Below are 57671 nucleotides of genomic sequence, written 5' to 3'. Positions count from 1 at the left end.
GCTCACGGGATCATCCTCTCAACCGACTGCATGAACCCCCAACCATCCGTCACGGACGGAAATACGCGGACTGCTCAGGTGCGGGAGATCGCTGCTATGCCTCTGTCTGAGGGCGTTCTTCCGCACCTGAGCCACGAGGCCCGCTTCTCAGGGAATGATGAGTAGCTTGCCAGCGGCTCCGGTGGCGATGGCGCGGTGCGCGTCGGCGGCGCCTGCCAGATCGAAGCGCTCTCCGAGCTCGACGCTGAACGCGCCGGCCGCCAGCAGCGCCAGCGCCACGGGCAGCGCCTCGGCGCGCCAAGCGAGCTGCTGATCGGTGAGCGGTTCGGGGGAGCCGCCGCTGAAGGCCCGGATGCCGAGACCTGCCGCCTTCGCCCCGGAGACGATCGTCGCGATCCTGGAGGTGTCTGCGAGCAGCTCGAGCGACTGGGCCAAGGCCTCGTCTGAGCCGAAGCAGTCGAAGATCGCGGTGACCTCGCCGACGCCCCGCACGCGCTCGACGAGACCGTCGCCGTAGCGCACCGGAATCGCGCCGAGCGCGGCCACGCGGTCGGCGCGCCGCTCGCTGCAGGCGGCGATCACGCGCGCGCCCGAGGCGGCCGCGAACTGGATCGCCGCCTGACCCACAGCGCCGGAGCCGCCGTGGATGAGCAGGGTGTCGTCGCCGCGGACTCCGAGGGAGCGCACGCCCTGGTAGGCGGTGCCGGCTGGGATGCCCAGCGCGGCTCCCTGCGCTGCCGTGACGCCCGCCGGTCGGGCAGCGACCTTCTCGGCGGCGATGGCGATGTCCGTCGCATACGCGCCGGCCGCCCAGCCGAACGCGACGGGATCGCCGACGCGGAACCCGTCGACTCCGTCGCCGACGGAGGTGATGTGTCCTGCGCCGTCCGCGCCGACACCGCGCGGACCGTCGAACGGGCCGGAAGGGCGCACACCCGCGCGCAGCTTCGCGTCGATCGGGTTCACACCGGCCGCCGTCACCCTGATGGTGACCTCGCCCGGCCCAGCCACCGGATCTGGAACCTCGTTGACCACGAGAACTTCCGGACCGCCGAGCTGTGAGTACTGCACCGCCTGAGTCATGGCACCGAGCCTACCGACCGCCGGTGCGTGACGCAGTCGATCTGCCGATGTGCGGGACGTCGAGGTGCGGAGCACCGGGCGAGGTCACGGGGCGGCGGCATCGACTGCGTCGTGTCGGGGACGGCGGCAGGAACGGTACCGGCCCATCCGGAACGCCCGCGGAGGGGCGCCGGATGGGCCGGTGGGGACGGTCGCGGGATCAGAACCCGTCGATCGCGGCGTTCAGCGTCGCGGACGGGCGCATGACCGCAGCGGCCTTCGCATCATCCGGGCGGTAGTAGCCGCCGATATCGCTGGGCCGACCCTGCACCTCGAGCAGTTCGTCGACGATCGTCTGCTCGTTCGCGGCCAGGCTCTCGGCGAGCGGAGCGAACGCGGCGGCCAGCTCGGCATCGCCGGTCTGCTTCGCCAGCTCCTGCGCCCAGTAGAGCGCCAGGTAGAAGTGCGAGCCGCGGTTGTCGATCGTGCCGAGTCTGCGGCCGGGCGAGCGGTCGTTCTCGAGGAACGATGCGGTGGCGGCGTCGAGCGTGTCGGCGAGGATCTGCGCCTTGGCGTTGTCCGTCGACTGCGCGAGGTGCTCGAACGATGCCGCCAGCGCGAAGAACTCGCCGAGCGAGTCCCAGCGCAGGTAGCCCTGCTCGACCAGCTGCTGCACGTGCTTCGGCGCAGAGCCGCCTGCACCGGTCTCGAACAGGCCGCCGCCGGCCATCAGCGGCACGATCGACAGCATCTTCGCAGACGTGCCGACCTCGAGGATCGGGAACAGGTCGGTGTTGTAGTCGCGCAGCACGTTCCCGGTCACCGAGATGGTGTCGAGGCCCTGGCGGATGCGCTCCAGCGAGAACGTCGTCGCCTCGGCCGGGGCCATGATCCGGATGTCCAGGCCGTCGGTGTCGTGCTCGATCAGGTACTCGTTCACCTTCGCGATCAGGTTCGCGTCGTGGGCGCGGTTCTCATCGAGCCAGAACACGGCAGGGGTGTTCGACAAGCGCGCACGCGTGACGGCGAGCTTCACCCAGTCCCGGATCGGGGCGTCCTTCGTCTGGCAGGCGCGCCAGACATCACCGGCGGCGACCTCGTGGCTGATCACGACGTCGCCCGTCGCGGTCACGATGCGCACGGTTCCGGCTGAGGCGAGCTCGAACGTCTTGTCGTGCGAGCCGTACTCCTCGGCCTTCTGCGCCATCAGACCGACGTTCGGCACCGTTCCCATCGTGGTCGGGTCGAGCGCGCCGTTGGCCTTGCAGTCGTCGATCGCGGCCTGGTAGACGCCGGCGTAGGAGGAATCGGGGATGACGGCGAGGGTCTCCGCCTCGTTGCCGTCGGGTCCCCACATCTTGCCGCCGCCTCGGATCATCGCCGGCATCGAGGCGTCGATGATGACATCGCTCGGCACGTGCAGCCCTGTGATGCCCTTGTCGCTGTTGACCATCGCAAGCTCGGGGCCGTCCGACATCCGCGCCTCGAACGCGGCCCTGATCTCCGCGCCGCCCTGCACCCCCTCGAGCCCGGCGAAGATCGTGCCGAGTCCGTCACGGGCGCGCAGCCCGGCAGCGGCGAGTGCCTCGCCGTGCTCGGCGAACACGGGCGCGAAGTACGCCTCGACGACGTGACCGAACAGGATGGGGTCGCTGACCTTCATCATGGTGGCTTTCAGATGTGCAGAGAACAGCACACCGTCTGCCTTGGCCGCCTTGACCTGCTCGGCGAGGAATGCGTCGAGCGCGGCGACGTTCATGTACGTCGCGTCGATGACCTCACCGGCGAGCACCGGGAGCGTGTCCTTGAGCACCGTGACGGTGCCGTCCTCTGCGACATGCTCGATTCGGAGCGTGTCAGCGGCGGGGGAGACGTACGACTTCTCGTTCGAGAAGAAGTCGTCGCTGCCCATCGTCGCGACGCGAGTCCTGCTGTCTGCGCTCCACTCACCCATCCGGTGCGGGTGCGCCTTCGCGTACGACTTCACGGCGCCCGGTGCGCGGCGGTCGCTGTTGCCCTGGCGGAGCACGGGATTCACAGCCGATCCCTTGACGCGGTCGTAGCGTGCGGCGATGTCGCGCTCGTCTTCGGTCTGCGGGTCCTCCGGCAGGTCGGGCAGGTCGAACCCTGCGGCCTGCAGCTCGGCGATCGCGGCCTTCAGCTGCGGGGAGGACGCCGAGATGTTCGGCAGCTTGATGATGTTCGCCGCGGGATCGTTGGCGAGGTCGCCGAGCTCCGAGAGCGCGTCGCCGGTGCGCTGCTCCTCCGTGAGACGCTCGGGGAACTGCGCGATGATGCGGCCGGCGAGCGAGATGTCGCGGGTCTCGAACTCGACTCCGGCCTTCTTCGCGTACGCCTCGATGATCGGCAGCAGCGAGTAGGTCGCCAGCAGCGGCGCCTCGTCGGTGTGGGTGTAGATGATGGTGGACATACGCGTGGCGCTCCAGTGATCGGGGATATGCCGGGGGCGAGCCTCGAAGTGTGAGGTTCTCTCGACTTCAAGATACCTGAGCGTCGCGGGCGTTTTCCCTCGACGGGATGAACGACCGGATGCGCGGCTGTGCGCAGCCCATGGGTTCCGCTCCCGCAGCGGCTGTGCGGCTATGCGGCTGTGGAAGCCGTGCGGGTGCGGCGCGGGTGCGCGGCCGGTGCGAAGAAGACTGCGATCGCGACCAGACCCAACACGACGATGAGCGCTCGCCGGAGCCCGAACTCCTCGCCGATCAGCCCGAGCATCGGCGGGCCGACGAGGAAGGCCACGTACCCGATCGTCGCGGCGAACGCGACGCGGGCCGCCGTGTTCTCATCGCCGTCGCCCGCGGCGGAGAGTGCGACCGGGAACCCCAGCGAGGCTCCCAGGCCCCACAGCACAACCGCAGCGCCTGCGGCGAGCTGATGATCGACGAAGACGACGACGGTGATCCCCGTGGCACCGAGGATCGAACTCGCGGCGAGCACCGCGACGCGGCCGAATCGATCGACGAACCTGCCGCCGATGAACCTCCCGAGTGTCATCGACGCCGCGAAGACCGCGTACATCGCCGAGCCGAGCTCGGCGTCGAACCCGTGCCCGTCGACCATCACGAGCGGCAGCCAGTCGTTCGCCGTGCCTTCGGCCATGGCGAGGGCGAGGATGATGACGCCGATCAGAAGCAGGTTCCCGTCGCGCCAGACGGGGCGACGAGAGGGAGCGTGCTGCATCGCCTCGGCGGAGACCGCTCGACCGACGCCGTCGGGGATGAACCTGATCGACGCGGCGAGGGCGACCAGGACGACGACGGCGACGACACCGAGATGGACTGCGACGGGAAAATCGGTCGCCGTCAGCGTCATGCCGACGACGGCGCCCAGCACCGTGCCGAGGCTGAAGAAACCGTGCACGAGCGGTAGGAAAGCCCTGCCGAGCGACTTCTCGACCTCGGCGCCGTCGACGTTGAGCGCGATCTCACCGCCGCCCATCCCGAGCCCGAACAAGCCGAGGCCGATGCCGACGAGCGGTCCGTGGCCGAGCGCGGCGCCGATGCCGACGAGTGCGACTCCGGCGGCGACGCAGGCCGTACCGAGCGCGATGACGATGCGTGTTCCGAAGCGGGCGACGAGCGGTCCGGACGACAGGATGCCGATCATCGACCCGATCGACAGGCCGAACAGGATGAACCCCATCTGCGCGGTCGAGGCTTCGACCAGGTCGCGTACGTCTGGGGTGCGCGTGACCCACGACGAGATGCCCACGCCTGGAAGCGCGAACAGCACGAAGAGCGCATTGCGGCGGCGCAGCACGGCAGGGTTCAACAGGACTCCGATCGACAAGGGTGCGTACAATCGTACACACTTTGCGAATCCTCTGCGCACCTGCCATGGTGAACGAATGGCAGGCACTCGCAAGAGCGTTCCGAATGACCCTGACCGTCGCGAGAGGATTCTCGACGGAACCCTCGACGTGGTCGCCGACGTCGGCGTGCACGCGACGACGCACCGCCGTATCGCGGAGGCGGCAGGGGTGCCGTTGGGGTCGCTGACCTACCACTTCGACGGACTGCACGACATCCTGGCGAGCGCATTCGCGCGACTGTCGGAGACGATGTCCGTGACCTACGCCGACATCGTGGCGAGCGCTGCATCGCCGGCCGATGCTGAGGCTGCAGTCGTCGACCTCATCTGCGGTCCGGTCTACGCCGAGCCGCGCGAGATGGTGCTGATCTTCGAGATGTATGCGTATGCGAACCACAACCCGGCCGTGGCCGAGACCACGCGCAGATGGCTGCTGCGCAGTCGGGAGAGCCTGATGATGCACTTCCCCGAGCCGGTCGCGCGCGCCCTCGACGTGCTGATCGAGGGGTGGCCGATGCATCGCACCTTCGAACGGACGCCGCTCGATCGCGCGCTGGTCGCCCAGACCGTGCACGCACTCGTCGCGGGCGGCGGGGACGGCGCGCGGACTGAGGCAGTCCGCGCGCCGCGCCGATCCGCTTGAGTGCGGCCTTTCAGCTGCTCTTGCGCATGGCGCGCACTCCTACGAGCAGACCGACGGCGGCGAGAGCGAGCGCCGCAACGCAGCCCCACAGCACCGGAGCCGTGGCGATGTCGCCGGCGATCAGCGCGCGCTCCGCCTGGACGACCCAGTTCACCGGGTTGGCGACCGCGACTGCCTGCATCCACTTCGGTCCGTCATCGAGCGGCAGAAGCATGCCCGACAGGATCAGCAGCGGGAACAGCAGCGTCTGCTGCACGCCCCAGAACAGCCACTCGCGATCCTTCGTCTGCAGTGCGAGTGCGTACGACAGCGAGCCGAGACCGACGCCGAACACCGCCAGCAGAGCGAGGCCGATCACGAGCCCGAGCACGTCGATCGAAACGCCGAAGGGCAGCGCGATGACGATCACGACGAGCGCCTGCACCACGATGGGCGCGATCTCCTTGAGCGCGCGGCCGATGAGCAGCGACGAGCGCGCGAGTGGTGCGACCAGGGTGCGTTCATGCGAGCCGGTCATCATCTCGTACTGGAGATTCGATCCGGTTGCCCCTGTCCCGAAGAGCACGATCATCACGAGCACGCCCGGCACGAACCACACCAGGGTCTCTGCTGCCGGCTGCCCTGACTGCCCGATCAGGAGCGGCGCGAACAGACCCAGGAACACGAGCGGCTGCACCAGGCTGAAGATCAGTGAGAACGGGTCGCGCAGGACCGGCTTCAGCTCCCGGGTGAGAACGTTCCAGGTGTCACGCGCGAGATCGACACGCACGCTGGTATCGGCCTGCGCCGTCTGCGTCTGGGTGGTCATCGCTGCGTTCCTTCTGTGAGGGGCTCCTCGGTGGAAGCATCCTGTCGCTGGTGGTCTGTCGCTTCGTCTTCGCCTGCCTCGCGCAGGGTGCGGCCGGTAAGGGCGAGGAAGACGTCGTCGAGGGTGGGCGGAACTCCTGTCGCCCGCTCTGCCCGGATGCCTTCCGCGTCGAGCGCGCGCACGGCTCGGGGAAGCAGGGCGTCGCCGTGCGGTGCCGTCAGGGCGATGGTCGCCGTGGCTTCGCGCCGCACTTCGCGGCCGGACAGCTGCTGTATGACGGAGACGGCGGCCGAGGCATCCGCTTCGCTGCCGAACCCGAGGGTGATCAGGTCGCCGGTGAGGTCGGCCTTGAGCCGTGCGGCCGTGTCGTCGGCGATGACCCGCCCCTTGTCCATGACCATCACGCGTTCGGCGAAGCGGTCGGCCTCCTCGAGGTAGTGCGTTGTGACGAAGATCGTCGTGCCGTGCTGCGCGCGCAGGTCGAGGATGTGCTGCCAGAGATTCGCGCGGCTCTGCGGATCGAGACCCGTCGACGGTTCGTCGAGGAAGAGCAGCGGGGGCGAGTGCATGAGTCCGAGTGCGATGTCTAGGCGGCGCTTCTGGCCGCCTGAGAGCTGCTGCACCGACTGGTTCGCGAAGCTCGCGAGGCCGAGCGATTCGATGAGGTCGTCGGCGCGAGAGCGTGATGCCGGCTTGGACATGCCGTAGAACGCGCCCTGGCTGAGCAGCTCGTCGCGGGCGCGCTGCGCGAAGCTGCCGCTGGTGAGCTGCCCGACGTAGCCGATGCGTGCTCGGACGTCGGCGGGGCGCTGCCGTACGTCGAAGCCGACCACGCGGGCGGAGCCGGATGTCGGTGCCTCCAGGGTCGTGAGCATGCGCAGGCTGGTGGATTTTCCTGCCCCGTTGGGGCCGAGGAATGCGACGAGCTCGCCGCGGGCGACCTCGAAGGTGAGGTCGGTGACCGCCTCGACGGTCTTCTTCTTGACGGTGAAGTGCTTGGTGAGTTCGTGGGCTTCGATGATCGGTTCGTTCGCCATGACAACAACGCTAGAAGTCAATGCGGACAGATTCGGTCCTCAATGTCGGGCACCATGGCAGTATGGCCGACACCACGACGCGAGCACTTTCGCTTCTGAACCTGCTGCAGACTCACCGGCACTGGCCGGGTGCCGAACTGGCGCAGCGTCTGGGCGTGACCGAGCGCACGGTGAGACGCGATGTCGAGCGGTTGCGCGATCTCGGCTACCGCATCGAGTCCATGCCTGGCGCGGCAGGCGGCTACCGCCTCGAAGCAGGCAGCGCGGTGCCACCGCTTCTGCTCACAGACGAAGAGGCCGTCGCGATGGCGATCGGGCTGCGCGTCGCCGCGAACGGGCGGCTGGTGAGCGGCCCTGAGACGACCATCACGGCACTCGCGAAGCTCGAGCAGGTGCTGCCGGCTCCGCTGCGCCGGCGAGTGAATGCGCTGGCTGAAGCGGTGCAGCCCGCCGGCCTCCGCCCGGGTGCACCGGTGTCGGGTGCGGTGCTCGGCGAACTGGCGCTGGCATGCCGCGATCATGAGCGCGTGCGCTTCACCTATACGGCGGCCTCGGGAGCGGTCACGAGACGACGGGTGGAGCCGCACGCGCTTGCGCCGGCCGAACGGCACTGGTATCTGCTGTGCTGGGACGTCGACAAGGACGACTGGCGCACATTTCGCGTCGATCGGCTCACAGACGTCGAGCACACGCGCGTGCTGTTCTCACCGAGACCGCTGACACCCGAGGAGATCGACGAGTTCATCCTGGTGGCGCGATCGTGGGTGCGGCAGCCGGTCGAGGCGGAGGTCGTGATGGGGCTCCCGTTCGCGACGATGCGGGACTACTTCGGGCAGTGGGGGCAGAGTGCCGAGCCAGAGGGGGAGTCGCACACGCGGTGGCAGGTCGGCGGAGCCGATTTCCGCGAGACGATGTACGGCCTCTCCTGGATTCCCGAAGGCGTCGAGTACACCACCGATCTGCCGGAACCAGGGCGCGCGCAGCTGCGCGAGGTGCTCGCGCGGATGCTGCGCGCACTCGACGCGCCGCCCCCGCCGAGCCGCACCGATGGCCTGCGGTGAGCTCTGCGTGCGGCGCGTCAGCCCCGCAGCGCCTTCTGGATGCGCTGCACCGAGATCGTCTCGGATGTGCCCAGGCGCTGGGCGAACAGGCTCACGCGCAGCTCCTCGAGCATCCAGCGGGCCCTGACGACGCGCCCGGGCGATCCTGGTGCGAGCGGGATCTCGCCTCCGGCCTCGTCGTAGACCGCGCGGGCCTTCTCGTACTCCGTCATCCACTGCCTGTCGCGCCCCGGATGATCCGGGAGCGTCTCGAGGCGCACCAGGATGCCCTCGAGGTAGCGCGGGAGATGTCGCAGTCGGTCCAGTCCCGTGGAAAGCACGAAGCCCTTCGGCAGCAGGGCGTCGAGCTGGCCGCGTGCGTCGTTCAGCGCCCCGAGAAGCGCCATCGAGTTCGCCTTCTTCATCGCGCGCTCCGCATCGCGTGCGATGGCGAGGACGCGCGCGACCAGCGCCGTGGTCTCGATGACGCGGTCGACGGAACCTCGTGAGACATCGTCGCGCACCTCCTCGAACGCCGCGCGAGTGCGCACCTCGCCGTGCCGGTCGATCGCCTCGTCGGCCACGGCGGCGAGGCAGTCCTCGATCACGGCTTTCGGCGAAGGGTACGGCGACGCTGCCAGAACCAGCTTCTCGTTCTGCGTGAGGTGCTCCTGCACGTACGACACCGGCGAGGGCACGGTCAGCAGAATGAGCCGCCGCAGCCCCGCCCGCGTCAGCTGTGCCGCGCTCTCGGCCGTCGTCTCGACCCGCACGGCGACGGACTGCTTCTCGTCGACGAGAGCGGGGTAGCCGCGCACGATGCCGCCGGCGACCTTCTGATCGACCCGCTCCGGCAGGTCGCCGAACGTCCAATCGGTCAGTCCCTGCTTTTCGACGGCCTGAGCGCTTGCGGCCTGCGCCACGGCATCCGGGCCCTTGCCTCCCGTGCGATCGGCACGCGGGCCCCGTTCGATCTGGCGGACCACGGAATCGCGTGCCTTCGAGGCGAGCGTGCGCTGCAGTTCGTCGAGGTCACGACCCGAACCTGCTGTGCGGCCTCGGGCGTCGACGACGCGGAACGACATCTTCAGGTGCTCCGGCACCCGCTCCGTCTCGAACGCATCGGCGGCGACGGGCTGATTCGCCTGCTGCTGCACGAGCCGCGCCAGCGACTCGGCGAGCGACTGCGGGGGCAGGCCGTCGTGGTCCTCCGGGCCCGAACCGGCAAGCTCGGCGGAGAGCCGCTCCGCCCAGTCGGCGGCCGGCACGACGTGTCGCCGGATGGCTTTCGGCAGCGCCCTGAGCATGGCGGTGACGAGCTCGTCGCGCATGCCGGGAACCTGCCAGTCGAAGCCGGCGTCCTCGACCGAGGCGAGCAGCGCGAGCGGTATGACGGCGGTGACGCCGTCATCGGGCGCGCCGGGCTCGAAACGGTAGGCGAGCTGGAGCGTCTGATCGCCCTGGCGCCACGCCGTCGGGAAGTCGCGCGCATCGCTGGACGCCTCGTCGTCGAGCAGGTGCTCCTCGCGCATCGTGAGCAGGTCGGGCGTCGTCTTCAGCTCATCGCGCCACCAGGCCTCGAAGCTGCGCACGTCGAAGATCTCGGCGGGCACGCGCTGGTCGTAGAAGCCGTACACGGCCTCGTCGCCCGCGAGGATGTCACGGCGCCGTTCGCGCTCCTCGACCTTCTCCAGTCGCCGGCGCAGCTCGGTGTTCTGCCGCAGGAACTTCGTCACGGGTTTCGGCAGCAGCGTCGGATCCCACTCGCCCTCGACGAGCGCGTGCCGGATGAACAGCTCGCGCGAGGCCGCCCTGTCGACGCGCGCGAACCGGATGCGCCGACGCGGCACGATCTCGACGCCGTACAGCGTCACCTTCTCGAATGCGACGGCGGCGCCGGAATCCTTCGACCAGTGCGGCTCGGACACCTGTCGCTTGACGAGGTCGCCGGCGAGGTCCTCTGCCCATGCCGGGTCGATCCTGGCGACGGTGCGCGCGAACAGGCGCGAGGTCTCAACGAGCTCCGCCGCCATCACCGCCTTCGGCTTGGCCTTCTTCAGGCCGGACCCCGGGAAGATCTGGAACGACACATTGCGCGCGCCGCGGTAGGCGGCTCCGCGGCCTCGGTCTCCCTTGCGCGTCTCGCGTTCGTCGAGCACGCCGATCTGTGAGAGCAGGCCGGCCAGCAGCGCACGGTGGATCTCGTCGCCGCGCGGGTGCCCGCCCTCTGCGCTCCCCGACGCCGCTCGCTGCCCCGGTGATGAACTCCGGCGGCCGCGCTCGTCGTCGAGGTCGCGCGTGAGCGAGCGCAGCTGCCTGTGCACGTCGAACCACTCGCGCACGCGCACATAGTTGAGGAACTCGGCGCGCACGAGCCGCCGGAAGGCGCTCGAGCCCAGTTCGCGCTGCTTCTCGCGCAGGTGGTTCCAGAGATTGAGCAGCGTGAGGAAATCGCTCGTCGGATCGACGAACCGCGCGTGCGCCTGCTGGGCCTGCTCGCGCTGCTCCTCCGGGCGCTCGCGCACGTCCTGGATCGACAGGCCGGCCACGATGGCGAGCACATCGTCTGCGACGCCCGAGCGCGCAGCCTCCACGAGCATTCGGGCGAACCGCGGATCGATCGGCATCCGCGCGATGCGTCGGCCGGTCTTCGTCAGGCGGGGTCCGCCGCCGCGTCCCATCGACACGGCACCGAGCTCGACCAGCAGGTCGAACGCCGCCTTCACACCGCGCGAGTCCGGCGGAGTGAGGAACGGGAACTCGGCGATATCGCCGAACCCGAGCGACAGCATCTGCAGCACGACCGACGCGAGCGAGGTGCGCAGGATCTCCGGATCGGTGAACTCCGGTCGCTTGTCGAAATCGTCGTGAGCGTAGAGCCGGATGGCGATGCCGTCGCTGGTGCGGCCGGCACGGCCGGAGCGCTGCTGCGCCGAGGCCTGCGAGACCGGCTCGATCGGCAGGCGCTGCACCTTGGCGCGGTTCGAATAGCGCGAGATACGCGCCGTTCCCGCATCGACGACGTACTTGATGCCCGGCACCGTCAACGACGTCTCCGCGACGTTCGTGGCGAGCACGATGCGGCGCCTGACACCCGCGACGCGCGACTTCTCGAACACCCGATGCTGTTCCGCAGCGCTCAGCCTGCCGAACAGCGGCAGCACCTCGGTGGGTGCGGGGCCGGAGCGGAACGCTCCCTCCACCGCATCACGGGCATCGCGGATCTCCGCCTCGCCAGGCAGGAACACCAGCACGTCTCCCGGCGGCTCGCGGTCGAGCTCTCGCAGCGCCTCTACGATCGCCTGCACCTCGTCGTCGGCGTCGTAGTGCCGCTCGTCGACATCCGGAGCGTCGTCCGCCCGCCCGTCGTCGGCATCCGGGGCATCGTCCTTCCGTGCGAAGGGGCGGTACCGGATCTCGACGGGGTAGGTGCGACCGGAGACCTCGACGATGGGGGCGGGCTCGCCTGACGGGTCGGCGAAGTGCGCGGCGAACGACTCGGGATCGATTGTGGCCGAGGTGATGATCACCTTCAGATCCGGCCGTTCCGGCAGGATGCGCCTGAGATAGCCGAGCAGGAAGTCGACGTTGAGCGAGCGCTCGTGGGCCTCGTCGATGATGATCGTGTCGTAGCGGCTCAGCAGCCTGTCGCGGTGCACCTCGTTCAGCAGGATGCCGTCGGTCATCAGCGCGATCTGGGTCTCGGGGGAGACCTGATCGGTGAAGCGCACCTTGTACCCGACGAGGCCGCCGAGGGGCACCTGCATCTCCTCTGCGACGCGCTCCGCGATCGTGCGTGCGGCGAGGCGGCGCGGCTGCGTGTGCGCAATCGAGGTGCGGCCGAGCTCGAGGGCGATCTTCGGCAGCTGGGTGGTCTTTCCGCTGCCGGTGGCACCGGCGACGATGACGACCTGGTGGGAGCGGACGGCCTCGGCGATCTCGTCGCGCGCGGCGCTGACCGGCAGCTCCGGGGGATAGACGATGACGGGCGCGGCGGAGGACATAGCCCTCCAGTCTATTCCGGATGATCGACGCTCCCGCGGGGACACCGCGCCGTTCATGTTCCGGTCGAACCGCCGCTGGGGATCGTATGCCGCGATACCGGCGACAGCCGGGCGAAGCGGTCATAGGCTGGTGGCATGACTGTTCCCAGCGTGAAGCTCAATTCCGGCTACGACATCCCTCAGCTCGGCTTCGGTGTGTTCCTGGTGCCGGCCGATGAGGCGGAGAAGGCGGTCTCCGAGGCGCTCGAGGTCGGCTACCGCCACATCGACACCGCGGCGATCTACCGGAACGAGGAGGGCGTCGGCGCGGCGATCGCGTCCAGCGGTGTCCCGCGCGATGAGCTCTTCGTCACGACGAAGCTGTGGAATGACCAGCAGGCGGGGGAGAAGCCGCACGACGCCATCCGGTCGAGCCTCGACAAGCTCGGTCTCGACCACGTCGACCTGTACCTCACGCACTGGCCGACGCCGGAGCGCGACACCTACTCGAATGCGTGGCAGAAGCTGATCGAGATCCGCGACGCGGGGCTGACTCGCTCGATCGGCGTCTCCAACCACCTGCCGGAGCACCTCGACCGGCTCGTCGCAGATACCGGCGTCGTGCCAGCCGTCGACCAGATCGAGCTGCATCCAGCCCTTCAGCAGTCGAACGTGCTGGCGTGGGCCGAGAGCAACGGCATGAAGATCGAGTCGTGGGGCCCTCTCGGCCAGGGCAAGTACCCGCTGTTCGAGCACCCCGCGGTGACGGCGGCCGCCGAGGCGCACGGCGTCACCCCGGCGCAGGCTGTGCTGCGCTGGCACCTGCAGCGTGGTTTCATCGTGTTCCCGAAGTCGGTGCGCAAGGAGCGCATGGCGGAGAACTTCGACGTGTTCGGCTTCGAGCTGACGGCATCGGAGATCGAGCAGATCAACGCGATCGACCCCGGCGACGGCTCCGGCCGCGTCGGGTCGCATCCGCTCGAGTTCAACTGATCCTCTCGCCCCGAGGGCCGGTCATCCCGTTCAGGGGTGACCGGCCCTCGGCGCGTCTGCGAGCCGGATCATGCCGACGCGCTATGCGGCCAACGCTGCTCTGGCTGAATCCGCATCGGTGATGACGACGTGGCAGAGTCCGGAGCGGAGCGTCGCGAGCACGGCCTGAGTCTTGCTGGGGCCGCCGCCGACACCGACTGCGAGGGGCGTGCGTCGGATCTGGTCCGAGGTGATGCCGACCATGCGCCCTTCCGGCGCAGGGACCTCACGGCCGTCGGCATCTAGCAGAACTCCGCCGATCTCGCCGACGATGCCGCGGCCCATCAGCTCATCGAGCATGCCGAGCTGCTGCACGAGCTCGGCGAGCAGGGAGGATTCGGGCCAGCCGCCGATCGTCATCACGGCCTTCGTCAGGTGATCGAAGCGTCTGATCGTCTGTTGAACCGCGGGATGGCTCGTGATGGCCTGGGCAGGCACTTCAGAGATGATCGGCGCGTAGAGCGGGTAGGTGCCGCCGCCGGCGACCCTGCCCAGATTCGTCACCGATTCTGCACCGTCCTCCGTTCGCGCCGTCCCGACGCCCGTGAGCTGCACGACATCCAGATAGGGCATGCGGTTGACGAGTCGAGAAGCTGCGACGAGCGTGCGCCCGGGGGAGAGACCGAGCACATCGTCATCGACCGCGTTCTCTTCGAGGTAGCGCGCCGTGACGCGGGCGATGACGTTACGAGCCAGCGCCTCGTCCGGGCCCGGTGTGTGCACTGCGAACGCCGAACGGAGTCCGAAACGCTCCGCCAGGCGACCGGACAGTTCCACGTCCACCGGTGACTCGATGGTGGCTCTGACATCGATCAGCCCATCGGACCGTGCGCGCTTCACCATGCGCGAGACGGTGAAGCGCGATATCCCCAGCTCGTCGGCGAGATCGTTGATCGAGCGTCCGGCTCCGAGATTCTCCAGCGCGACGTACGCGTGGAGCACCTGCTGCTCAACGCCGAGTGATGTGCTCATATGTGCAGGTATAGCACACCTATGTGCGGTCGTGGTTCTGTTGTGGACGGCACTGAGATGCGCACCTTCCGAACCAGCGCACTCCTGCACGACCGTCCAAAGGAGGACAGCTCATGAAACGCCAGATACACAGCAGAGCACTTCGGCGCCTCATCGCCGTGACCGCAGGCGCAGGAGCAGTGGCGCTGCTCGCCGGTTGCGCAGGCGGCGGGTCACAGCAGGGACCGGAGACCGAACTCGACGGTTTCGACTGGAAGAACTTCGAGGGCACCGAACTCAACCTGCTGATGAGTGAGCATCCGTTCTCGAACGCCATCAAGGAGCGGATTCCGGAGTTCGAGGAGCTGACCGGAGTCGACGTCAATCTCGAGACGCTCACCGAAACCGACTACATGGTGAAGCTGCTCACGGAGCTGCAGTCCGGCGCGGGAAGCTACGACGCCTTCATGACCTCGCAGCCGATGAACTTCCAGTACGCGGCAGCCGGGTGGATCGAGGACCTGCAGCCGTGGGTCGAAGACGACACACGGACGGCGCCCGACTGGGACTTCGACGACTTCTACCCTGCGCTCATCGACTCGCTTCGGTGGGACAAGACGGAGTTCGGCGGTGCGGGCGAGGGGGAGCTGTGGGCCGTCCCGGTCAACGAGGAGGGCTACTCGCTGTTCTACCGCACCGACATCCTGGAGGAGTTCGGCATCGAGCCGCCCGAGACCATCGACGAGCTCATCTCGGCGGCGTCGGAACTCGATGGGGAAACGTTCGACGGCAAGGAGATCTCGGGTTTCGTCAGCAGAGGGGACAAGACGTATCCGACGCTGAATCCGTTCTCGACCTTCGTGCTCGGCCACGGTGTTCAGGACATCGTGGACGGCAAGGCGGGTGTGAACTCTCCGGAGGGCATCGCCGCCGCGGAGGACTGGGTCGAGCTCATGCAGTACGCCCCGGATGCCGCGAGCACCTACACGTGGTACGAGGCGCAGCAGGACTTCATCGCAGGAAACGCCGCGATTTACATCGATGCGGACCACATGGCTCCGGACTTCGAGAAGAGCGCGATCGGCGGCAAGGTCGGCTACGGGCTTCCTCCCGAAGGGCCGGCGGGACGCGGATCGAGCATGTGGGTCTGGTCGCTCGGCATGAACGCCGACTCGTCGAACAAGGATGCGGCATGGCAGTTCATTCAGTGGGCATCGTCGAAGGAGTCCCTCACGGAGGCGATCTCTGCGGGCAACATGAACCCGACGCGCGTCTCCGTCGGTCAGGGCGACGAGATGGCCGCGGCGACTGAGGAATGGGGGGACTACAACGCGATCTGGCAGGAGATCCTGTCGGATCACGCCGAGTGGGCGTACACGCCGTCCGCCGCCTGGCCCGAGGTCGGAGACATCTGGACGACGGAGCTGCAAGCCGCAGTGCTCGACCAGAAGACGGTCCAAGAAGCGATGGACGACGCTGCTGAACAGATCGACCAGCTGATCGAAGAATGAGCGAGTTCGGCGGCGGCCGCGCATGCGGACCGCCGCCGAACTCCCTCGAGAGGCACATCATGAAGCACAAGCCCTATCTTCCCTACCTGCTTGCTCTGCCAGGACTCGCGGTCCTCATCGCGATCCTCTACCCGTTCTTCACCGGCGTGTACTGGTCGTTCACGTCGTACCGCCTCACCAGGGGTGATCCGAAGCCCAACTGGGGCGAGAACTACGTCGACCTGTTCACCACCGGCGACGGGTGGCACGCGATCGCGATCACACTGACCTATGCCGTGACCGCCGTGGTCGTCGAGGTCGTGCTGGGCACGCTCATCGCACTTGCGCTCAACCACGGCCGCTACGGCAGCTACTTCCGCATTCTGATCGTGCTTCCGCTCCTGATGCCGCCGGTGATCGCGGCTCTGATGTGGAAGGTGATGCTGACAGAGAACGGCGTCACGAACTGGATGATCGAGGCGCTCGGCGGCACCAGGCTGCTCTGGTTCAACGGGCCGGACACCGCACTGCTCACCTGCATCCTGATCGATGTGTGGCTGTACACACCGTTCGTCGTACTGCTGATGCAGGCAGGGCTGAAGAGCGTGCCGACGGAGCTGCGCGAGGCGTCGGCGGTGGATGGCGCCAGCAACTTGCGGCACTTCTTCACGATCACGCTTCCGCTCACGATCCCGGTCCTGGTCGTCGTGATCGCGTTCCGCGGAATCGACTCGCTGAAGATGTTCGACGTCATCTACACCACCACCAAGGGCGGCCCGGTCGATGCGACGACGAACCTGCACGTGCTGGCGTACCTCGACGGCATCCGGAATCTGAACTTCGGAGCGGCGATGGCGGCGCTCGTCGTGCTCTGGATCATCTGCTACGTGCTCTCCTATGTCCTGCTGAAGGCTCGACGGAAGGAAATCTCCGCATGAGTACCGCTACCGACCGCACGATCACGATTCCCTTCCGCGGCCAGAGCTCGCGCAGGTCGCGCCGCGCGACGGGGCACACGCTCGTGATCATCGGGCTCAGCGTGTGGACGATCTTCACGCTCGCACCCATCGCCTGGATCCTGCTGATGTCGTTCAAGACGCCGGATCAGATCGTCTCGAACCCGCCATTGTTCTTCTTCGCCCCGACGCTGGAGAACTACATCGAGGTGTTCAGCGGACCCGAGTTCCTGACTCCGTTCGTGAACTCGCTGATCGTCACGGGCGGTGCGCTGCTCGTGACGCTCGTGATCGGGCTTCCCACCGCCTACGCGCTGGCGCGGTTCACGTTCAAGGGCAGAGAGAACATCGGCTTCGGCATCCTGTCGCTGCGCTTCGCGCCGGAGCTGCTCGTGATCCTGCCGCTGTATCTGATCTTCCAGCAGACGGGGCTGGCGAACAGCTACCTCGGCCTGATCCTGGCGTATCAGATCGTGACGCTGCCGATGCTGGTCTGGATGCTGCGATCGTTCATCGAAGACCTGCCAGGCGAACTCGAGGAGGCCGTCGCCGTGGACGGCGGTTCACGCTGGACGGCGTTCCGCCATGTGATGTTCCGTCTCATCGCGCCGGGCCTCGGCGCTAGTCTGATGCTGTCGTTCATCTGGGCGTGGAACAACTACACACTGCCCCTGGTGCTCTCCGGGCGGGAGACGCAGGTCATCACGACCGGGCTCCAGCAGTACGTCGGATATCAGGCGATCGAGTGGGGTCCCATGGCAGCCGCCACGATCATCTCGATCCTGCCTGGCGTGCTGTTCGCGATCTTCTCGCTTCGTTGGATCGTCGGCGGGCTGACCGCCGGCACTGTCAAGGGGTAGCCCGAGAGCGCCCGCAATCCGTTCGCATCAAAGAGAAAGAAGGACCCCATGACGAACGCCTACCCGAGCACCATGGCGGCCTCGGTGCTCACCGAGCCGCGCAAGGTCGAACTGCAGCGGGTGCCCGTGCCCGAACTCGGCCCGAACCAGGTGCTGGTCAAGGTCGAGGCCGTCGGCGTCTGCGGTTCGGACACTCACTTCTACGAGAGCGGCAACGTCGGCGACATCGTGGTGGACGGTCCGATCGTTCTCGGCCACGAATCGGCCGGCAGCATCGTCGCCGTGGGATCGGACGTCTCGCCCGACCGCGTCGGCGACCGCGTCTCGGTCGAGCCGCAGACCGTGTGCCGACGCTGCGAGTTCTGCAAGCAGGGCGAGTACCACCTCTGCCCCGACGTCAAGTTCTACGGCGCCTATCCGTGCGACGGATCGTTCGCCGACTACGAGATCATCGACGACGACTTCGCCCACACCATCCCCGACTCGATGACGTTCGAACAGGCGGCGATGGCCGAGCCCGTCTCTGTGGCCGTGCATGCCAACCGCAAGGGCCGCGTGACGGCCTCGTCTCGCGTGCTCATCACCGGCGCGGGACCGATCGGCGTGCTCAACGCGCAGGTGGCGCGCGCATTCGGCGCCACCGAGATCGTCATCAGCGACCCCGTCGAGAACCGCCGCCGCTTCGCTCTCGAGCACGGCGCAACCGAAGCCGTCGACCCGACCGAGGCCGACTTCACCCAGTGGGACAGGCACTTCGACGTGTACATCGATGCCTCGGGCAACGGACGCGCCATCACCCAGGCGCTGCCGACCATCCGGCCAGGCGGCATCGCCGTGCTCGTGGGCATGGGAGGCGACTTCCTGGAGCTGCCGATCGCGATGCTGCAGCACCGCGAGGTGATGGTGACGGGAACCTTCCGCTACGTGAACACGTGGCCGACGGCGATCGACCTGATCTCGTCCGGCACCGTCCAGGTCGATCCGCTGGTCACCGGCCGCTTCGGCCTCGACGGCGCCGAGGAGGCGCTGCTGAAGGCCAAGACCGACCCGCAGGCGATCAAGACGATGGTGATCCCCTCGCTGACGGGCTGACGCGCGCGGGTGTGACCCGCGCAGGCATCGCGAGATGCGCACTTTTCGGACATCGGGGCGTCAGAATCGGCGCATTTGGGCGAAAAGTGCGCATCTCGGCAGCTGGGGCGCGGGTCAGATCCAGCCGGGGAGCCACATGTGGGCTCGCCAGAGCGGGTAGGGCTCGGCGATTCCCGTTGCCAGTGGGAGGAAGTATGCCGCGGCGAGCAGCGCGAGCGCGAGGAAGACGCCGACGACGACCCGCCATGCGCGGCGCTGACGATCGGCGTACTCGGTCGCGTCGGCTGTCTCCGCCTCCGTGGGCTCCGGCAGCAGCACCGGTTCCCGTCTGCGCACGAGGTGCTGCAGTGCCATCGCAAGTGCCAGGCATACGAACGGCAGCATCGCCACGGTGTAGAACTGGAAGATCGTGCGCGCGGGATACAGCAGCCACGGCACCCACGTGATCGCGATGCCGACGAGCGGCCACGCCAGGGATATCCGGCGCGTGCGGATCAGCACGACGATCAGCAGAACGATCGCGGCCATCCCGGCGTACCAGACGATCGGGTTCGGGTGGCTGCCGATCACGGCGATCGACGCGTCGTCCGGATGCCCGACCCACATCGCCGTCGGCCGCAGCAGCAGCGGCCACTGCCATGCCGGGCTGGCATAGGCGTGCCCGCTGGACAGCCCGACGTGGAAGTCGTAGACGGCGGACTGATAGGTCCACCACGCCGCGAGCGGGTTCGCCGATGCGTCGCGGTCGTATCCGCCCGACGTCGCGAACCATCCGGCCCACGACGCGAGGTGCGTCGCGACGGCGATGGGCACGAGCAGCAGGAACGTCGCAGGACCCTGCCGGATGATCGCCGACGGCAGCCATTCCCGCACACCGGCGCGGCGTCTGTCGATCGCGTCGAGCACCACGAGCCAGATGCCGAGACCGGCGAGTGCGTACAGTCCCGACCACTTCACAGCGCTCGCGGCGCCCAGCGCGAGTCCGGCGGCGAGCACCCACGGGCGGCGCCACAGCACGGGCCCGAACAGCGCCCCGGATGCCTCGGCCAGCCGCCTGCGCGTGCGGTCGCGGTCGAGCGCCAGGAAGCACACGGCCAGCAGAATGAGCGCGGCCAGGATGCCGTCGAGAAGCGCCACTCTGCTCATCGCGATGCCGAGGCCGTCGACGGCGAGCAGGCCGGCGGCGATCGAGGCGACGGCCACCGAGCCGGTCAGCCGCCTGGCCAGGAAGTACAGCGCGAGGACCATCATCGTGCCGGCCGCGGCCGTGGCGAGACGCCACCCCGCAGGGTTCTCAGGCCCGAGCAGCGCCATCCCCAGTGCGATCAGCCATTTGCCGAGCGGCGGATGCACGACGAACGACCCGTCCGAGGTGAACAGATCGGTGCGCCCCGTCTCGAACGCTGAGTCCGCGCCATCCGGCCACTCGCCCTCATAGCCGAGGTTCCACAGCGACCAGGCGTCTCTGACGTAGTACGTCTCGTCGAACACGAGTTCGTGCGGATGCGCGAGTCCGATGAACCGCACCAGCGTCGCCACGGCCGTCAGCACCACAGGCGCGAGCCACTCCCGCGCCCGCATCGTCATCCGAATCCGCACCCGCCCAGCCTATGGCGACGACTCCTCACGTCTCGGACATCTCCTCCGCGGTCTGCATAAGAAGCGCCGGAGACGCGAAGAGTCGGTCAGAACACCTCTTTGGGCGCGAACTGCTCCTGGCCGATGATGCGGTGGCGCACGGCGGCGGAGAGCTGGTCGACGATGATGGTGACCACGATCGTGACGACGAGCGCGATGCCCGCGCGCGCCCACTCGCGACCGTCGAAGAGCTGGCTGAGCAGGAAGCCGATGCCGCCGAGGCCGAGCATGCCGAGGATCGCGCCGGCACGGATGTTCACCTCGAAGCGGTACAGCCAGAACGAGATGATCTCCGGCAGCACCTGGGGAAGCATGCCCCAGCGGAGCACGCTCAGCCCGCTGGCGCCCGTCGCGCGCAGCGCCTCGACAGGGCCGGGGCTGATGTCCTCGAGTGCCTCACTGGTGAGTTTGCCGAGCGTGCCGACCGATCCGATCCCGAGCGCGAGCGCACCGGCGGCTGGATGGAAGCCGAACAGCGGCAGCAGGAACACGATCGCCAGGATGAACTCCGGCACCGCCCTGATGATGTTGAGCACTGTGCGGGTTATCCACACGAGCCAGCCAGGTGCGACGTTGCGCGAGGCGGCGAAGCCCAGCGGCAGCGAGATGACCGCGCCGATCAGGGTCCCGATCCACGCCATGTACACCGAGTCGAACATGAAGTCGAACGCGACGGTCCACCACTCGGCGTGCGGCAGGACGAACGGGTTGTGCCACAGGCCCTCGCTCATCAGTCCCGCGTACTGCACGATCGCCTGAGGAATTCCGAGCGCGCGCGCCCAGTCGGCCTGGAGCGCCCACGTGCACGCGATGATCACAAGCGCCGTGAGGATGAAGCCGAGTGTGGCAGGCGTCTTCGACGGAGGCTTCGGCCGCTCCTGCCGCAGCGGTGACGCCTGAGCGGTCCTGGTGTCCTGTGCAGCGCTCACATCAGCCTCTTCCGCACCTGCTGCGAGATGACGTCGAGCACGATCACGATGATGATGAACCCGACGACGATCGCTGAGACGTTGTCGTAGTTGAAGCGGGCCTTCTCGACGTCGATGACCGAGCCGATGCCGCCTGCTCCGACCATGCCGATGATGGCGGATGCGCGCAGGTTGATCTCGAAGACGTACAGCGTGTAGGAGAAGAACGCCGGCCAGATCTGCGGGAGCACGCTCGTCACGGAGCGCTTCATGATGGTCGCTCCCGCGGCATCCGCCGCCTCGAGGGGACCGCGATCGACGGCGTCGACGGTCTCGCTGGTCAGCTTCGCGATGATGCCCAGGTTGAAGATCGCCAAGGCGAACATACCGGCCAGCGAGCCGACGCCGACCATGGCCACCAGAATGTACGCCCAGCCGACCTCGGGAAGCGAGCGCAGCACCGCGAGGAACCAGCGCACGACTTTCAGGAACCAGGGGGAGCGGTTCGTCGTCTGCGAGGCGAGCAGTGCGAAGACCAGACCGGCGACCGCACCGAGGAACGTCGCGAGAACCGCCATGTAGAGCGTCTCGAGCCATTGCGGCCACACCCGGAGCATGAACTCCCAGTTCGGCGTCAGATACTGCTGGATGATGCCCCACGCACGGGGGTTGCCCTCGAAGAACGGCATCAGCGTGAAGTCGATCTGCATCGCCGACCACACCGTCATCACGACGGCGACGATGCCGACGACGATGAAGAAGGGTCGCGGCTTGGGCTTGGCGGGCCTGGCCATCCGAACGGGTGCCTCCGTGCTCATTCGTCCGACCGGCCGTGACGAGCCGCGCCGGCGACGGTGACGTCTGCGGAGTCCGGGAGCACATCCGCGGCGTTCAGGGCCCGGCCGTAGATCTCCTCGAACGTCTTCTCGTCCGTCTCGTCGGCCGTGCCGTCGAAGACGATCCTGCCCGCCCGCATTCCGATGATCCGGTCGGCGTAGTTGGTCGCCAGGTCGAGGAAGTGCAGGTTCACGACCACGGTGATGCCCAGTTCGCGATTGATGCGCTGCAGGTCGCGCATCACCATGTTCGCGGTCGGCGGGTCGAGCGAGGCGACGGGCTCATCCGCGAGGATCACGCTGGGATCCTGGGCGAGGGCACGGGCGATGGCCACGCGCTGCTGCTGGCCGCCGGAGAGTGCTGAAGCGCGGTTGTAGGCCTTCTCGACGATGCCGACGCGTTCGAGGGACCGGAAGGCGAGCTCGATGTCGTCCTTCTTCCACCAGCCGAGCAGAGCGCGCCACCACGGCGTCGTGCTCACTCGTCCGGTGAGCACGTTGTTCAGCACGCTCGAACGGGGAACGAGGTTGAAGCCCTGGAAGATCATGCCGACGCGCGTGCGCAGCGTGCGCAGCGCGCGATTGCTGGCGCCGTCCACCCGGAAGCCGTCGACGTCGAGGCTGCCGTCACTGGTGCGGACGATGCCGTTGATGCTGCGGATCAGCGTGGATTTGCCCGCGCCGGAGAGGCCGACGACGACGACGAACTGGCCGTCGGGAATCTCCAGCGAGACATCGTCCAGCCCCTTGGTGCCAGTGGGGTAGGTGACGGAGACCTTGTCGAATCGAATCACGTGAGATCAATCGGTCGAGAGCGAGAAGAGACGGGCCCCGGCACACGATAGCGCGGCCGGGGCCCCGCGGGGATCACTCCTCGCCGAAGTTGGCCTCCACCTGGCGCGCCGCGTCGAGCGCGTCGAGGTCGGCGGGGACGAGACCCTCGATCGAGTACACGGCGTCGAGGGCGGCGAGGCCCTCCTCCGTGTCCGCGACTGCCAGGAACGCGTCCGAGACCTTCTGCTGCCACTCCTCAGAGAGATCGGCGGAGACGGCGACACCGTCGTTGGGGATGTTGCCCGACCAGGCGAACACCGTGACGTTCTCGCCGATCTCAGGGTCCTCTTCCACGAGCTCGGCGCGGGCGTCGTTGAAGCTCGTGCCGACGGTGGCGTCGCCGTCGGCGACGGCCTGCACGGCGTTCGGGTGGCCGCCGGCGAACGACGCGCCGGACAGGTCGACCGGGTCGAAGCCGTTGATCTGCTGCAGCTGGGTCGCGGGGTAGTAGTAGCCGGATGCCGAGCCCGCGTCCACGAAGGCGATCGACTCGTCCTGAGCGACCTCTTCCAGAGCGTCCTCGCCGACCGGCCCTGAGACCTCGTCGACGTCTGTGCCGTTGCAGAAGGTCATCGTCGCGCCGTCGACGTCCTTCTTCACGACGTCGTCGAGGCAGAAGCGGTCGGTGTCGTTGGTGAACCACTGGGTGACGTAGCTCTCCGAGCCGTAGCGCACCGACTGCAGGATCGGTACGGCGCCCGCCTGATCGGCGGCCTGCACGAGAGCGATCGGGCCGAACATGCCGATGTCGGCCTGCCCCGACTGCATCGCGACGACGAGTGCCGAGTAGTCGGCCGTCACGTTGGTCTCGACGGGAATGCCGAGCTCGTCGGAGAGCTGCTCGCCGAGCACATCGGCGTCGAGGACGAGCTGGTCGACCTCCTGCGACGGCACGAGACCGAGGACGAGCTTCTCGGGCGCTTCGCCGCCTGCGTCGCCGTCGCCGGTCCCGCCGTCATCGGAGCCGCCGCAGCCGGCCAGTACGAGTGCGAGGGCCGCGGCGCCCGTGAGGGCGGCTGCTGTGCGGCGCTTGGTGAAGGTGAAAGACAAAGGACTTCTCCCCATGTGAGGGTCGCGCAGACGAGCGCGACGAGCAGAACCGTGCTGGGCGCGGACGCACCCGAGACCGACGATATCCGCCGGTATCGGCCGGGGACAGGGAGTTCACGATGTCGTTACCTGACGGTCATTCCGTCCACCGGGAAGTCAGATCTGCGTCTGCCGCACAGGTGAGGGCGGCCCGCGTACCCTGGTCTGGTGATCATTCTCGCCGCGACACCCATCGGCAATCTCGGCGACGCGTCACGGCGGCTGGTCGAGCTCCTCGAGCAGGCGACGATCGTCGCAGCCGAGGATACGCGCACGACGCAGCGGCTGTATGCCGCACTGGGCATACAGAACCGTCCGCGGCTCATCGCATTCCACGACCACAACGAGAAGCAGCGGGCACCTGAGCTCGTCGAACTGGCGCAGACGCAGGACGTCGTCGTGCTCTCCGACGCCGGCATGCCGACGGTGAGCGACCCTGGATACGGGCTGGTCGCCGCGGCGTCGGCCGCCGGCGTCGACGTCACGGCGGTGCCCGGTCCGAGCGCGGTGCTGACGGCTCTCGCCGTGTCCGGGCTGCCGACCGACAGGTTCGCGTTCGAAGGGTTCGTCGCGCGCAAGCAGGGCGAGCGCGCACGCAACTTCGCTGCACTGGCCGCCGAGCAGCGCACCCTGGTGTTCTTCGAAGCGCCGACGCGCGTCGCGCAGACGCTGGCCGATATGGCGACGGCATTCGGCGCCGAACGCCGCGCGAGCGTGAGCCGCGAGCTGACCAAACTGCACGAGGAGACCGCGCGCGGAACGCTCGCGGAGCTGGTGCAGTGGGCGGCCGCAGGCGTGCGCGGCGAACTGGTCATCGTCGTGGCAGGCGCCGAGGCACTCGAGACCTCACCGGAAGAAGGTCTCGCGCAGGTGCGGGCACTCGTCGACGGCGGCGTGCGTCTCAAAGAGGCCACCCGCGAGGTCGCGGCCGCGACCGGCCTGTCCTCCCGCGACCTCTACCAGGCGGCACTTGCGCCCCGCTGACGGCGCCCCACTGCCGAGATGCGCCTTCTTCTCCGAAATGCGCCGAGTCCGACGGGTATTCGGACGAAATGTGCGCATCTCACGGGACCGTTGGGCGCGCTCGCGAAACCATGCATCGTGCGCAACTAGACTGCTCTGGTGACTTCTCGCGGCTCGTTCTACATCACCACTCCGATCTACTACCCCAGCGATGTGCCCCACATCGGTCACGGGTACACGACGGTGGCAGTGGACATGCTCGCGCGCTGGCACCGCCAGGCCGGCGACGACACCTGGATGCTCACCGGGACCGACGAGCACGGACAGAAGATGATGCGCGCCGCCGCGTCGAACGGCGTCACGCCGCAGGAGTGGGTCGACAAGCTCGTCGCCGAGGAGTGGCTCCCACTGCTCGAGACGCTGTCCGTGGCCAACGACGACTTCATCCGGACGACCCAGCATCGGCACGAGGAGAGCGTCAAGGCGTTCATCCAGGCGATCTTCGACCGCGGCCACATCTACGCAGGCGAGTACGAGGCGCTCTACTGCGTCGGGTGTGAGGAGTTCAAGCCCGACAGCGAGATCGTCGAGGGCACCGGCCCGTTCGAGGGACTGAAGGTCTGCGCGATCCACTCGAAGCCGCTCGAGCTGCTGCACGAGAAGAACTACTTCTTCAAACTCAGCGAGTTCTCCGACAGGCTGCTCGAGCTGTACCGTGAGCGCCCCGATTTCGTCCAGCCCGAGTCCGCGCGCAACGAGGTCGTCGCGTTCGTGCAGCAGGGGCTGAAGGACCTGTCCATCTCGCGCAGCGCGTTCGACTGGGGCATCCCGGTGCCGTGGGACTCCTCGCACGTGATCTATGTGTGGGTCGACGCGCTGCTCAACTACGCGACGGCGATCGGCTACGGCGACGACGACGAGAACTTCGCCCGCCGTTGGCCCGGCTATCACGTGGTCGGCAAGGACATCCTGCGCTTCCACGCCGTGATCTGGCCCGCCATGCTGATGGCTGCGGGCCTCGAGGTGCCGCGCGGTGTGTTCGCGCACGGATGGCTGCTCGTCGGCGGCGAGAAGATGTCGAAGTCGAAGGCCACCGGCATCTCGCCGTCGACGTTGGTCGACACCTTCGGCAGCGATGCCTACCGCTTCTACTTCGGCTCGGCGATCGCCTTCGGCCAGGACGGCTCGTTCTCCTGGGAGGACATGGCCGCCCGCTACCAGGCCGAGCTCGCCAACGGCTTCGGCAACCTGGCATCGCGCTCGATCGCGATGACGCACAAGTACTTCGACGGGACGGCACCGCAGCCGGGGGAGTACACGGAGGGTGACCTGGAGATCCAGCGCCTCGTCGCCGATGCCGCTGTCGCAGCCGATGCCGCTGTCGAACGGTTCCGGCTCGACCAGGCGATCGACGAGCTGTGGAGGATCGTGGACGCACTCAACGGCTACATAACCGACAACGAGCCGTGGGTGCTGGCCAAGGACGACGCTCAGCGCGAGCGTCTCGCCACCGTGCTGTACACGTGTCTGGAGGGCCTGCGCGCGCTCGCCGTGCTGCTCTCGCCGGTGATGCCGACGGCGACCGCGAAGCTGTGGGACGCCCTCGGCGTCGCGACGACACTCGGCGAACTGACGGCGCAGCCCATCCGTGAGGCAGGCGCATGGGGAACGCTCCCCGCAGGCACGACGGTGTCGAAGCTGCAGCCGCTGTTCCCTCGCGTGGAGGCTGACTGATCCGGATGACCGGCACGACTCCACGGGACACCTACGTCGAGAAGCGCTCGAGCTCCGGGCGCAAGAATCTGTCGCATCCGGAGCCGCCTGAACCGCTCGCGGTCCCGGTGTACGACAACCACGCCCATCTCGAGATCGCGGACGGCGATGATCCGCTCACCCTCGACGAGCAGCTCGATCGGGCGGTCTCGGTCGGCGTGGCCGGCGTCGTGCAGGCCTCGGGTGACCTCGAATCGTCCAGGTGGGCGGCGGACGCGGCTGACCGCCACGCGCGCGTGCTCGCGGCCGTGGCCATCCACCCCAACGACGCGCCGACGTACGCCGCGCACGGGCAGCTCGATGACGCGCTCTCGCAGATAGACGAACTCGCCTCGCGCGAGCGGGTGCGCGCGATCGGCGAGACGGGGCTCGACTACTTCCGCACGGATGAGAACGGCCGTCCGGCGCAGCTGGCCTCGTTCGAGGCGCACATCGATCTGGCCAAGAAGCACGCGCTGGCGATGCAGATCCACGACCGTGACGCCCATAGGGACGTGCTCGACACGCTGAAGCGGGTCGGCGCGCCAGAGCGGACCGTGTTCCACTGCTTCTCCGGCGACGCCGAGATGGCAGAAGAGGCCGCTGAAGCCGGGTACTGGCTCTCGTTCGCCGGCAACATCACGTTCAAGAACGCGCAGAACCTGCGCGACGCACTCGCGGTGACGCCGCGCGAGCGGATCCTGGTCGAGACGGACGCGCCGTTCCTCACACCGGTGCCGTACCGCGGTCGTCCCAACGCGCCGTACCTGGTGCCGCTGACGATGCGCTTCATGGCGCAGGAGCTGAATGCCGACCTCGACGAGCTGTGCGCCCAGGTCGCAGCCAACACCGTGGCGGTCTACGGCGAGTTCTGACTGCTTCTTCATTTCTGGCACATCTCCTGGGGTGCCCAGCAGCAGAAATGTGCCAGAAATGAAGAGTTGCGGCCGCCGGTGTCGCGTTGCGGCGAGCCGCCCACGGGTGGCAGGATTCTTGCGGTTCAGTTGCCGGATGCTGAACTGCAGATGAACGTTCCTTCCGGCACCTTGACGCGTTCGGCGCGTCGACTCAACCGACGAAGCGGGACCGCAGAGCGCGTGCGCTGTGAGGCTCCGCGACGGAGGGGCGAGAGGCGCGAAGCGCCGAACACAAGGAAGGCGGCCGGTGGAAACCGCTTCATTGATCGTGGTGCTGGTCATCGTACTGGCGTTGTTCTTCGACTTCACCAATGGATTCCACGACACCGCGAACGCAATGGCCACGCCCATCGCGACCGGTGCGCTGAAGCCGAAGACGGCGGTGACGCTTGCTGCTCTGCTCAACCTCGGCGGCGCGTTCCTGTCGACGGAGGTCGCGAAGACGATCTCCGGCGGGATCATCCTCGAGGATCAGATATCGCACGCGCTGTTCCCCTCCCTCATCTTCGCCGGGCTGATCGGGGCGATCACCTGGAACATGCTCACCTGGCTGCTCGGCCTGCCGTCCAGTTCGTCGCATGCGCTGTTCGGCGGACTGATCGGCGCGACGCTTGTGGGCGTCGGCGCGGCGGCGGTCGATTTCGGCGTGGTGATGAGCAAGGTCATCATGCCCGCGCTCCTGGCGCCGCTGACGGCCTGCATCATCGCCTACCTCGTCACGAAGCTCGCCTACGCCCTCACTCGCCGCTACGACGGAAAGCCCGACGGGCGCAGCGGCTTCCGCTGGGGCCAGATCTTCACCTCATCCCTCGTCGCGCTCGCGCACGGCACCAACGATGCGCAGAAGACGATGGGCGTCATCACGCTCGCGCTGATCACGGTCGGCTGGCAGTCCTCCGCGCACCACGAGCCGCAGCTGTGGGTGGTCTTCGCAGCGGCCAGTGCGATCGCGCTTGGCACCTACATCGGCGGCTGGCGGATCATCCGGACTCTCGGCAAGGGCCTCACCGATGTCAAACCAGCGCAGGGCTTCGCCGCCGAGGCCTCGACGTCGGCGACGATCCTCGCCTCAAGCGCCGTGGGCTTCGCGCTGTCGACGACACAGGTCGCATCGGGATCCGTGATCGGTTCCGGCCTCGGCAGGCGCGGTTCGACGGTGCGCTGGCGCACGGTCGGCCGCATCTTCGCGGGCTGGGTGGTCACACTCCCCGCGGCAGGCGGCGTCGGAGCGCTGGCGGCGCTCGTCGTGGTGTGGCTCGGCATCACCGGCGTCGTCATCGACGCGATCGCAGCCGTGGTGATCGTGCTGGGGCTGTTCCTGCGCTCGCGCAAGGACGCTGTCAACTCGGGCAACGCGATGAGTGAGGTGAGCGAGTCCGGTGCCGCGGTGAAGGTGAAGCGGAACCCGCCGCCCACCCGCCGCGCACAGCGCATCGCTGAGCGACGCGAGCGCGAGAAAGCGGAGCGCAAGGAGCGCAAGGCGGCGCGGAAGGCGCAGGAGGCGGAAAGATCCGCAGAGAGAGCGCGCCGCAGGAATGGGAGGGGCGGACGATGAGCATCGACTGGCTGGCGTTCCTGCAGGTGTTCGTCACCGCGCTCGCCGGAGCGGGGCTCGTCGTGGGCTTCTATGCGCTCGGACTGAGGCTGCGCGCGGCGAGCGGGCGGATTCCCGTCGTCGCTCCCGCCGAGTTCACCGATGCGATCGCCGTGCTCACAGAGAAGCAGAAGCGCAAAGAGGAGAAGGCCGCGGCGAAGGCTGCCAGGAAGAGCCCCCTTACGGACGTTCAGAAGCGCGCGGCGCTGATCGGGTCCTACGCGTGCTTCGCGATGAGCGCGCTCGCTGTGGCGGCCGGCCTTCTGCTGATCGTCTTCGGGCCCGGCCACTGACGCGCCGGGCGCAAGACGATGCCGGGCAGTGAAGCCGTTCTGGCGCGGCTGCATCCAGAACCGGCTGAGCGACATCCGGCGGCAGGGCTCACCGGAACGGGCTGCCCTCGTCGTTCGTCCGCCGGATGAGAGACTGGACCGGATGGCCATCTCACTCACCGACCGGATCGACACCGCAGGCTCCGACCCGGACGGTGTGTACGACGCGTTCGTGTCGTGGGCCGCCGACCGCGGCACGGAGCTGTATCCCGCGCAGGACGAGGCGATCATCGAGCTGGTGTCTGGCAGCAATGTGATCCTCGCGACGCCGACCGGAACCGGCAAGTCGCTGGTGGCGATCGGCGCCCACGCGGTGAGCCTCTCGCGGCGCGGCCGCAGCTACTACACCGCGCCGATCAAGGCGCTCGTCAGCGAGAAGTTCTTCGCGCTTGTCGAGATCTTCGGCGCGGACAGCGTCGGCATGGTCACGGGCGACTCCTCGGTGAATCCTGATGCACCCATCGTGTGCTGCACGGCCGAGATCCTCGCGAACATCGCCCTGCGCCACGGCAGCGTCGACGACATCGACACGGTCGTGATGGACGAGTTCCATTTCTACGGTGACCGTGAGCGCGGCTGGGCGTGGCAGGTGCCGCTGCTCCTGCTGAACAGCACCCAGTTCCTGCTGATGTCGGCCACGCTCGGCGACACGACGCAGATCGAATCCGACCTCACCGAGCGCACAGGGCGCCAGACGACGCTCGTCGCCGGCGCGACCAGGCCCGTCCCGCTGCACTTCTCGTACGAGACGCGACCGGGCCACGAGGTCGTGCAGGGGCTGATCGACGAGACGGAAGTGCCCGTCTACATCGTGCACTTCTCCCAGGCGGCCGCGATGGAGCGCGCCCAGGCGCTGACCAGTGTGAAGGTCACCTCGCGTGAGCAGCGCGACGAGATCGCCGAGGCGATCGGCGACTTCCGCTTCACGACCAACTTCGGCAAGACCCTCTCGCGTCTGGTGCGCGCAGGCATCGGAGTGCACCACGCCGGCATGCTGCCGCGCTATCGCCGCCTCGTCGAAACCCTCGCCCAGCGCGGCCTGCTGCGAGTCATCTGCGGCACCGACACCCTCGGGGTCGGCATCAACGTGCCCATCCGGACCGTGCTGATCACGGCGCTGAGCAAGTTCGACGGGCAGCGGATGCGCAGGCTCGGTGCGCGCGAGTTCCATCAGATCGCCGGAAGGGCCGGGCGCGCCGGCTACGACCCTTACGGCAACGTCATCGCGCTGGCTCCGGAGCACGACATCGAGAACGCGCAGGCGCTGCGCAAGGCCGGCGACGACGCCAAGAAGCGCAAGAAGGTCACCCGCAAGAAGGCGCCAGAGGGCTTCGTCTCGTGGAGCGAAGACACCTTCGCCAAGATCGTCGACGCCGAGCCCGAGGCGCTGCGCCCGCAGATGCAGATCACCGCGGCGATGCTGATCAACGTGATCGGCCGCGGCGGCGACGTGTTCGGGAACGTCCGCTCGCTCGTGTTCGACAACCATCAGCCGCGCACCGAGCAGTATGCGCTCGCCAGGCGCGCGCTCGCACTGTTCCGCACGCTGCGCGAGGCGGAGGTCGTCGAGGTCGCAGGGCCGGTCATCCGGCTCGTCGTCGATCTGCAGCCGAACTTCGCCCTCAACCAGCCGCTGTCGCCGTTCGCCCTCGCGGCGATCGACCTGCTCGATCCGGATGACGCCCCTGGCGCCGCGGGCAGCGGCCACTACGCGCTCGACGTGGTGAGTGTGATCGAGTCGACGCTCGACGACCCGCGCCAGATCCTCTCGCAGCAGCAGTACAAAGCGCGCGGCGAGGCGGTCGGCGAGATGAAGCGCGACGGCCTCGAGTACGACGAACGCATGGAGGCGCTCGAGGAGATCACCCACCCCAAGCCGCTCGAAGAGCTGCTCACCCAGGCGTACCAGGTGTTCGCGTCCAGCCAGCCGTGGGTGCGCGACTTCGAGCTGCGCCCGAAGTCCGTCGTGCGCGACATGTACGAGCGGGCGATGAGCTTCGCCGAGTTCGTGCAGTGGTACCAGCTCGGCCGCAGCGAGGGACTGGTGCTGCGCTACCTCAGCGACGCGTACCGGGCGATCAGGCAGACCGTTCCCGACTATGCCCGCACCGAGGAGCTCGAGGACATCATCGAGTGGCTCGGCGCGCTCGTGCGCCAAGTCGACTCGAGTCTCGTCGACGAGTGGGAAGCGCTCGCCGCGGGCCGCGACGCCTTGGGCGAGGCCGAGGCGCTGCCGCCGGCGCCGCCATCTCTGGTAGGCAACACCCGTGCCTTCACTGTGCTGGTGCGCAACGAGATGTTCCGCCGCGTGCAGCTGGCCGCGCTCGAGCGCGACGACGAGCTCGAGAAGCTCGATCCGGATGCAGGCTGGCCTGAGGTGCTGGACGCCTACTACGCGGAGCACGACGACATGCTCACAGGCGGTCCCGCGCGCTCGCCCGCGCTGTGCCGCGTCGACGCATCCGAACGCGGTGTCTGGAAGGTCGAGCAGGTGATCGACGACCCTGCGGGCAATCACGACTGGCGCATCCGCGCGAGAGTGGACCTCGTCGAGTCGGACGCTCAGGGTGAGGCCGTCGTGGACGTGACGTGGGCGGGGCGGATGTGAGGGCGTTCTCCGGCGAACCTACGCGCCGTCGCCCAGAACGCGCCTGGTGAGCGCGGTGACGTCACGGTCGAGGCCGTCGAGGCGGCGGTCGACGCTTTCGAACCGTTGGTCGACCGTCTCGAAGCGCGCGTTCATCACGCCCTCGAGGCGGGAGACATCGGACTTCAGGGCAGTCACCGCGCCGAGCATCTCGTGCCGCACCGCGCCGATTGTGGCGTCAACCGCCCGGAACTCGGCTTCGATTTTCTCGAAGCCCGCCCTCACCGTGCGCAGGGTCAGCGTCGTGGTGAGCCCGAGCACCCCGACGAGCACGGCCGAGAAGGTGCCGATGAGCACCCAGACCTGCGGGTCGTTCATGTTCATCCCTCCATTGTGGGCGATGTCCGTGCGTGTGTCATCGACCATCGCATGGTTCCTGCGTGCACGGCAGGGGCATCCGGAGAATGCGGACGGAATCCGCGAGATTCCGGGCTGTGAGGGAGAGGACGAGGGTGCCGGGCCTGCAACAGCGACTGCCGCGGAGCCGAGGACACCTCAGCCGGGAACGGGCGTCCGTTCCCGCTCGGCAGAGCGGGTGCGCAACACGCGGCCGCGCACCATGCGAACCGCGCGCGCGACGACGTGCAGCGGCAGGCCGACGGCGTACGCGGCCGCGCCTGCGGACTGCGGGTCGTGCTCACCGAGCGCGAGGCGGCGCTCCCACGCGTCACGGGCGCGTCCGGCGAAGCGTTGGAGCGGCTCGCGCGGCTCCAGCCCGCCGCGGCGGCGCCGTTCCACCAACGCGCGGAGCTGGCCGAGCCAGTCGTCGTCGCTCGGCTCGTGGAAGTAGTTGTCCCGCCGCCACTGCGAGCGCAGTACGGGGAACCGCCGATGGATCACGTCGTCCTCGCCCGCCAGCAGGTCGCTGCCGATGAACACCACGTTGATGAGCTGCTCCGAGACGCCGAACGTGTCGAGCGCGATCACGGGAACGCCGGCGGCCGCCGCTTCGATGGCCGCCGTCGAGCTCACCGTGACGAGCCCTTCGGCGCGCCTCAGCGCAGTCGACATCGCCTCTGTCGAGACGACGAGGTTCTCCGGAAGATCGCCGGCCTCTCGCAGCAGCTCGGGGTAGGAGTGCAGCTCGCGGTGCGTCTCGGACTCACCAGGCCGGCCGCGCAGCTTCAGTACGACGCGCCGACCGGGGTCGGCCTCCGCCGCCGCGATGAGCAGGCGAACCACTCGCTTCCTTTCCTCCCGCTCCGGTGGAACCTTGGCCTGCGCGGCGAACACGAGGTCCGTGCCATCGGCGGCGGGCTCGTGCATCGTCGCTCGGGCGAAGGGCAGGGTCGCCAGGGCGAAGCGCTGCCGGATGCCGCGCTCGATCGCGAGCGAGGCGAACTCACGGACCTCGCGATGCGAGTGCAGCACGAACAGGTCGCAGCCGCGCCGGAAGTGCAGCGCGAGTCTGGTCGGCGGGATCGAGATGCCCGGCAGGCCCGTGACGATCACGGGGCACGGGGCCATCGATGAGATCTGCCGCTGCAGCACCTGCACCAGCGGTCCCCTGGCCGCGAGCAGCACGGCGTCCGCGCCGGCCAGAAGCCGGGGCAGATCGCCGTACCCGGCGCGCCTGACCCTGTCACCCGACCCGCCGCGGCCTCGGGGCCGCGACAGGCCGCTTCCGCGCAGGGCGACAGCCAGCTGAGTGTCGCTGACCACGAGCGGAGTGTCGAGCACGATCAGCTCGGCCCCGGGCAGCGAGCCGATCAGCGCGGCCGCCCACTTCACATACGAATCGGTGTCTGCGATCGCGACGATGCGCAGACGGCCGGCGCCGTTCACGCGTCTACGCGCCGCAGCTTCGCCATCGGCGCCTCCTCGCCGGGGAACACCCGCTTGACGCCGTCGCCGAACGCGCTCTCGATGATCCGGATGTCGCGCACGAGATGTTCGAGGCCGGTCGGCTCGAGAGACGCGGCGTGATCCGAACCCCACATGGTGCGGTCGAGCGTGATGTGGCGCTCGACCGCGACGGCTCCCATCGCGACGGCGGCGAGCGAGATCTGCAGACCGCGTTCGTGGCCCGAGTACCCGACGGGAATTCCGGGGAACCGTTCGCCGAGCACGCGGATCATCCGCAGGTTGGCCTCGTCGGGCTCCATCGGATAGGTCGACGTCGCGTGCATCAGCACGAGCTTCTCGGTGCCTAGCACCTCGATGGCGCGGTCTATCTGCGCCATCGTAGACATTCCGGTGGAGAGGATGATCGGCTTGCCGGTGTCGCGCAGCGCCTCGAGCAGTTCGATGTCGGTGAGGCATGCGGAGGCGACCTTGTGCGCCACGACGTTCAGATCCTCGAGGAAGTCGACGCTGGGCAGGTCCCACGGCGAGGCGAACCAGTCCAGGCCCCGCAGCGTCGCGTGGTCGCCGACGGCGACGTACTCGTCGCGGCCGAACTCGACGCGATGGCGGTAATCCAGATAGGTCATCGTGCCCCACGGCGTCTCGCGGGGGGTGTCGCGCATGTGCTCGGGGGTGGCGATCTCCGGCGTGCGCTTCTGGAACTTCACGGCGTCGGCACCGGCGTCGGCGGCGACATCGATCAGCTGCTTGGCCAGTTCCACGTCGCCGTTGTGGTTGAGGCCGATCTCGGCGACGACGTAGGCGGGGTGACCGCCCCCGACGACGCGCGAACCGATGCGAACAGTCATGGGGTCTCCTTCTGTGCGGGTTGCTGGGCTGCCGCGAACGGATTGCGCGCGGCGCCGCGGGATCGGAGTACGCGGTCTGCGAGCTCTCGGACGGCCCCTGAGCCGCCGGCGCGCTCGAGCACGAGTCGCGCGGCGGCGAGGACGAGCGGATGCGCGTCGGAGACGGCGACGGGCCAGCCGACGATCTCGAGCACGGGAAGGTCGTTGACGTCGTTGCCGAGGTACGCGACGCGCTTCAGAGGGATGCCGCGCGCGTCGGCCCACGTGCGCAGGGCCGATGCCTTGTCGTCCTGGGCCTGCAGGACGTCGATGCGCAGCTTGCGGGCGCGGGCGGTGACGACCGGATTCGTTTCGGTTGAGAGGATCAGCGCGTCGATGCCCGCTTCGCGCAGCAGGCGGACGCCCATCCCGTCCGACCTGCTCACCCTGACGTGCTCGATGCCGTCGCTCGACACGGTGACCCGGTCGTCGGTGTGCACGCCGTCGAAGTCGGTCACGACGGCGTCGACGGCGAACGGGACGCTGGTGGGCTCCGCGGCGAGCGGCGCAAGGGCCCTGGCGATGTCGAGCTGCTCGGGTGAGTCGATCTCGATCGCCGTGCGCTCGTCGACCTGCACGGGAACGGTGCGGCCGAAGAAACGGTGCCCGGTGCTGCGGAACCCCACGGTGTCGAGCACGTAGAACGCACCGGACTCGAGATAGTGCGGTTCGCGTTCCTGGCGTCGCGGCCGGTGCGACGGATCGTGGTTGATGCCCGTCGCACCGTCCGCGCCCGACGCCCACAGGAAGCCGTAGGTCTCCACAGCGGAGAACGCACTGTCGGCCTCGCCTGTGCGCACCATCCGCACGGCGCGCGACAGGGCCGGCACGTCGATGAACGGCGACGTCGCCTGCAGGAAGGCGATGGCGCGCGGTTCGGAACCGAGCGACTCGAGGGCATGCAGCAGCGCGCTCTCGGAGGATGCGCCGTCGCCGGAGATGTCGGAGGGGCGGCGGACGACGTGTGCACCCGATTCGCGGGCGGCGGCCGCAATGGCGTCGTCGTCGGTCGTCACCACGACGCGGTCGACGCCTTCGGCCTCGTTCGCCGCGATCACGGCCCTGGCGACAAGAGGGACGCCGCCGACCCTGACCAGGTTCTTGCCCGGAATGCCCTTGGAGCCGCCGCGTGCGGGAACGATCGCGACGACCTCGCCGGACGCGGAGCGGGCCGAGGGCGTCACCGGGCCTCTCCTGTGACGGGCCTGGCGCGCGTCTCGTTCACGACGCTCTCCGTCCCGCGCAGCACCAGCGGCAGCGTCGTGAGAGCACTGGAGCTCAGAGACCGCACGTCGACGGGGCGGCGCAGCCCGGCGAGCGCCAGCTCCACCGGCACACCGGTCTCCACGACCGTGACGCCGGGCACGCCGCGGACGGCACCGAGCATCTCCGGCGTCTCCCTGCGGTGCGGGAGGTAGGTGCTCTCGCCGCGGCGCGTCTCGTTCAGCACCCAGGCGAGGTAGTCGCTTTGCGACATCCGTCCGTCGGTCGGCAGCGCGGAACCCAGCACGACCCGCTCGGTCCGGATGAGGGAGGTGAGCTGCTCGCTCGGTTCCGTCGAGCGCAGCCAGCCGAAGTCGTGGCGGGTCACGCCGAGCGAGTACTCCGCGATTGCGCTCTCTCGCGCTCCGCCCAGGGGGAAGGCAGTGAACAGCTCGGCGTCCCCGGCCAATGCGCGCCGACGAACGTGATCGAGGGCGAGGGGCGCGAACCGTGTGGTGAGTCCCTTCTCCGAGACGCCGGGACGGCGATAGGGGAGCGTGCCGGCGATCGCGTCAGCGAAGGAGAGCGTGTTCATTCCGTCGTCGAGGAACGTCACCCGCTTCGGTCGCAGCACCGCGGCGGCCATCCGGAACTGGCCGGAGAATCCGTCGCCGACGAGCCAGTGCGAGTGGCTGGCGAGCATCCGCCACGGGATGCCGAAGTACGGCTGCTTCTCGGCGAAACGGGCGCCGCGGCGGAGAATCTCGTCAGCCGTCTCGGGGATCTGCTCTGTGACACGAGCAGCCAGGTCGATCGCGCGGCCCTGCTTCGCCGCCCATTCCGCCGCGCCGAGCAGCTGCAGCGGCGATTCCACCCACGCGAGAGTCGACATCCGCCCCATGTGTTCACCGTGCGACGCGAGGATGAACGGATGCACCTGCTGACGTTACGGGCAGGAGACGCGCACGGAAACGTTCGTCGTCGCCGCGCCTGCGCCGTCGCTGCTGGAAGCGCGAGCTCCGATGGGATGATGGAGCCATGACAGTGACGCTGCTCGGCGCGACCGAGATCCGCTCCCTCGCCGCCAGGCTCGACGTCACGCCGACGAAGAAGCTCGGCCAGAACTTCGTCGTCGACGCGAACACGGTGCGCAGGATCGTGCAGGTGGCGAAGGTCGCCGACAGTGATCGCGTGGTCGAGGTGGGGCCAGGGCTCGGATCGCTGACGCTCGCGATCCTCGAGACCGGTGCCGCCGTGACCGCCGTGGAGATCGATTCGCGGCTGGCCGCAGAACTGCCGACGACGGCAGCCGCGCACGGCGTGCCGGACGGCGCGCTCACGGTCGTCGCCTCCGATGCGATGCGCGTGAGCGAGTTGCCGGGGGACCCCCGTGTGCTCATCGCGAACCTGCCGTACAACGTCTCGGTCCCCGTGCTGCTGCACCTGATGGAGACGTTCGAGAACCTTGAGCGCGGTGTGGTGATGGTGCAGTCCGAGGTAGGGGAGCGGCTCGCGGCGGCTCCCGGCAGCAAGGTCTACGGATCACCGAGTGCCAAAGCGGCCTGGTACGGTTCGTGGCGGACGGTCGGCAGCGTGTCGCGGCAGGTGTTCTGGCCGGTGCCGAATGTCGACAGCGTGCTGGTGGCGTTCGAGCGCAGCACGACTGTGCGGGGAACGGAGGACGAGCGGCACCGGACGTTCCAGGTGATCGACGCAGCCTTCCAGCAGCGGCGCAAGATGCTCAGACAGGCACTGTCCGGCATCTGGGGCGGGTCCGCAGCGGCCAGCGAGATCCTGCAGCGCGCAGGAGTCGCGCCGACCGCCAGAGGCGAGGCGCTCAGGATCGATGATTTCCACCGCATCGCGCTCGCCGCGGGATGACGGGCGACGACTTTCCCCGCCTCGCAGGCAACGGTGATCCGGCGGGCCGCCGCATCAGTAGAGTGAAGCCATGACTGAGAAGGCTCGCTTCGAGACTGTCGCCGATATCGGTGATCTTCACCGCCCGTTCACGCCGGACGCAGACCGGTACGCGAGGAACGACTATCGCCAGGTGGGTGAGACGGGGCTGTACCTGCCGCCGCTGTCGTTCGGCCTGTGGTGGAACTTCGGCGACAACTTCCCCGTGGACAACCAGCGCGGTCTCATCCGGCACGCCTTCGACCGGGGCATCACGCACTTCGACCTCGCCAACAACTACGGCCCCCCGTACGGCTCGGCGGAGAAGAACTTCGGGCGCATCTACCGGGAGGACCTGAAGCCGTACCGCGACGAGCTCATCATCTCGTCGAAGGCCGGATGGGACATGTGGCCCGGCCCCTACGGCACGTTCGGCTCGCGCAAGTACGTCATCGCCAGCGCTGAGCAGTCGCTCGAGCGGATGGGGCTCGACTACGTCGATATCTTCTACTCGCACCGCGCCGACCCGATCACTCCTCTCGAGGAGACGATCGGCGCACTCGACACCCTTGTGAAGCAGGGCAAGGCGCTGTACGTCGGCATCTCCTCGTACTCGGCTTCCCGCACCCTCGAGGCGAAGGCCATCGCTCGTTCGCTCGGTACTCCGCTCGTGATCCACCAGCCGGCGTACTCGATCCTGAATCGCTGGGTCGAGGACGGCCTGACCGGAGCGCTGAAGCAGGAGGGCATGGGCGCGATCGCATTCACACCTCTGGCACAGGGCCTGCTCACGTCGAAGTACCTCGGCGACGGGGCCGCAGAGCGCAGCCGTGGTTCGATGCCGTCAGGAGCGATCTCCGAGCCGCTGCTGCAGAATCTGCGCCAGCTCGACGAGATCGCCTCCCTGCGCGGCCAGTCGCTCGCACAGATGGCCATCGCATGGATCCTGCGCGATCCGGTGGTGGCTTCCGCCCTGATCGGCGCCTCTCGCGTCGAGCAGCTCGACGAGAACCTGGGTGCATTGGACGGCCCGGCGTTCACCGCAGAGGAGCTGGAGGCGATCGACGCCGTCGGCGCCCAGCTCGAGTACGACTCGTGGGCCGAGTCGGCGTCGACCCAGTAGCGATCAGCGTATGACCCTCGCCGACCCGTTTCCGTCCGTGCGCGTCCGCGCACCGGGGAAGATCAACGTCTTCCTCGAGGTGGGTCGTCTGCAGCCGGACGGGTACCACGATCTGGCGACCGCATTCCAAGCCGTGTCGCTGTACGAAGACGTGGTGGTCACGCACGACGATGACTTCACGATCGCGCAGGTGACGGGGGCGGTCCCGGTGCTCGGCGTGCCGAGAGACGAGCGCAACCTCGCCCTGCGTGCCGCCAGGCTGCTGGCCGAGGAGACGGGCTATCACGGCGGCGTCAGGATCGACCTCTACAAGGAGGTGCCAGTCTCGGGCGGCATGGGCGGCGGGTCCGCCGACGCCGCGGCGACGCTGCTGGCGTGCGACGCGCTGTGGGGCACCGGCCTGTCGAGCGGCGACCTGCAGAAGCTCGCGGCGCGCCTGGGAGCCGATGTGCCGTTCGCGCTGCTCGGGGGCACCGCGGTCGGCACGGGCAGGGGCGATCGGCTCAGCCCCGCTCTGGCGAGGGGACGCGTCGACTGGGTGCTCGCGACGAACCCGGTCGGCGTCTCGACCCCCGAGGCGTACGGCATGCTCGACCGGCACCGCGAGGAGCACGGCGCCCGGATCGGGCGGGGAGCAGAGAGCCCCGCTGTCGACACCGACGTGCTGCACGCTCTCCGTCAGGGCGACCCGCAGATGCTCGCGGCGTGTCTGCGCAACGATCTGCAGGCGGCGACGCTGCGGCTCCGTCCCGACCTGACCGAGACCATGGAGCTCGGAGAGAGCTCGGGGGCACTCGCCGGCATCGTCTCGGGCTCCGGCCCGACGATCGCCTTCCTGGCCGCGGGCGCCGAGGCGGCGGCCGAGCTGCAGCAGACCCTCGAAGCTGCGGGGCACGACACACTGCTCGTGCACGGCCCAGTGCCAGGGGCGCGCATCGTCGGCTGACGGGCACCGGCATCCGCGTGGGTGCGTGGCGGATGTCGGTGGGTGTGGGTAGTGTCGAACCCGACGCCCGCAACCGATGCGTTTGGAGGGGCGATGAGAGCACTATGGCGCGACCTGGTGGTCGCAGAAGCATCCGATGAGGAGATCATCGAGGTCGATGGGGCGTGGTTCTTCCCGCCGCACAGTGTGAACCGCGAGCTGCTGGTGCCGTCCGAGACCGGGTACACCTGCAGCTGGCGCGGCGATGCCAGCTACTTCTCGATCGAGGCTGAGGGAGAGCGCGAGCCGGATGCGGCATGGTGCTACCCGCATATGGACGACGCCGCCATCGCGCGCATCGGCGTCGACGCCCGTGAGCACCTCGCGTTCTCGCCAGCGGTCTCCGTGATCCCGTCGTGATCGAGTTCCGCTCCGTCCGCAAGGAGTATCCGGACGGCACCGTCGCCGTCGCAGATGTGAGCCTGACCGTGCCGTCGCACAGAACGGTCGTGCTGGTCGGTTCATCCGGCTCGGGCAAGACGACGCTGCTGCGGATGGTGAACCGGATGGTCGAGCCGACCTCGGGCCAGGTGCTGATCGACGACGAAGACGTGCACGAGCGCGACGCCGTGCGGCTGCGCCGATCCATCGGCTACGTGATGCAGAGCTCGGGCCTGCTGCCTCACGTGCGCGTGATCGACAACATCGCCACCGTGCCCGTGCTGAACGGCGTCCCGAAGGCGCAGGCGCGCGAACGCGCGCGCGAGCTGATGGAGACCGTCGGCCTCGACGGCGAGCTGGCGGTCAGGTATCCCGCGCAGCTCTCCGGCGGTCAGCAGCAGCGCGTCGGAGTGGCGAGGGCGCTCGCCTCCGACCCGAACATCCTGCTGATGGACGAACCGTTCGGAGCCGTCGACCCCGTCGTACGCGGCGAGCTGCAGCGCGAGCTGCTGCGCCTGCAGACGGAGCTGGGCAAGACGATCCTGTTCGTCACCCACGACATCGACGAGGCGTTCGCCCTCGGCGACGAGATCGTGATCCTCGCGCGCGAGGGACGCATCGTGCAGCAGGGTACGAGGGACGAGATCCTGGAGAGCCCCGCAGACGACTTCGTGCGCGAGTTCGTCGGTCTGGTCGGCGGCAGGCGCGAGATGACGCTGCGCAGCACGCCGCGGGGCACGGCAGTCGTGGACGGCTCGGGCCGGGTGCAGGGAATGCTCCGAGGCGACGTGTGAGCTGGACGCTCGCGAATCTCGACCTGATCGGCTCGCTGGTGCTCGAGCATCTGCGCCAGAGCGTGCCGCCGATCCTGTACGGGCTCGTGATCGCCATTCCGCTCGGCTGGGTGGCGCATCGCTTCAGAGCCGTGCGCGGCTTCGTGCTGACCGTGACGGGACTGCTGTACACGCTGCCGTCGCTCGCGCTGCTGCCGCTGCTGCCGGTGGTGTTCGGCATCAGCGCCCTCAGCGAGGTCAACCTCGTGCTGGCGCTGTCGATATACGCCGTCGCCCTGCTGGTGCGCTCGGCGGCCGACGGCTTCGACTCCGTCGACGCGGATGTGCGTCGAGCGGCCGTCGCGACCGGGTACGGACCGGTCAGACGCTTCTTCCGCGTCGAGCTTCCGCTCGCGGGCCCCGTCATCCTCGCAGGCCTGCGCGTTGCGGCGGTGAGCACGATCTCACTGGCCACCGTCGGCATCCTGATCGGTGTGACGAACCTCGGCTACCTGTTCACGAACGGGTTCCAGCGGCGGCTGGTCGAGGAGATCTTCGCCGGCGTCGTCGCCGTCGCTCTGGTCGCGCTGATCGTCGATGCGCTGCTCGCGCTGGCAGGCAGGGCGCTGATGCCGTGGGCAAGGGCGGATCGTGCGAGCACACGGGGGAGGGGCACGGTATGAATCTCCTCGTCGATGCCTTCGCTTGGCTGTTCTCGCCCGAGCGGCTGGCGGGGTCGAACCCGCTCCCGGTCGCTGTGGGCCTGCACCTGCTCTACACGGCTGTCGCCGTGGCCATCGCAGCTGCCATCGCGGTGCCGATCGGATGGGCGATCGGGCACACCGGCCGAGGCCGCGAGTTCGCCGTCGCCGTCTCAGGAGCGGCCAGGGCGCTGCCGTCGTTCGGGCTCATCCTGCTGCTCGTGCTGCTGATGGGGGTGCTGAACTCGACGCCGGCCGCGCTCGTCGCTTTCGTGCTGCTGGCGATCCCGTCGATCCTCGCCGGAGCATATGCGGGGTTCGAGACGATCGACCGTGCGACGGTGGGCGCTGGCAGGGCCCTCGGTATGACCGAATGGCAGATCCTGTGGCGCATCGAGGTTCCGCTCGGGCTGCCGCTGCTCGTGGGCGGCCTCCGCTCCGCCGTGCTGCAGGTCGTGGCGACGGTGACTCTTGCCGCGTACGTCAACCTCGGCGGGCTCGGCTATGACATTCTGCAGGGCATCCAGCTGCGGCATTTCGATCAGGTGCTCGGCGGGGCGATCGCGGTCGCGGCGCTGGCGCTCGTGCTCGACGGCGCCTTCGCACTGCTGCAGCGCGCGTCGCAGCCTCGCGGCGTCGCGGCGGCCCATGATGTCGTCGGCGCCGCATAGGCTGGTATCGCACGACCGACGAAGACGAGGAATCCATGAACACGATCACGAAGACAGCGGCTCTTGTCGGAGCGGGCGTGCTCGCCCTCTCACTCGCGGCGTGCGGGTCGAGCGACCCGCTCGCGGAGGAGACGGACGGCGGTGAAGATCAGGGCGTCGGCGATGCCATAGTGGTCGGGTCGCAGGCCTACGCGTCGAACGAGATCATCGCCGAGGTCTACGCCCAGGCACTCGAGAACGCCGGCTTCGAGGTCGAGAGGCAGTTCAGCATCGGCCAGCGCGACGTCTACATGCCGTCACTGGAGAACGGCGAGATCGGTCTCTTCCCCGAGTACACCGGCAATCTGCTGCAGTTCTTGGACGACGAGACCGAGGCGCGCACTCCGGACGATGTGTACGCGGAGCTCGGCGCGGCGCTGCCCGACGGGCTGGAAGCGCTCGCCTACGCGCCGGCGACCGACCAGGACTCGTACAGCGTCACGCAGCAGTTCGCCGACGACAACCAGCTCACCACGATCGCCGACCTCGCGAACGTCGACGGCACGGTCACCCTCGGCGGCCCGCCGGAGCTCGAGGAGCGCCCGTATGGTCCGAGCGGCGCCGAGTCGATGTACGGCGTCGACCTCGCGTTCGAGGCGACCGGCGACACCACGGTGGAGGCGCTGCTGGCCGGCACGATCCAGGTCGGCAACGTCTACACGTCCGACCCGCGCATCGAGTCCGAGAGCCTCGTGCCGCTGGAGGACCCTGACGGCCTGTTCCTGTCGCAGAACGTCGTCCCGATCGCGTCGGCGGACATCGCCGCCGACATCGCTGAGGCGATCGACCCGGTCAGCGCCGCGCTCACCAGCGAGGAGCTCGTGGCGATGAACGTCGCCAACACCACCGACGCCCAGCAGCCCGACGAGATCGCCGCCGCCTGGCTGAGCGAGCAGGGTCTGGGCTGACGAGCGCGACGGGGCGAACGACGACGCGCGACCAGTGGCGTCCCGCCCCGGCTCTCAGCGCACGCGAGCGAGGAACTCCGCGGTCTCCCGGCGCTGGGGGGCGTCGAAGATCTGCTCCGGCGTTCCCTGCTCGATGATCACGCCGTCGCGCATGAACACGATGCGGTCGGCGACTTCGCGGGCGAACGACATCTCGTGCGTCGCCATCAGGATCGTCGACCCGCGCTCCTCGCGCAGCTCCCGCACCAGATCGAGCACCTCTCCGACCAGTTGGGGGTCGAGTGCGCTGGTGATCTCGTCGAGCAGCAGCAGTTCGGGGTCGGTCAGGATCGCCCGCACGATCGCGACGCGCTGCTGCTGGCCCCCGGATAGGCGATCGGGGTAGTCACGCGCCTTCTCGCCCAACCCCAGCGAAGCCAGCAGCTCCATGCCGCGACGGTTCGCCTCCGCGGGATCGACGCCGTGCACCTTGCGCGCGGCGAGGGTGACGTTGTCGATCACGCGCATGTGCGGGAACAGATTGAAGTGCTGGAAGACCACGCCGATCCGGCTGCGCACCGCGTCGGCGTTCGCGCGCGGATCGGTGATGTCGTCACCCGAGAGGAAGATCTGACCGTCGTCGACCCGCTCGATCAGGTTGATCGTGCGCAGCAGCGTCGACTTGCCCGATCCGGATGCCCCGATCAGCACGACCGCCTCGTGCGGGTCGACGACGAGGTCGACGCCCATCAGCACGTCGTGGTCGCCGAAGCGCTTGCGCACACCGCGCACGTCGAGAACGCTCATACGATTCCGCCCATCTGCTCGCGCTTGTTCATACGGGCGGTGACCCAGTCGGTCAGTCGGATCATCGGCCAGCTGATCGCCACGAACAGCAGGCCGGCCACGAGGTACGGCGTGAAGTTGTAGGTCTGCGCGACATCGATCTGGGCGGCGCGCACCGCGTCGACGGCGCCGAGCACCGAGATCAGCCCGACGTCCTTCTGCATCGACACGAAGTCGTTCATCAGGGGAGGGACGACCTTGCGCACGCCCTGCGGGACGACGACCATGCGCAGCGTCTGCGCGTGCGAGAGCCCGAGCGAGCGCGCCGCGATCCGCTGCGAGGGATGCACCGCCTCCATGCCGGCGCGCAGCACCTCGCCGACGTACGCCGAGTAGCACAGCGTGATCGCAACGGTGCCGAGCACCGCGGCATCGATGCGCGGAAAGATGCCGAGCGTCGGGATGCCGAGACCAACCAGATAGAGCACGATCAGCACGGGCACGCCGCGGAAGAAGTCGACGTAGATCGTCGCAAGCGCACGCAGCGGGAAGAACACCGGCCCGCGCAGGGAACGCATCACTGCGAGCAGCGTGCCCAGCATCGCCACGGCGATGGCCGCGAAGAACAGCACCCGGATATTCAGCCAGAGCCCCTGCAGAACGGCGGGGAAGGCGCGCACGGCGGCTTCAGGGGAGAAGAACGTCTCGCGGGCGATGTCCCAGCCGGGAGTGTTGACGATCGCGATGCCGAGCACGACCGCTACGACGACGGTGCTTGCCAGGGCGATCAGCACGCTGCGCACCGTGGCGCGCTTGCGCACGGCGCGGCGGTCGAGCTCGAGCTCGCTGGGTCGCCAATCGGAGTCTGGTGCGGTGCTGCTCATCCGGATCAGTCGAGAACGGGCACGTCGACCGCGTCGGCGAGCCACTCCTGCTCGAGCTCGGCGAGAGTGCCGTCCTCGCGCAGTGCGTCGACGGCGTCGGTGACGGCCCCGGTCAGCTCGGAGTCCTTCGGCAGCACGAAGGCCAGCTCGTCGCCGCCGGATGTGTCGGCGAACTGACCGATGATCACGCCGCCGTCGATCTCGGCGCCGGTGAGGTAGAAGGCGCTGGGCAGGTCGATCACGAAGGCATCGATCTGGCCGCTGGAGAGCGCGAGCACGGCGTCCTCGTTCGAGTTGAAGGTGGCCACCTCCTGCTCGAGCTCGGCGTCGGCGATCGCGTAGCTGGTCGAACCGACGGACGCGCCGACCTTGTGCTCGTCCAGCTCGGCGACGCTGCCGACGTCGGCCGCGGGGGAGTCGGCCGTGGCGATGACCGCCTGCGACGTCGTGTAGTACGGCGACGAGAAGTCGACGGCGTTCTTGCGCTCCTCGGTGACGGAGAACTGCTGCAGATTGAGATCCCAGTCCTTCGGCCCGGGCGTCACCGATGTTTCGAAGCTCGCCCTGACCCACTCCACCTCGTCGTCGGCGAAGCCGAGTTCCTCCGCGACGGCATAGGCGACGGCTGCCTCGAAGCCCTCACCGCTTGCGGGATCGTCGTCCTCCACCCACGGCGTGTATGCGGGCTCGCCGGTCGCGACCGTGAGAATGCCGGGCGTGAGAGTCGTGATCCCGTCGTCGCCAGACTGCTCTGCGGCGTCGTCACCGCCGGATGCGCAGCCGGCGAGGGCGAAGGCCGCGGTCGAAGCGACGGCGAGAGCGCCGATGCGGCGCGAGAGGGACGAAGAGTTCACGGGTGCTCCTTGTGCTGTGCGGGGCGCGCGAACGCGCGATGTCCAGAGTAGATCAGATGGGGTGGGCGTTTCATGCCGGCCGACATCAAGAGACATCGCCGGTGCGGTCAGCGGCCGTTCCCTACCGCTCGGAATCGATCGTCACGAGCTCGTCTCGGGCCCTCGCCCCCGTCTGTGCCGTGTACTCGCCGCTGGCGGCGCGCAGCCGACCGGCGATGACCGTGGCGGCCGCGCGGCCGGTGCCGTGCTCGACGAGGGCCGCGAGGGTGTCCTCGACTGAGGCGACCGGGATGTCGAAGAAGGCCAGATCGGCCAGAGCACCGACGGCGAGATAGCCGGTGCGCTCCGGGCCGACGTCGATGCCCATGGCGTGCGCACCGCCGAGTGTTGCGGCACGCAGCAGCTGCTCGGGAAGATCGCGGCTGGTGTATCCCTGCGATCTGGCGATCGTGTGCAGGGCGGCGACGTCCGCCATCAGGTCGAGCGATGGGCTCGACGAGAGCGAATCTGTGCCCACCGCGATCGGGCTGCCCTCGAACAGGTAGGCGGCCACAGGAGGTTCGTCGAGCCCGATCACGGCGTTCGAGCGCGGGCACAGGGCGACGCTCGTGCCCCGGGAGCGCAGAATCGCGCGGTCGCGCGCCGTCATGTAGACGCCGTGCGCGACGTGGCAGTCGGGCCCGAGCACACCGAGGCGGTCGACGAACTCGGTCGCCCCGGTTCCGAAGCCGGCGTCGCGCAGCTCCCGGAAGCTGCCGAGGCCCATGCCGTACCAGGGGTCGGTGTGCTCGTGCTCGAACTCGCGCTCGAACGCGGCCTCTCCCAGGTGCAGGTGGATTCTGCTGCCGCGCTCGCGCACGATGTCGGGGATCTCGAGCAGAGGCTCGACATCGAGTGAGTACGGCGCGTGCGGCGACAGTCCCGTGCCTGGAGGGGAGGGGAGCGCGTCGAGCGCGTGCTCCACCTGGGCCCGGCCGGTGCGCGTCCACTCGGCATTGGACCAGCTCATCACCTCCCAGTAGGTGATGCCGCCGAGACCGGCGTCGTGCAGCACGCTCGCCGCCTCGGCGTCCGTGACGATGTCGGCGACGGCCGTCGTACCGGCCGCGAGCATCATCTTGGCGCCTGCGGCAGCGTCGGCCGCCCAGTCGTGGCCGGCTTCGTAGATCGGATCGAACGCGGAGGCCCAGTCGTCGAAGTCCGCGTACCGCCCGCGGCCGACCTCCGCCATCCCCGTGTACTGCAGGTGCGAGTGCGCGTTCACGAGGCCCGGCATCAGCACGCCGTGCCAGTGCAGCTCGGTGGTTTCGCGGTCGGCGAGCAGGTGCCTGACCCAGGTGCGTTCCCCGACGTGCAGGATGCGCCCGTCCCGCACGGCGATCGCACCGTCGTGGATGGGCGGGGCGGTGATCGGGATCACCAGCGATGCGGAATAGATCGTGATCCTGCTGCGACCCGTCACGATGGCTCCTCGGTGGCGTCTCGGAAGCGCGGAGAGCGCCATTCGGCCTCCGACGCGGTGCCGTCGTCCGCCGTCCGGCGGTCGACGGTCGTGCCTCTGGCCGCGAGCGCGGCGCGCGCGACTGCGGCATCCGCCTCCTCCGGAAAGGAGTGCACGCCGATGTCTGGGCGCGTGCGCACGAGATGCTCCAGCCCTGCCAGCTGCACGGCGAACGACCAGTCCATGATCTCGATCGGATTGCCCTCCGCTGCGGTGATGTTGATGCAGCCGCCGCGGTCGAGCACGAGCGCTCCGGAAGGGCGGAGCCGATCGATGTGCGGCACTGCGGCGCCCTCGAGCACAACGGGCTCGAGGTCGGCCCCTGCGAGATCGACCTCGCCTGGCACGCCGCCCGCCACGGCGACGACGGCCGCCCCCTCGAGCAGCTCGCCGGCGATCGTGCCTGCGGCGCCGGTCGCCGAGACGACGAGCGCTCCACGGCCGAGATCGGCTGCCCGGCCCGTCTCGTAGCCGTCGTGCGCGGCGCGCAGGGCGCGCACCGGATCGAGCTCGGCCACGCGCACCTCGGCGCCGAGCGCACGCAGGTGCCCGGCGACACCCTGTCCGACGGGGCCGTAGCCGATGACGGTCGCAGGCTGGTCACGCAGCGAGATCCCCGCCTCGTCGAGCAGATCGGCGATGGCGAAGACGCACGACTGCCCCGTGCCGTATCGGTTGTCGAAGCGGGTCTTCATCTGCGCGTCGTTGACGGCGATCACGGCCGTGCGCAGTTCGCCTGCCCGCTCCATGGCGCGCAGCGGTGTCAGCCCGCTTGTCGTCTCCTCGTTCGCGCCGATCCACGAGGCGACCTCATCCGGTGCGGCCTCGTGGGCCAGCCGGATCAGGTGCGATCCGTCGTCGAGGAGCGCATCGAAGCCGCGGCGCAGGAACGCGAGTGCTGCGCCGCGCTCGGCCGCTCCCGAGAGTGTTTCGTCGGCATCGACGACGATGCCGCGCGAGCGCAGAGCCATGGCGACATCCGGATCCGTCTCATCCGGGTGGGCGTACACGGCGACGTCGGCGCCCGCGTCGCGCAGCATCAGCGCGAGCTGGGCGGTCTTGGGCTCCAGCACCATCGCCACGCCGATCCTCAGGTCCCGGACGATGCCCGAGGCGGCGAGACCGTCGGCGATTCTGCGCGAGACCGGCATGTGGCTGCCTGCGAAGCCGATGCGCCCCGATGCGTCACCGCGGTCGGGGACGTCCGTTCCGTCGACGAGGACGCGTGCACCTCCAGCGCGCAGGTCGAACTCGACGCTGGGCGCGGTCAGCGTCCCGTCCCGATCGACGAGCCGCGCGCCGAGTGCGGTCAGCTGCGCGCGCAGAGCCTCGACGACTGGGCCGTCGCCCGTCACCCGGGCGCCGCGTCCGGCGACGAGCAGGTTGGTGTCGCGGGCGAAGCCCCTGATGAGGCGCTCAGCGCTTGCCCACGGATCGGTCACCAGGCCATCGTGCCAAACGCGACCGGAATCTCGCTGGGTACGGTACCCAGGACCCGATACTAGGCTGGAGGCTGTGTCCGGTCGTCGCCGGGTGCGAACTCGAGTCGTGCATCTACCGGCCGCGCTGCGGCAACGGCGGCACCCACCATGGAGGCAGCCCATGACCGGTGCCGTGCGCACAGAGCCTGACGTCGATCCGGCTCCATCCCTGCTGCAGGCCGTCGGCCTGCCGTACTTCGTCGTCGCGTTCGTCGCGCGGCTGCCGTACGCGATGATGATCGTCGGCGTGCTCACGATCGTCTCGTCTGCGCGTGAATCGATCTCGGCAGGCGGGCTCTCGTCTGCGGCCGTCGGAGTGGGGACAGCCTGCTGCGGTGCGCTGCTCGGCGCGGCGGCCGATCGCTTCGGGCAGCGGCGAGTGCTGACGGCCGCGGCGATCGCCCATGCGACGCTGATGATCGCGTTCGTGCTCATCGTCTACAGCGACGCGCACCTCATGTGGGTGATCGCCACCGCTGCGGGGATCGGAGCGACGGCGCCTCAGGTGGCGCCGATGTCCCGAGCGCGGCTCGTCGGCGTGATCGACCGTCGGATCCGCCCTGATCGCCGTTCGCGCACGGTGTCGTCGACGATGTCCTACGAATCGGCGGCGGATGAGACCGTCTTCGTGTTCGGCCCCTTCGTCGTCGGCGTGCTGGCAGCAGGCCTTGCGCCGTGGGCGCCGCTCGTCGCTGCGGCGGTGCTCACGGTCGTGTTCGTGATCGCGTTCGCGCTGCACCCGACGGGGCGCAGGGAGGGCGAAGGACGCGGAGCGGACGGTCGCCCTGCGTCTTCCGTACGCGAGCTGTTCGCCATCCGGATCGTCGTCGTCGTCGGCGGCATGCTCGGTGTCGGCGCTTTCTTCGGTTCGAGCATGACGGCGCTGACGGCCTTCATGACCGATCTCGGCTCCGGCGAGAGCGCCGGGATGCTCTACGGCATCATGGGCGTCGGCTCCGCGGCACTCGCCCTCGCGGTGTCGATCATGCCGACCTGGTTCGCTCCGCGCTGGAGGCTCGTCGTCTTCGCCGCGGTGATGGCTGCGGGCAGCCTGCTGGTGTGGAGCGCAGACGATCTCCCGGCGATGGCGGTGGCATTCGGCCTGGTCGGCCTCGGCGTCGGTCCCGTGCTCGTGACGATCTACAGCTTCGGGGCGGCCCATGCCCCGGCGGGGCGCTCTGCCACCGTGATGACCATGATCGGCTCGAGCCTGATCGTCGGCCAGTCGATCGGAGCGGCCGTCGCCGGAGAGGTCTCAGAGCGGACAGGCACGACGCCGGCGCTCGGGCTCCCGTTGGCGGCGGCGGCGATCGTGCTCGCCGCCGCCGTCGTCAACGCCGCGCTGAACCGCCGCTGAGCGCGGTCACCGCGCTGTAAGCGGTGCCATCACCTCGAAGGTCTCGTCTCGGGCGATCCTGCGCCCGTCGCGCATACCGCGCCACAGGTTGGCGATCCCCTTCCTCGTGATCCCGCGCTCGACCATCGTGACTCGGATGAGCTCCTTCACGAACGTCGCTGCGGTGCCGATGGCGAAGTAGACGGGAGAGTACTTGCCGTGCGCGGCGTAGTAGTGCTTCATGATGCCGCGATTGCGCATGATGTAGTACCGATACATGTCGCTCGAGGCGTTCAGATGCCGCCGCCCCATGTCCCACTGTTTGATCTCGCGGGTGCGGCGCAGCACGAACTCGTTCACGATCACGCTGCGAGTCTGGCGCGAGGCGAGCCAGCCGTACACGGTGTCGTCCCAGTAGATGAAGAACCGCGGGTCGGGCAGACCGATCTTCTCGACGACCGAGCGGTGGATGAACATGCCCTCGAAGCAGCCGGAGTTCATCGGGCGGTAGCCGCGTGCGTCGAACGCGGCCGGCGCGAACGGAATCGGGATGCCGAGCGGCACCGACACCCGGTACTGCCAGTAGAACTCGCTGCCGTCGTAGTCGTACCTGCGCCCCTGGATGCTCTTGTACCGCGGCGCCCATGCGCCCATCCGGGACAGCCCGTCCGGAAGCACTTCGACGTCGTCGTCCATCAGCCACATCCACTCGCTGCCCAGTTCGTAGGCCACGCGCACGCCCTCGCTGAAGCCGCCGGAGCCGCCGGTGTTCTCCTCGAGCCTGCGGTAGACGAGCTCAGTGCCGATCGTGTCGGAGAAGCTCTTCACGACCTCGCCGGTGTCGTCGCCGGAGGCGTTGTCTATCACGATGACACGGCCGGGCTTCGGGTCCATCCGGCCGATCGATTCGAGCAGGCGTGCCAGCAGGGTCGAGCGGTTGAACGTGACGACGGCGATCGTGGCGCTGGCGGGGTCGAAGGTCTCACTCACTCGGTGTGCTCTTTCGCTGTGTGCGGTCATTTCAGTTCCTCGAAGCTCTCGCGCCACGACTTGCTCCCCCGGCGAGGCGGTCGATTGCCGCACCGTAGTCACGAGACAGCCTCTGCCGGTGCGCCGGTTCGGAAGGTCGGGCGGTTCGAGCCTAATCGCTGAGCGTGTGGCATCGCTGAGTCACCCGGAGTGCCGGTCGTCCGGCGGGAGGGGCTCAGGCATGTCCTGCCTGTCGAGGATCAGCGTGCGCCACGACCTGGCCTGCCCCGCCGTCACGATGCACAGCACCAGCAGCAGCCACCCGGGGCCCTCCAGCGTGAACGATTCGGCGAGAGATGTCACCAGGATGACGGTGAGCATCAGCGGCATCCACAGGTACACGTCGGAGCGCCGCTCGCTGGCCATCACCCAGCTGCGAGCGAACGCGAGCGCGCACATGCCGCCGAACAGGATGAGCCCGACCGCGCCCAGTTGCAGCGTGACGTCGAGATATGCGTTCAGCGCCGACTCGTGCGGTGCTCCCATCAGGAAGTTGATGGTGCGGAAGGGGAAGGGCTCGTCCAGCCAGTCGCCGTACCAGCCCCAGCCCTGGATCGCGCGGCGCTCCACCCAGCGCAGCACCTCGCTCCACATCGCGGATCGGTTGGCGAGGGCAGTGGCGGCGTTGACTGTCTCGAAGATGCGCTCGCGGAACAGATACGCGACCGCGCCGAGCAGTACGACGCCGATGCCGAGAGCGCGGTGCACGTCGAGCCGATTCCTCGGTTCCGCGCGCCGGATGAGGAGCAGGACCGACAGTGCGACTGCCAGTGCACAGGCGAGAACGAGTGCGGTCGGCGAGGCGGACAGAGCGGCTGACACGCCGGCCAGGACGAGCGATCCCACGGCGACGCCCTTAGCGACCGCGCGCAGGCGCCACTCCACGAAGAACGTCGCGATCGCGATCATCGCCACGAAGGCGAGCATGTTGCGGGTGCCGAACACGCCCTGGATCGGACCGAGGAAGGCGATGTCGCCCGGCATCGCCAGCTGCGGGAAGGACGTGTCCAGCAGGATGCCGACCAGCACTTCGAGCGCGATCGACAGGCCGAGCAGAGCGCGGAGCACGTCGCCGAGGGCGCGCACGATCTGCATGGTGTCTCGCACCTGGGCGATCGTGACCGCGACGAAGGCGTAGCAGAGCAGTTCCAGCCATCCGGTGAACGACTCCCACCTGTCGAACGCCCACGCCACGCTGACCAGTGCCCACAGGACGAAGCCGAGCAGCATCGTCGGGGCGAACCCGATCAGGGTCAGTTCGCGCCGGCGCACCCACAGCATGGCGGCGCCGACGACGGCCAGGCCGGCCATCATGGAGTACAGCGTCCAGGCGGATGCGATGTGCTTGATGGCGAAGCCCGCCAGCGCGGTACCGAGGGCGGTGAGCGTATACACACGCGCGAAGTCCGCCGAACCCAGCAGGTCGATCAGTCGAGCGCGCAGCAGGCGGATCATCGCGGAGCGGTGCCGAGGACGGTCGGTGAAGCGTACGACGGCACGCCCCGCGGCGACTCTGCCGCGCCGATGCCGACGACGGGCGCCAGTTTGATGCGGAACGTCAGGCTCACCATGAGCATCCAGCCCCACAGCATCAGCGGGCCGGATTCGGTCAGGCCCTGCGTGAGCAGGACGGCCATGATGAGCAGCGGCGCGAGCGACAGCGCTGTGTACGGCCGGTTCGCTTCGAGGTCCCACCTCGGCCTGTCGACGGCGAAGAACCACGCCCGCCACGCGGCGGCCGCGAAGACGACCAGAGCGACGGCCACGCCGACGAAGCCGAGCTGAAGGAATACGTCGATCCACATGTTGTGCGCGTGGAACACCGTGAGGTCGTGGTCGACGATCCAACCTCGGAACGCGTCGTCCCACGGCACCCACGGGGTCGCGAAGCCGTTCCCGAACACCGGATGCGCGCTCGCGCGCTCGATGACGTCGGCCCAGATATCGTCGCGGCCGCTGAGACCGTCGCTGCGGCCGAGGATGTCGGTGACCCTGTCCCACAGCAGGACGACGGCGATGATCGCCGCCGCTGTCGCGCCGAAGACCAGCGCGTACAGTCTGGTGCGACCTGTGCGAGTCGTGATGCGCCGCATCAGGAGCGCGGCGACGGCGACGGCGACCGCGACTGCGAAGGCGACATGGCCCGTGGCGGAGTCGGCGCGCAGATACAGCGCTGCGGCCACGACGAGCCATGCGGCCTGCAGGGGGCGATGCCGCTGACGCGCTGCGAGGCGCACGGCGACCAGGATGATCGCGATCAGGCAGACGATGCTGAGCACGTTCGCGTTGCCGACGATGCCCTGAACGCGTGCGTCGAGATCGAACAGATCGCCGCGCGTCCAATAGATCTGCGGGTCCGGATCTTCGGGCATCTCGATGAAGTTGGGAGCCACAGGACCGCGCACGATCAACGCAGCCCACAGCTCGAACAGCACCGAAAGTCCGACGACCCACTTCAGCGCGAGCTCGATCGTGCGCAGCAGCTCGCTCCAGGTCAGCACGTGTGCGACGAACAGGGCGGGGACGGTGGTGCCGATCAGCAGTCCCCACGTCTGGGCCGACGCGCCAGGCCACTGCGACCACGCGATGGACGCTCCGGCGAGGACGATGTACGCCAGCGTGGCCCACGGCAGCCGTCGCCACGCCAGCGGAGCGACGTGCACCCGCTGGTCGGAGCCGTCGGGGCGCTCGGGGCGCGCGATGAGCGGAATCCACACGGCGAGCGTCGCGAGGCCGAGCACGGCGAGCACGGTGAGCGACCCGACGTTGAACAGGTTCCACAGCGCCGTGTGCGCGAATGCGGAGAAGAACAGGAGGACGGTGAGCGCCCGCAGTGCGATCCGCCCCGTGGCCTCTCTGGCCGGGGCGGTCGGTACCGGCGCGATCTGGTGACGCGTGAGCTGGGCCATCGTGTGCTTCAGCGTAGCGCGCGGAGTTTTCAGGAGCTCCGAGTGTGACGCGCCGCCCCTGCAGATATATCCTGGCGCACGTGCTGACGACTCTGACGAACGCCCCGCGTGACTACGCGTGGGGCTCGCGGACCCTGATCGCCGAACTCGAGGGCAGGCCGGCGACGGCCGGTCCGGAGGCCGAGGTGTGGTTCGGCGATCATCCCTCCGACCCCGCCGAACTCGACGACGGCACCCCGCTCGACGCCTGGACGGCACAGCAGGGCGAGGAACACGGCCTCGACGGGCGACTGCCGTATCTGCTGAAGATCCTCGCCGCCGCTTCGCCGCTGTCGATTCAGGTGCACCCATCGAAGACGCAGGCGGAGGAGGGATACGCCCGAGAGGCGGCGCTCATCCCTGGGGCGGTGCGCAACTACTCGGACGACAACCACAAGCCGGAGATGATCGTCGCGCTCAGCGATCGCTTCGAGGCGCTGAGTGGGCTGCGCTACGCCGAGGGCAGCCGACGGCTGCTGGCATCGCTCGGAGGGTCGGCGGACGAGCTGATCGCGAGGATCCCGGATGACGCGTCGCTGAAGCCCGCGGTCGGATGGCTCCTCTCCGGAGACGCGCAGGAGACCGTCGAGCGGATCATCCGGGCGTTGGCCGACGCCCGCTCCACGGAGTTCGCCTCGACCCTCGCGAATGCGCGACGCATCGCGCAGGCGTATCCGTCCGATCCAGGCGTCGTCGTGGCGCTGCTGATGAACCACGTCATCCTGCGCAGGGGCGAGGGAATGTTCCTGCGTGCCGGTCTGCTGCACGCGTACGTGTCGGGGCTCGGCATCGAGATCATGGCGGCGAGCGACAACGTGCTCCGCGGGGGGCTGACGCCCAAGCACATCGACGTCGACGAACTGATGAGCATCATCGATGCGACGCCTGGGCCCGTTCCCGTCGTGCTGCCGACGTCGGCGAACGGCAGCTCGCGCGGCGTAGAGCTGTTCCCCGCGCCCGTGAGCGACTTCTCCCTGATGCGCGCTCGCGTGTCGGACGGCGCGGACGCGCGGATCGCGCTGGCCGGAGTCGGGATCGTCCTCGCCACCGAGGGCGAGGTCACGGTCTCACAGGGCGACGCCTCGGTCGTACTCTCTCCAGGGCGCGCCGCATTGGCGACTCCGGACGACCTGCTCGATCTCTCCGGCTCCGGCACGGTCTTCGTCGCGCAGCCGGGGGTGTGACGCACGACACGCCGGTATGCCGATTAACTCTCAATCGCGGGTTGAGGGTTTAAGGTCAGCGACTTGACCTGCGCGAATGACACGGGTGTAATTACTTGCGTCCACACGTCCATCGCAGCGCACATGAGGGGGAGGCGCTATGACAGGTTCGTACCGATCCGAAGTTCCGGAGGACTGGTTCGTCGATCCGGTCGATCTCGGCGTCCCCGGGGTTCGTGAGCCGGCTCCCGACGACGACGGAGCCCTCGCCTGGCAGACCGACGCTCTGTGCTCGCAGACCGACCCCGAGGCGTTCTTCCCGGAGAAGGGCGGCTCGACCCGTGACGCCAAGCGCGTCTGCACGTCGTGCGAGGTGCGTCAGCAGTGCCTCGAGTACGCATTGCAGAACGATGAGCGGTTCGGCATCTGGGGAGGCCTGTCCGAGCGGGAGCGACGCAAGCTGAAACGCCGCGCCAGCTGAGAATCCGCTCGGCGAGCGCGCCGCCCGGCGCGTGCGCCTGAGCATCCGGCGTACGCACGCTTAGGCTGACGACGTCATGTCGGCTCTTCTTCACGCCATCGTCGTCGCGCGCGCGACCGGATCCCCTGCCACGGCCGCGGATCAGCTCCGCCGTGCACTCGAGGCGACACGCGCCCAGTCCCGCACGCTCGATGCAGTGACCATCGTCGCCTGCGGGAAGATCGAGGACCTCGAGGAGATCGCGCGCACCGGCGGCGCGACGAACATCATCAAGTCCCCCGAGAGCACGAGCTTCGCCGCAGCGGTGGCGCTCGCCGATGAGAAGATTCCCGCCGACCGGTCGATCTGGCTGCTGAGCCAGGGCACGGTACCGGAGCCGGGCGCCGTCGCGGCACTCGCCGGCGCGCTCGAACGGGGCCCGTCCGTCGCGATTGCCGCACCTAAGCTCGTCGACGCGGACGACCCGTCGCGGATCGTCTCGCTCGGGGTCAGCATGACCCGTTTCGGCAGGATGGTGCCGCTGGCGAACGGCGAGATGGACCAGGGTCAGCACGATACGGACGATGACGTACTCGGCGCCGACATCCGGGGCCTGCTGATCCGCGCCGACCAGCGTCAGGCTCTCGTCATCGATCCTGCTCTGGGCGGTGCGGACGAAGGCCTCGACCTCGGCGTGCGTGCGCGCCTGGCCGGCGGCCGCGTCGCTCTCGCCCCCGCGGCGCGCATCGCGGTGACGGCCGGCGGCGAGGGCGATCTGCCTCGCGGTGCGATCAGGCGCGCCTACGCCGTGCGGACGGCGCAGCTGCACCGCAGGTTCGCGTACGCGCCGGCGCTCGCCGTGCCGCTGCACTGGCTTCTGCTGCTTCCCCTCGCGCTGTGGCGCACCATGGTCGACCTCGTCGCGAAGCGTCCGAGGCGCGTGCTCGTGGAATGGGCGGCGGCCTTCACCGTGCTCGTGCGCTTCGCCGGCATCGCACGATCGCGCGGGCGGATCCGACGGTTCCGCTCCGGTGGATGGTCTCAGGTCGATCCGCTGCGCGCCAGCGCCGCGCAGCTGCGCGAGCGCTACGACGACGGACATGTCGATCCCGTGCGGGAAGACGATCTCGGGTTCTTCTCCGGCGGTGGAGCATGGGCCGTGCTCGGCGGTCTCGTCGTGAGCGTCGGATCGTTCTTCTCGCTCCTCGCGTGGCCCGCGCTGGGCGGCGGCGCGCTGCTGCCGTTGAGCGACACGGTCGGCGGGCTGTGGCGGGGGGCGCTGTACGGGCAGCGGCCGCTGGGCCTCGACGAGGTGACGGCAGCCGATCCGTTCTCGGCGCTGGTGGCACTGATCGGGTCGGTCTGGCCGGTCGCCCCCTCGTTCATGATGATCGTGCTGTGGATCCTCGCGATCCCGCTGGCCGTGCTCGGCGGCTGGTTCGCCGCGACGCGGGTCTCGGATCGTGCCGGCGTGCGGGTGTTCGTCGGCATCGCCTACGCGCTCGCACCCACATTCCTCGCTGCGCTCACTGCGGGACTTCCCGCTGCCGTGCTGGCGCACCTGCTGCTGCCGTGGGCG

General features: G+C 68.7%; 51 protein-coding genes (1 of these 51 only partly in view). 25 read left to right on the top strand and 26 right to left on the bottom strand.

Going from position 1 to position 57671, the window contains the following annotated elements; genetic code table 11:
- The 4 genes from DZG09_RS12875 to DZG09_RS12860 all read right to left on the bottom strand — a co-directional run.
- A protein-coding gene (locus DZG09_RS12875) for an O-acetylhomoserine aminocarboxypropyltransferase/cysteine synthase family protein (RefSeq protein ID WP_205529173.1) crosses the window boundary here: on the bottom strand, window positions 1–6 show its 5' end (the start). Its footprint begins 1320 nt before the window's first position; 6 of the gene's 1326 nt are visible here — the first part of the coding sequence; the start codon lies at window positions 4–6; its stop codon lies beyond the left edge, outside the window.
- A 141-nt stretch (window positions 7–147) separates the two neighbouring features.
- A complete protein-coding gene (locus DZG09_RS12870) occupies window positions 148–1083 on the bottom strand; it encodes an NADP-dependent oxidoreductase (RefSeq protein WP_119698308.1) in 936 nt (311 codons plus the stop codon).
- Between the two features lie 199 nt (window positions 1084–1282).
- Window positions 1283–3493, bottom strand: a complete 2211-nt coding sequence (locus DZG09_RS12865; RefSeq protein WP_119698157.1) for an NADP-dependent isocitrate dehydrogenase — start codon at window positions 3491–3493, stop codon at window positions 1283–1285.
- Between the two features lie 170 nt (window positions 3494–3663).
- On the bottom strand, window positions 3664–4854 hold the full coding sequence (locus DZG09_RS12860; RefSeq protein WP_119698307.1) for an MFS transporter: 1191 nt from the start codon (window positions 4852–4854) through the stop codon (window positions 3664–3666).
- Window positions 4855–4930: 76 nt separating this feature from the next.
- Here DZG09_RS12860 and DZG09_RS12855 point away from each other — a divergent pair, with 76 nt between their 5' ends.
- On the top strand, window positions 4931–5536 hold the full coding sequence (locus tag DZG09_RS12855) for a TetR/AcrR family transcriptional regulator (protein WP_119698156.1): 606 nt from the start codon (window positions 4931–4933) through the stop codon (window positions 5534–5536).
- Between the two features lie 10 nt (window positions 5537–5546).
- On the opposite strand, the gene DZG09_RS12850 is transcribed toward DZG09_RS12855, so the two are convergent.
- On the bottom strand, window positions 5547–6344 hold the full coding sequence (locus DZG09_RS12850; RefSeq protein WP_119698155.1) for an ABC transporter permease: 798 nt from the start codon (window positions 6342–6344) through the stop codon (window positions 5547–5549).
- Window positions 6341–7381 (bottom strand): ABC transporter ATP-binding protein, encoded by a 1041-nt coding sequence (locus DZG09_RS12845; protein WP_119698154.1) that lies wholly within the window; start codon window positions 7379–7381, stop codon window positions 6341–6343. Before DZG09_RS12845 ends, DZG09_RS12850 begins: the two co-directional genes overlap by 4 nt.
- A gap of 62 nt (window positions 7382–7443) precedes the next feature.
- Between DZG09_RS12845 and DZG09_RS12840 the strand changes: the two genes are divergently transcribed.
- Entirely contained in the window at window positions 7444–8442 is a 999-nt protein-coding gene (locus DZG09_RS12840) for a helix-turn-helix transcriptional regulator (RefSeq protein WP_119698153.1), read from the top strand.
- Between the two features lie 17 nt (window positions 8443–8459).
- Here DZG09_RS12840 and hrpA read toward each other — a convergent pair whose 3' ends face one another.
- The gene (gene hrpA / locus DZG09_RS12835) at window positions 8460–12425 is read right to left on the bottom strand and encodes an ATP-dependent RNA helicase HrpA (RefSeq protein WP_119698152.1); all 3966 of its coding nucleotides are present in this window, start codon (window positions 12423–12425) and stop codon (window positions 8460–8462) included.
- Window positions 12426–12560: 135 nt separating this feature from the next.
- Here hrpA and DZG09_RS12830 point away from each other — a divergent pair, with 135 nt between their 5' ends.
- Window positions 12561–13397, top strand: coding sequence for an aldo/keto reductase (locus tag DZG09_RS12830; RefSeq protein ID WP_119698151.1), 837 nt, complete (start codon window positions 12561–12563; stop codon window positions 13395–13397).
- Between the two features lie 81 nt (window positions 13398–13478).
- Here DZG09_RS12830 and DZG09_RS12825 read toward each other — a convergent pair whose 3' ends face one another.
- On the bottom strand, window positions 13479–14408 hold the full coding sequence (locus DZG09_RS12825; protein WP_119698150.1) for a sugar-binding transcriptional regulator: 930 nt from the start codon (window positions 14406–14408) through the stop codon (window positions 13479–13481).
- A 113-nt stretch (window positions 14409–14521) separates the two neighbouring features.
- On the opposite strand from DZG09_RS12825, the gene DZG09_RS12820 reads away from it, so the two are divergent.
- Genes DZG09_RS12820 through DZG09_RS12805 form a run of 4 tightly spaced genes read left to right on the top strand, consistent with a single transcriptional unit; the run spans window position 14522 to window position 18785 of the window.
- Window positions 14522–15898, top strand: coding sequence for an ABC transporter substrate-binding protein (locus DZG09_RS12820; RefSeq protein ID WP_119698149.1), 1377 nt, complete (start codon window positions 14522–14524; stop codon window positions 15896–15898).
- Window positions 15899–15957: 59 nt separating this feature from the next.
- Window positions 15958–16815 (top strand): carbohydrate ABC transporter permease, encoded by an 858-nt coding sequence (locus DZG09_RS12815; RefSeq protein ID WP_162893312.1) that lies wholly within the window; start codon window positions 15958–15960, stop codon window positions 16813–16815.
- Window positions 16812–17693: a carbohydrate ABC transporter permease gene (locus DZG09_RS12810; protein ID WP_119698147.1), complete on the top strand. Its 882-nt coding sequence runs from the start codon at window positions 16812–16814 to the stop codon at window positions 17691–17693. Before DZG09_RS12815 ends, DZG09_RS12810 begins: the two co-directional genes overlap by 4 nt.
- A 48-nt stretch (window positions 17694–17741) precedes the next feature.
- The gene (locus tag DZG09_RS12805) at window positions 17742–18785 is read left to right on the top strand and encodes an NAD(P)-dependent alcohol dehydrogenase (RefSeq protein ID WP_119698146.1); all 1044 of its coding nucleotides are present in this window, start codon (window positions 17742–17744) and stop codon (window positions 18783–18785) included.
- Between the two features lie 114 nt (window positions 18786–18899).
- On the opposite strand, the gene DZG09_RS12800 is transcribed toward DZG09_RS12805, so the two are convergent.
- From DZG09_RS12800 to phnD, 5 genes are all read right to left on the bottom strand, one after another.
- Window positions 18900–20384, bottom strand: coding sequence for a dolichyl-phosphate-mannose--protein mannosyltransferase (locus tag DZG09_RS12800; RefSeq protein WP_240424028.1), 1485 nt, complete (start codon window positions 20382–20384; stop codon window positions 18900–18902).
- An 86-nt stretch (window positions 20385–20470) separates the two neighbouring features.
- Window positions 20471–21352, bottom strand: coding sequence for a phosphonate ABC transporter, permease protein PhnE (gene phnE / locus DZG09_RS12795; protein ID WP_119698144.1), 882 nt, complete (start codon window positions 21350–21352; stop codon window positions 20471–20473).
- A complete protein-coding gene (gene phnE, locus DZG09_RS12790; protein ID WP_119698143.1) occupies window positions 21349–22149 on the bottom strand; it encodes a phosphonate ABC transporter, permease protein PhnE in 801 nt (266 codons plus the stop codon). Before phnE (DZG09_RS12790) ends, phnE (DZG09_RS12795) begins: the two co-directional genes overlap by 4 nt.
- Window positions 22146–22961 carry a phosphonate ABC transporter ATP-binding protein gene (phnC, locus tag DZG09_RS12785; RefSeq protein WP_119698142.1) on the bottom strand — a complete coding sequence of 272 codons (816 nt, stop codon included), beginning with the start codon at window positions 22959–22961 and terminating at the stop codon, window positions 22146–22148. The genes phnE (DZG09_RS12790) and phnC overlap by 4 nt, the downstream gene beginning before the upstream one ends.
- A gap of 73 nt (window positions 22962–23034) precedes the next feature.
- Window positions 23035–24051 carry a phosphate/phosphite/phosphonate ABC transporter substrate-binding protein gene (gene phnD / locus DZG09_RS12780; RefSeq protein ID WP_240424026.1) on the bottom strand — a complete coding sequence of 339 codons (1017 nt, stop codon included), beginning with the start codon at window positions 24049–24051 and terminating at the stop codon, window positions 23035–23037.
- Window positions 24052–24258: 207 nt separating this feature from the next.
- Here phnD and rsmI point away from each other — a divergent pair, with 207 nt between their 5' ends.
- The 6 genes from rsmI (at window position 24259) to DZG09_RS12750 (ending at window position 32256) form a co-directional block, all read left to right on the top strand.
- On the top strand, window positions 24259–25074 hold the full coding sequence (gene rsmI / locus DZG09_RS12775; protein ID WP_119698140.1) for a 16S rRNA (cytidine(1402)-2'-O)-methyltransferase: 816 nt from the start codon (window positions 24259–24261) through the stop codon (window positions 25072–25074).
- A gap of 138 nt (window positions 25075–25212) precedes the next feature.
- Window positions 25213–26787, top strand: a complete 1575-nt coding sequence (gene metG / locus DZG09_RS12770; protein ID WP_119698139.1) for a methionine--tRNA ligase — start codon at window positions 25213–25215, stop codon at window positions 26785–26787.
- A gap of 5 nt (window positions 26788–26792) precedes the next feature.
- Window positions 26793–27680 (top strand): TatD family hydrolase, encoded by an 888-nt coding sequence (locus DZG09_RS12765; RefSeq protein ID WP_119698138.1) that lies wholly within the window; start codon window positions 26793–26795, stop codon window positions 27678–27680.
- A gap of 289 nt (window positions 27681–27969) precedes the next feature.
- On the top strand, window positions 27970–29277 hold the full coding sequence (locus tag DZG09_RS12760) for an inorganic phosphate transporter (protein WP_119698137.1): 1308 nt from the start codon (window positions 27970–27972) through the stop codon (window positions 29275–29277).
- A complete protein-coding gene (locus DZG09_RS12755) occupies window positions 29274–29609 on the top strand; it encodes a peptidase (RefSeq protein ID WP_119698136.1) in 336 nt (111 codons plus the stop codon). Before DZG09_RS12760 ends, DZG09_RS12755 begins: the two co-directional genes overlap by 4 nt.
- 142 nt (window positions 29610–29751) lie before the next feature.
- Window positions 29752–32256 (top strand): DEAD/DEAH box helicase, encoded by a 2505-nt coding sequence (locus tag DZG09_RS12750; RefSeq protein WP_119698306.1) that lies wholly within the window; start codon window positions 29752–29754, stop codon window positions 32254–32256.
- A gap of 18 nt (window positions 32257–32274) precedes the next feature.
- On the opposite strand, the gene DZG09_RS12745 is transcribed toward DZG09_RS12750, so the two are convergent.
- The 5 genes from DZG09_RS12745 to DZG09_RS12725 all read right to left on the bottom strand — a co-directional run bounded on the left by DZG09_RS12745 (window position 32275) and on the right by DZG09_RS12725 (window position 37128).
- Window positions 32275–32619, bottom strand: coding sequence for a hypothetical protein (locus DZG09_RS12745; RefSeq protein ID WP_162893311.1), 345 nt, complete (start codon window positions 32617–32619; stop codon window positions 32275–32277).
- Window positions 32620–32790: 171 nt separating this feature from the next.
- Complete coding sequence (locus DZG09_RS12740; protein ID WP_119698134.1) at window positions 32791–34080, bottom strand: DUF6716 putative glycosyltransferase; 1290 nt, start codon at window positions 34078–34080, stop codon at window positions 32791–32793.
- Entirely contained in the window at window positions 34077–34949 is an 873-nt protein-coding gene (locus DZG09_RS12735) for an N-acetylneuraminate synthase family protein (RefSeq protein ID WP_119698133.1), read from the bottom strand. Before DZG09_RS12735 ends, DZG09_RS12740 begins: the two co-directional genes overlap by 4 nt.
- Window positions 34946–36172 carry an acylneuraminate cytidylyltransferase gene (locus tag DZG09_RS12730; RefSeq protein WP_240424024.1) on the bottom strand — a complete coding sequence of 409 codons (1227 nt, stop codon included), beginning with the start codon at window positions 36170–36172 and terminating at the stop codon, window positions 34946–34948. The genes DZG09_RS12735 and DZG09_RS12730 overlap by 4 nt, the downstream gene beginning before the upstream one ends.
- Window positions 36169–37128, bottom strand: a complete 960-nt coding sequence (locus tag DZG09_RS12725; protein WP_240424022.1) for a hypothetical protein — start codon at window positions 37126–37128, stop codon at window positions 36169–36171. Before DZG09_RS12725 ends, DZG09_RS12730 begins: the two co-directional genes overlap by 4 nt.
- A 101-nt stretch (window positions 37129–37229) precedes the next feature.
- Between DZG09_RS12725 and rsmA the strand changes: the two genes are divergently transcribed.
- From rsmA to DZG09_RS12685, 8 genes are all read left to right on the top strand, one after another.
- A complete protein-coding gene (rsmA, locus tag DZG09_RS12720; RefSeq protein ID WP_119698131.1) occupies window positions 37230–38072 on the top strand; it encodes a 16S rRNA (adenine(1518)-N(6)/adenine(1519)-N(6))-dimethyltransferase RsmA in 843 nt (280 codons plus the stop codon).
- Between the two features lie 70 nt (window positions 38073–38142).
- Complete coding sequence (locus DZG09_RS12715; protein ID WP_119698130.1) at window positions 38143–39213, top strand: aldo/keto reductase; 1071 nt, start codon at window positions 38143–38145, stop codon at window positions 39211–39213.
- A gap of 10 nt (window positions 39214–39223) precedes the next feature.
- Window positions 39224–40159, top strand: a complete 936-nt coding sequence (locus DZG09_RS12710; protein WP_119698129.1) for a 4-(cytidine 5'-diphospho)-2-C-methyl-D-erythritol kinase — start codon at window positions 39224–39226, stop codon at window positions 40157–40159.
- A 93-nt stretch (window positions 40160–40252) separates the two neighbouring features.
- Entirely contained in the window at window positions 40253–40558 is a 306-nt protein-coding gene (locus DZG09_RS12705; protein ID WP_119698128.1) for a DUF427 domain-containing protein, read from the top strand.
- A complete protein-coding gene (locus tag DZG09_RS12700) occupies window positions 40555–41373 on the top strand; it encodes an ABC transporter ATP-binding protein (protein ID WP_119698127.1) in 819 nt (272 codons plus the stop codon). The genes DZG09_RS12705 and DZG09_RS12700 overlap by 4 nt, the downstream gene beginning before the upstream one ends.
- Window positions 41370–42035 (top strand): ABC transporter permease, encoded by a 666-nt coding sequence (locus tag DZG09_RS12695; protein WP_119698126.1) that lies wholly within the window; start codon window positions 41370–41372, stop codon window positions 42033–42035. Before DZG09_RS12700 ends, DZG09_RS12695 begins: the two co-directional genes overlap by 4 nt.
- Window positions 42032–42724 (top strand): ABC transporter permease, encoded by a 693-nt coding sequence (locus DZG09_RS12690; RefSeq protein ID WP_119698125.1) that lies wholly within the window; start codon window positions 42032–42034, stop codon window positions 42722–42724. The genes DZG09_RS12695 and DZG09_RS12690 overlap by 4 nt, the downstream gene beginning before the upstream one ends.
- Before the next feature lie 35 nt (window positions 42725–42759).
- Window positions 42760–43671, top strand: coding sequence for an ABC transporter substrate-binding protein (locus DZG09_RS12685; protein ID WP_119698124.1), 912 nt, complete (start codon window positions 42760–42762; stop codon window positions 43669–43671).
- 54 nt (window positions 43672–43725) lie between these two features.
- On the opposite strand, the gene DZG09_RS12680 is transcribed toward DZG09_RS12685, so the two are convergent.
- From DZG09_RS12680 to DZG09_RS12660, 5 genes are all read right to left on the bottom strand, one after another.
- The gene (locus DZG09_RS12680; RefSeq protein ID WP_119698123.1) at window positions 43726–44457 is read right to left on the bottom strand and encodes an amino acid ABC transporter ATP-binding protein; all 732 of its coding nucleotides are present in this window, start codon (window positions 44455–44457) and stop codon (window positions 43726–43728) included.
- Window positions 44454–45320 (bottom strand): amino acid ABC transporter permease, encoded by an 867-nt coding sequence (locus tag DZG09_RS12675; protein ID WP_119698122.1) that lies wholly within the window; start codon window positions 45318–45320, stop codon window positions 44454–44456. Before DZG09_RS12675 ends, DZG09_RS12680 begins: the two co-directional genes overlap by 4 nt.
- A gap of 5 nt (window positions 45321–45325) precedes the next feature.
- On the bottom strand, window positions 45326–46174 hold the full coding sequence (locus DZG09_RS12670; RefSeq protein WP_240424021.1) for an ABC transporter substrate-binding protein: 849 nt from the start codon (window positions 46172–46174) through the stop codon (window positions 45326–45328).
- Window positions 46175–46295: 121 nt separating this feature from the next.
- Window positions 46296–47636 (bottom strand): amidohydrolase family protein, encoded by a 1341-nt coding sequence (locus DZG09_RS12665; protein WP_240424018.1) that lies wholly within the window; start codon window positions 47634–47636, stop codon window positions 46296–46298.
- Entirely contained in the window at window positions 47633–49117 is a 1485-nt protein-coding gene (locus DZG09_RS12660; protein ID WP_205529172.1) for an adenosylhomocysteinase, read from the bottom strand. Before DZG09_RS12660 ends, DZG09_RS12665 begins: the two co-directional genes overlap by 4 nt.
- Before the next feature lie 160 nt (window positions 49118–49277).
- Here DZG09_RS12660 and DZG09_RS12655 point away from each other — a divergent pair, with 160 nt between their 5' ends.
- Window positions 49278–50513, top strand: a complete 1236-nt coding sequence (locus DZG09_RS12655; RefSeq protein ID WP_119698118.1) for an MFS transporter — start codon at window positions 49278–49280, stop codon at window positions 50511–50513.
- Window positions 50514–50519: 6 nt separating this feature from the next.
- Here the strand turns inward: DZG09_RS12655 and DZG09_RS12650 are convergent, their stop codons facing one another.
- The 3 genes from DZG09_RS12650 to DZG09_RS12640 all read right to left on the bottom strand — a co-directional run bounded on the left by DZG09_RS12650 (window position 50520) and on the right by DZG09_RS12640 (window position 54430).
- On the bottom strand, window positions 50520–51512 hold the full coding sequence (locus DZG09_RS12650; RefSeq protein ID WP_119698117.1) for a glycosyltransferase family 2 protein: 993 nt from the start codon (window positions 51510–51512) through the stop codon (window positions 50520–50522).
- Window positions 51513–51662: 150 nt separating this feature from the next.
- Window positions 51663–52976 (bottom strand): O-antigen ligase family protein, encoded by a 1314-nt coding sequence (locus DZG09_RS12645; protein ID WP_119698116.1) that lies wholly within the window; start codon window positions 52974–52976, stop codon window positions 51663–51665.
- On the bottom strand, window positions 52973–54430 hold the full coding sequence (locus DZG09_RS12640) for an O-antigen ligase family protein (protein WP_119698115.1): 1458 nt from the start codon (window positions 54428–54430) through the stop codon (window positions 52973–52975). Before DZG09_RS12640 ends, DZG09_RS12645 begins: the two co-directional genes overlap by 4 nt.
- An 80-nt stretch (window positions 54431–54510) precedes the next feature.
- Here DZG09_RS12640 and manA point away from each other — a divergent pair, with 80 nt between their 5' ends.
- From manA to DZG09_RS16915, 3 genes are all read left to right on the top strand, one after another.
- Complete coding sequence (gene manA, locus DZG09_RS12635; RefSeq protein ID WP_119698304.1) at window positions 54511–55653, top strand: mannose-6-phosphate isomerase, class I; 1143 nt, start codon at window positions 54511–54513, stop codon at window positions 55651–55653.
- Window positions 55654–55792: 139 nt separating this feature from the next.
- A complete protein-coding gene (locus DZG09_RS12630; protein ID WP_119698114.1) occupies window positions 55793–56113 on the top strand; it encodes a WhiB family transcriptional regulator in 321 nt (106 codons plus the stop codon).
- A 76-nt stretch (window positions 56114–56189) separates the two neighbouring features.
- On the top strand, window positions 56190–57671 hold a 1482-nt coding region (locus DZG09_RS16915; RefSeq protein ID WP_476738595.1), incomplete at its 3' end, for a glycosyltransferase.

The organism is Microbacterium halotolerans (assembly GCF_003569805.1).
In the GTDB taxonomy this organism is placed as follows: domain Bacteria; phylum Actinomycetota; class Actinomycetes; order Actinomycetales; family Microbacteriaceae; genus Microbacterium; species Microbacterium halotolerans.
Note: the sequence above shows the minus strand (reverse complement) of the source record. Positions and strands in the feature narration are given on the sequence as shown.

Coding starts and splice junctions, on each gene's coding strand:
- DZG09_RS12810 (WP_119698147.1), top strand. CDS start 16,812: ATGAGTACCGCTACCGACCGCACGATCACGATTCCCTTCCGCGGCCAG.
- DZG09_RS12825 (WP_119698150.1), bottom strand. CDS start 14,408: ATGAGCACATCACTCGGCGTTGAGCAGCAGGTGCTCCACGCGTACGTC.
- DZG09_RS12710 (WP_119698129.1), top strand. CDS start 39,224: ATGACCCTCGCCGACCCGTTTCCGTCCGTGCGCGTCCGCGCACCGGGG.
- DZG09_RS12640 (WP_119698115.1), bottom strand. CDS start 54,430: ATGGCCCAGCTCACGCGTCACCAGATCGCGCCGGTACCGACCGCCCCG.
- DZG09_RS12815 (WP_162893312.1), top strand. CDS start 15,958: ATGAAGCACAAGCCCTATCTTCCCTACCTGCTTGCTCTGCCAGGACTC.
- DZG09_RS12830 (WP_119698151.1), top strand. CDS start 12,561: ATGACTGTTCCCAGCGTGAAGCTCAATTCCGGCTACGACATCCCTCAG.
- DZG09_RS12745 (WP_162893311.1), bottom strand. CDS start 32,619: ATGAACATGAACGACCCGCAGGTCTGGGTGCTCATCGGCACCTTCTCG.
- DZG09_RS12690 (WP_119698125.1), top strand. CDS start 42,032: ATGAATCTCCTCGTCGATGCCTTCGCTTGGCTGTTCTCGCCCGAGCGG.
- DZG09_RS12820 (WP_119698149.1), top strand. CDS start 14,522: ATGAAACGCCAGATACACAGCAGAGCACTTCGGCGCCTCATCGCCGTG.
- DZG09_RS12705 (WP_119698128.1), top strand. CDS start 40,253: ATGAGAGCACTATGGCGCGACCTGGTGGTCGCAGAAGCATCCGATGAG.
- hrpA (WP_119698152.1), bottom strand. CDS start 12,425: ATGTCCTCCGCCGCGCCCGTCATCGTCTATCCCCCGGAGCTGCCGGTC.
- DZG09_RS12675 (WP_119698122.1), bottom strand. CDS start 45,320: ATGAGCAGCACCGCACCAGACTCCGATTGGCGACCCAGCGAGCTCGAG.
- DZG09_RS12645 (WP_119698116.1), bottom strand. CDS start 52,976: ATGATCCGCCTGCTGCGCGCTCGACTGATCGACCTGCTGGGTTCGGCG.
- rsmA (WP_119698131.1), top strand. CDS start 37,230: ATGACAGTGACGCTGCTCGGCGCGACCGAGATCCGCTCCCTCGCCGCC.
- DZG09_RS12765 (WP_119698138.1), top strand. CDS start 26,793: ATGACCGGCACGACTCCACGGGACACCTACGTCGAGAAGCGCTCGAGC.
- DZG09_RS12685 (WP_119698124.1), top strand. CDS start 42,760: ATGAACACGATCACGAAGACAGCGGCTCTTGTCGGAGCGGGCGTGCTC.
- DZG09_RS12755 (WP_119698136.1), top strand. CDS start 29,274: ATGAGCATCGACTGGCTGGCGTTCCTGCAGGTGTTCGTCACCGCGCTC.
- DZG09_RS12750 (WP_119698306.1), top strand. CDS start 29,752: ATGGCCATCTCACTCACCGACCGGATCGACACCGCAGGCTCCGACCCG.
- DZG09_RS12840 (WP_119698153.1), top strand. CDS start 7,444: ATGGCCGACACCACGACGCGAGCACTTTCGCTTCTGAACCTGCTGCAG.
- DZG09_RS12655 (WP_119698118.1), top strand. CDS start 49,278: ATGACCGGTGCCGTGCGCACAGAGCCTGACGTCGATCCGGCTCCATCC.
- DZG09_RS12630 (WP_119698114.1), top strand. CDS start 55,793: ATGACAGGTTCGTACCGATCCGAAGTTCCGGAGGACTGGTTCGTCGAT.
- DZG09_RS12845 (WP_119698154.1), bottom strand. CDS start 7,381: ATGGCGAACGAACCGATCATCGAAGCCCACGAACTCACCAAGCACTTC.
- DZG09_RS12735 (WP_119698133.1), bottom strand. CDS start 34,949: ATGACTGTTCGCATCGGTTCGCGCGTCGTCGGGGGCGGTCACCCCGCC.
- DZG09_RS12870 (WP_119698308.1), bottom strand. CDS start 1,083: ATGACTCAGGCGGTGCAGTACTCACAGCTCGGCGGTCCGGAAGTTCTC.
- DZG09_RS12715 (WP_119698130.1), top strand. CDS start 38,143: ATGACTGAGAAGGCTCGCTTCGAGACTGTCGCCGATATCGGTGATCTT.
- DZG09_RS12850 (WP_119698155.1), bottom strand. CDS start 6,344: ATGACCACCCAGACGCAGACGGCGCAGGCCGATACCAGCGTGCGTGTC.
- DZG09_RS12855 (WP_119698156.1), top strand. CDS start 4,931: ATGGCAGGCACTCGCAAGAGCGTTCCGAATGACCCTGACCGTCGCGAG.
- DZG09_RS12680 (WP_119698123.1), bottom strand. CDS start 44,457: ATGAGCGTTCTCGACGTGCGCGGTGTGCGCAAGCGCTTCGGCGACCAC.
- DZG09_RS12865 (WP_119698157.1), bottom strand. CDS start 3,493: ATGTCCACCATCATCTACACCCACACCGACGAGGCGCCGCTGCTGGCG.
- DZG09_RS12650 (WP_119698117.1), bottom strand. CDS start 51,512: ATGACCGCACACAGCGAAAGAGCACACCGAGTGAGTGAGACCTTCGAC.
- phnE (WP_119698143.1), bottom strand. CDS start 22,149: ATGAGCACGGAGGCACCCGTTCGGATGGCCAGGCCCGCCAAGCCCAAG.
- DZG09_RS12805 (WP_119698146.1), top strand. CDS start 17,742: ATGACGAACGCCTACCCGAGCACCATGGCGGCCTCGGTGCTCACCGAG.